The following is a 57,671-nucleotide window of genomic DNA, read 5'->3' as shown; positions in this document are numbered from 1 at the left end:
TCTCTTCAGGTGAATTTCTCCACAGCTGCTTCGTGCAGTAGGCTGGTGAGAGGAATCGCTACCACCCCCACAGCCGAGTAACACTATACTTGAGAAAGATACCGCCAAGATTCCTTTATTCACTCTAATCCCTTAACTACTTGAATATAATAAGTTTTGGGATGATATCATTTGTATGTGTTTGGTTTTATATAAAAGAGAAGCCTGATGCTTCCCTTTTTCTAAATATCAAACCAGTTTCAAATCTCGTTGTAATTAACAACCATCTCATTTCTGTCTTCGGCAACGTCATCAATCAGTTGGTCTAGTAGAGCCGTATTCTCGATCATATGACCTGTGATAATAAGGTGGGCATGTTTGGCAGAATTCGCCAGACCGTATTTTCTCCACACCGCTTCTGTCGGGGTAGGAAAAACCACAATAACGGAATTTGGGTTGAGCCAGGCGGGTACACCTTTCGATTTGAGCTTTTCGACTGCGTACTCTGCCAGACGCAGACAGCGTTTTACTCGGAGTTCTTTTTCTTGTTCGGTACTGCTCTTAATAGCGTGCCACATCATCAGAGGAGTAAGACCATTGCGAGAGCCCGTTATGGTTTTGTCGATGGCAGCAATGTAGTCCACGGCTACACTGATGTTGTCTACGTAAGTCTTTTTCGTTAACACGATACCACACGGAATCGGTGCCCCAATCATTTTGTGCCCGGAGACCGAGATAGAGTCGATGTCGTCAGAAAATGAAAACTGCTGAGGGGCATCAACAAAGGGAAGGATCATTCCGTGGAAAGCCGCATCGGCGTGTAGGTAATATTCCTCACGCCTGAAACCGGCATTACCTAGCACTTCTTTGATCTTTCCAAGGTCATCTATTGCGCCGTAAAGCGTGGTTCCGATATTGGCAAAAACAATGGGGTTGGCTCGTCCATTCGACTCAATGTGCTGTTGTAAGTCGTCATAGTCCATTTCACCATTTGGCAGGCTTTTGACCACGCGGTGCTCAATTCTCAGTAAGCGTACAATTTTGGCGACCGAGTAATGAGTGTCTTCTGAGAAATATAGGATTCCGTTTGGAAAAAGTTCACGGGCCAGATAGCAACTGTACATGTTGCCTTCTGTTCCACCATTGGTTACGTATCCCCAAGATTCTGAAAAAGGAATGTTGAACTTATCAGCAAAATACGCCATGACTTCTTTTTCAAACTGAAAGGTATTGAGCCGGTAGTTTGATGTTTCTGCCCAGTCACCGCAGTTATTGAAAGAAAATTGCCAGAATTTTTCTAATTCCTGGTAATTGAAATCGGCGGCTGTTGGGTAACCGATATTGTCGTACTGATGAGTTTTGCAGAATTCAAAGAAGGCTTGAAGTGTCTTTTGATCTTGAGGTGATAATGCCATTTATATACATCCATATTCATATTTGTGGCAGAAACTATTTGGATGCTATCAACTCAAAATCCGTCGAACAATAAATGTAACTCAAATGACATACTTGGTTTTTTATAAAGTTTGTAAAGAATTTTTTACGAGGCTCACAGGAGAGCCTCGCAAGATATGAGGTGTTCTTAAAACTCACATTGGTGCAGTTTCAGGTATTGTTCGGCGTTATCTACACTCATGTATCTTGCCAGTGTTTTCACCGGTACATCACGTAGATCAACGACAATTAAGCCATCCAAAGCATTGTTGAAGGCGGGATCGACGTTAAAGCTCACCAGTTTGCCGTTAAGACCAAGGTATTGTCTCAGCAAAACGGGGACGGTTTTACCATCGTCAATCCGTGCAATAACGCGAGACAAGAGTTGAAGATCTCCAAGCGATGCCAGCAGGGTTGGATTCCATGGTTTAGCGTCGTTGCGAAGTGGGTTAGTGGCTTTTACATAGTGTGAGCGTTCACCGTCGTAGTGATGAAGAGTCATAGTATCTGCGAGCAATTGCCTCGCCTGCTCACTGTAATCGTTGCTAATGCTGACCGGACCAAACAAGTGGGTGTATTCTGGGTTGCGGTGAATGTATTCAGCAATCCCTTTCCAAAGTAACAAGAGCGCGCTCATACTGCGTTGGTAGTCCTTGGCAATAACTGAGCGTCCCATTTCAATGCACTTGCTCTCTTGGCTCATTTTCTGGATAAAGTTGCACTTATACTTAAACAGCGTCCGGGAATACAACGCGTTGAGACCTTTTTTCTCCAGTAGCTTATCGACCACACCTAGTCGGTATGCGCCGACCAAACACTGATTATCGTTATCCCAAATAAAAAGATGCAGGTATTCCTGATCGAATTTATCGAGATCCAATGCCTGACCTGTCCCTTCCCCTACATCACGGAAATTCTCTTCTCGAACTCGCCCAATTTCATGAAGAAAGGTAGGAATTGCCTCTGCTTTACAGCAGTACACCGAGAATTGGTTACTTTCCAGCATAAGCGCTTCTGCAGGAAGACCATTCAGATCTTCCATCAACTCTTCTAGAGGGAGACGTTTCGCAACGGGAATAAAATGCTCACCAGAAATGGGGGAGTGGGAAGACTTTTTCTCGGAGGGTTTAAGTAAATAGGTATTGAGGCGCAAATAATTAATCAATTGCGAATCACACAGCGAATGTACTTCTTTGTATTTGATTGGCTCACCGATTCGAATGCCAATTTTGCAGGCTCGCTTGTTGAGAAGTTCTCGCCCAAGCATCAGCGTTCGCAGTAGTGGATGGATTTTTCCCGCCATATAGAAACGACGAGAGTTCTGACCGTCAATAAAACATGGAACCGCAGTGGCTTTGTTTTTCTTAATAAGTGAGCTGACGGAGCGACTCCATTCTTTATCCTGAAGCTGCGCTTTTGCGCGTTTTCCTTCAATTCGAGAGACTTCTCCTGCTGGGAATACCAATAATAGCCCACTTTCTGCAAGGTGCCGGTGAGCTTGTCGAAGAGCTTTGAGATTGGCTTTGTGCGCCTGGCTGGTTTCAAAAACATCGACACCGATAAAGAGCTTATCGAGTTCCGGTACGGTTTTGAGGTACTGATTGGCAAGAATCTGAACATCTGGTCGAATCATCAGAAGCAGTTCAGCGAGGATCACACCCTCCACACATCCTAAGGGGTGATTGGCAACTACTACTGTCGGTCCTGCTTTGGGTACACTTTCAAGCTTTCCATGCGCCAGATGGTAATCGATACCCAATGTTTCCAACGTAAAGCGTAAAAAGCTTGCTGTATCGCTACCAACAGGTCTCTGCGCGTAAAACTTGTCCAGTTGGGACAATCCTGTTGCCCATTCCGCAACAGTTTCACCAATTCCGAATGGTGTTTTTCTTGGGATCTTGAAAGGGCTACCCACTGTCATACGAACCTCGAATACAATTTTCGTTCGTGATTATCCTATGACCGATAAATGACAGTTTCGCTTCGATTCAGAGTCGGATGTATGACAATTAACCACAACCTATCGAAGTTCAAATAAAAATCTCGAACAAGGATCTAACCCTTTATATTTATAAAAATGTAATCCTGATAAATTTTGAAACACTAAAAAATATGTGAGTCGCAAAAAAATGAATAATTGATACTGATTATATTTGCATATGCTAATTTATTCATGTGGCTCAGAGATAAGCCCATTTCCACTAGTACAACATAATGATATCTCGCTTACTGCTGACTGGATGGCGAGCATGTTTCGGTTTCTTGCTCGCCTTTTCTGAAAGCTTTAACAAAATTGTACTCAGCCTCATAGAACTTTAGGTTTTATCAACGTTCAAACGCCAATAAATTTCGAAAATAACATCAGTGAAATTAAATCCAACTAGTTTTAAGGGGATGACTGGCTAAATCCTTAATTTTATGTGAATTATTTCGCATATCTTACTATCTATATTTCTGTTATTTGAGTTCGGTGATTTCTAATTCGGTCACGTTTGATTTTAGTCGTTGTAATTATGTCTAAACCTGCTGCCCGAGTTGGTGATGCTCACTCTTGCCCGGATAAAACGGGAAGAATTCCCCATGTTGGTTGCCCTGTTGCTGCTGGTTCATCCAATGTATTGATTAATTCTATGCCTGCTGCAAGGCAAGGTGACATGGCGTTATGCATTGGTCCTCCAGACTCCATATCTGCTGGTTCATCCAGCGTTTTCATTAATGGTTTACCCGCTGCCAGAATGGGTGATGGCACCGCACACGGTGGGGTTGTAGCTTCAGGAAGTGGAAATGTGTTTATTGGAGACTCGGGTATTACGGTGAGCTCTGAAATCGCAGAAGTTGCCCAGATAAAAGAACGAGCCAAGGAAGAAGAAAGAACCGAGTATCAGTCTTCTAAATTTGTTCCTATCAAGAGCTTGGTTGAAGCGGAAACTCTAAACTTACCCATGCTAAAACTGTGCTCGGTGGGGCAGTAATCATGTTGAAGTGGTTTAACGAAAACGAGCATTCTCACTTTTATTGGCTAAGTGGTTTTCACTCCCCAGAAAGTGAGAAATGGCAAAATATGGATGTGCCCAATTTCTCTTTGTTCGATGGGGAGCATTTCCCCGAATTGAGCTCAATGTCGCCAGTTTTGTGGGACGTTTCCAGTGTTTATAAAATAACAGATTCAAGAATTTGGATGCAGGGTATCCTATTCGCGACGCCGTCCAGCTCGGAAGACTTACTCAAGCATTTACGAACCTTATTAGTCTCTGGTTATGAAGGGGAAGAAGTTTTTTTCCGTTTTTACGATCCAGAAGTACTAGGTGTCATGCTGTCGACCTTCAGTACTGAAGAAGTGGGAGAGTTTCTTGGTTGCATTCATGCCATTGCATTAACAAGTAAAGGGCGAGAGATAAACAAGGCGCATTCTCCCGCAGAAGAATGGGAACACAAAGATGCCCCATGGTGGACCATTCGCAAACCTCACCTTGAGCATTGCTATTCACTTGCTTCACATGCCACCAACATAGAAAAAGCTTGCTGGCAATGGATGCCAGAACTGGTTCAAGAGTTAGAAGAGCCAAAGGAAAAAATCACCGCTCTGCTCAAATTTGCCAACTCGAAAGGTTTGCGCCCTAGCGACAGTGAATTGTATGTGATCGCTAACCTCACACCCAAAGAAATTAAATCTGAAATGGTCATTGAACACATGATGCTTGATGATATTCATTTACCAAAACTGAAATCTTGGAGAGGTAGCCATGTTTGAGTTTTGTGCGCCTTGTATGCAAAAAAAGTATTGGATTGAACTGTCCTTTCGCGATGAATTTAACGAGCCGCTGAGTTGGGTTTCCGGAAATTTAGTCGCTGGCAATGGCGAGAAATACCCGTTTATGCTTTTCGACGAGCCTGTTGTCGTAAAGGATTTAACGGCAGGTCGATACACCATTGAACTCGACTTTGATAGCTGGGTTCCTTTGGTGCAATCCAGAAAGTCCCGCCAAGCAGGTGCTCCCTCCAATGTAGAGCAAGCTTGGGAAGGTGCAGTCGGGGTGAAAAATAACCCTGTGAATTACATTTTTGCCACCGCTGGTGACTTTCTAAATATAGAAGAAGAAGAGCAAAAGCTCAGTGAACAAGATAAGCAACAAAACCCCAATAAGATAGAACAGTTTTACGCATTCGATGATCACCAAAAAGGCGCGTTAGGCTCCTTTACTATTCAGACCAATCAGAGCTACGTATTCGAGATTAAAGGGTTCGATGCCCAAAGTGAAAAAGAGAAGTTTCTAGTTGAAACCATTGGCTTATCGCATGGCGCTGAGCAGGATTTCGAATTCTATGACCTGACCGACATGACGCAAAAGTCAGCGATTGAAAGCCGGAAAGTCACCGATAAAACCACTCAAAGTTCAACAATATACAGTTGGGATTGGAAACCAGAAGTCGATAACGCCAACGTATGGCTGAAAATAGACAGCGACGAAGCTCCCATCAAAGTCCCCCTGTTTTATGACGTTTCCAGCACACCAGAGCGCTCAGATAAGCAGGATTTTCAGGTATGCGCTTTCTTGCCCTTCACTCACTTGCCCAGCTTCGACAGAGAAAAAACACCGCAAGATTGCATAGCCTTGTCGCGTCCGGGGTTTGTGTACCTGACGTATGGCGGCAAATTTTGGCGCGAGATAGAAATTTCTACCGATGAAAAGGGGGAAATGATCTACCGAGATGTGCATCTATACCAATACCGAGAAGGGCGGGATAAACCTTTTCGATTGAAAGAACGCCGGGAAGCAACAGGAAAACCCATCAAAGAAATATGGTATCCATCGCGGGAGGCAGGTCAGCCAACCGATGTTCGAATCGCCTTCTCAGAAGTGCAGTGGAGCGCCGCTCGCCTCAACTACCTTGAAAATGACACATCAGAGCTAGAACAAAGATTAAAGCCACCAAGGTTCATAGAAGAAGCACTTGATACGATGCCTGAAATGCGGGCAAGACAAACAGATTTGGAATACCTGCTGCCTGACCCAAGTTTACTGGTGTATGACTTATCCGGTAAATGGTTCCAAGACAGATACAACACCATAGAACAAAACCTCGAAAAATCCCTTGATGATGGATGGTTTGCCAATAAACAGTTTCGAGAAGAAACCAACCCATTCTACGTTGAGCGTTTAGAGCTCTACTTCAAGTATCAAGCGATAATGTACCTCAACCGAAAAGCCGGTTATGTAGAGAGTGAAGAAGGTACAGAGCGACCAGATTTTTCAATACCGTCAAGCCAAGATGTATTACAGGATGCCAAGAGTCGAAAGCTAAAAGGCATACTTTTATCCGATCCGCTATTTGGGCTGCGTCAGCACACTTACTTGATCAATTACGCTTCCCTGTTTTTAATGGCAGTGAGTGAAAATGCTACCCATCAACCGCATTTTAGAAGTGCTGAGTTAGTGCAAAGCTTCATCATGCAAGAAAAATTCGGTAATGAGCCGAATCAATACTATAAGTACCGAAATGCTCTAAATACCAGTTTTAGCAAAAAATACAGCCGTACTCTGCGGGAAGCTGAGCGACTTTCAGCTCGCATGGCGATTGAAGATATTAAAACAAAACTAGAACCTCTGTTGGAGCAAGATGACTTTTATCATGCTGCGCGAGATGTCAATTCTGGGGATAACCAAGATCCAACACTAGTACATGTACTAGCAGGCAGGGTACTGAGCGCGCTTTCACTGCATTCTCGTGGTATTGATAAGATTGGTATGCCCAATGAAGATTTTGGAAACCCCTATATCGAACGTGTGGAGCGCATATTAAGAAATGACGGTAGCCACAAGCTCCACCGTGTACTGTTCCCCGAGCTCGATGAAATTGTTGAAATCAAGGGGGAAGGTGATGAAAGAATAGTACACCTTAAACCTTGTGTAAAAGGGATCGCCCCTTATAACGATGGTTCTGGGTTCACCACTTTAGCGCTGATTGCTCAGTGGGCAGATGAAAACCTGCTTTTGAATATCGAAAACATTAAATCGGAAGAACTCAAAGATGCCCTCACTGGGGAAATGATGGGCATGGATAATGAGCAAGGGTGGTATAGCTCAATAAGGCGAGTGGTCGGCGCAATCAACGGGGTGTTTCAAGGGTATTTCGAGTCACTCAATGCTGTAACAGCGTCAATGATAGGCACTCAAAACACTTCATTTTTGATTAATGCCTATATGTCGCCATTGGCGATGTTAAAGCATGGAGCTCCGCCGGTATTCGGGCACATAAATGTTTATGAAGCAGGGCAACATCAGCTATCTGGTGTGGTGGTGGGCACCGCGGAGATTGACGCAAAAGGAGCTCATACCCAGCAATGGGGAACGCTCCAAGGCAAGCGTATGGAAAGCCAGTCGCCAACTCATGTAAGTAAAGAAGTGTATCAAGAATTTGAAGATAAACAGAAATTGATACTAGCCAGTAAAAAGCGAACACTTAAAAAAATTGCCCACCAAAACACAAAGAGTTTCCACCCAATAAAGAAAACCTGGCTAATCAATGTTGCCCCTGAAGATTCAAAACTAGCCAAAATGGCGCAAGACCCATCTTACAACCGAGCGTTTAAAGAACTTGAGAGTGAAGGCATTGCTGGCACCAAATTGAGCAATACCTACTACAAACTCAGGCTCCCCTATGCCATAACGGCGATTGAAGTGTTTAATTTGCAGGCGAATGCAGAGCATTTTAAGAAATTACGTAGCTCAGACCTAAGTTTATACAATGTACTAAGTGCAGCAAGCGCAGCACTTGATTTTGCTATTACACTTGGTCATTCCGCGAATTTATTTATGGGACAAAATGCTCAAACACTGCAATGGATGAATACAACACATAAAACTCCGAAATTGCTAGTTGATAAGCTAGGTATTGCTAAAGAATTATCTCGATTGAGTATAGTGGGGTGGGCTGCTGGACTTTTAACCTCCGGTCTGGCGATGCGAGATAGCTTAGTGTCATTTTCTGAAAACGACCACGATGCAGGCGTTGCGATGGGGATGGTGGCCATAGGTTCAGCAATCTCAAGCTTTGCAGCTTTAGGAGCGAAAGGTACATTATTGGCAGCACTAGGGTTGTGGGGGGTAGGCTTAGCCTTTTTCGGTGGGATATTTTACGTTTGGCTAAAAGACAGTGAAATGGAACGCTGGCTAAAAAATGGTCCTTTCTCAGATTTCCCAGCAGGAAGTCTAATGCAACTGCAAGATTCAGATATTGGTTATCGGCATTTGGTGAATTTACTTTTAAATTTTGGTGTTAACCTTTCTACGCTGGAACGTTTTATCGACAACTCAGATATCGAGATTCCGCAAGAAGCACTTTCACAAATACATAGCAGTGGAAGCACACATGTAATTTATTTAAGAAGTAATCTTCACCATATTTTAAATACAGATCTGATTAACGAATCGCTTTATATTCGTGAGTCAGCATTGCAAGAAATTAGAGAAGTGGATTCCGGTAATCTTTATGCTTCTCCTAAGTTTTTCCCATTGAGCAGTGAAAATATGGCAGTGCAATACGAGCACAAGGTGTTAGACGGTAAGCTCTATTTCGTCACATTCACCAAACCTGTACCACAAACCAAACAGCAGGTTATTCCGCAAACATACAAGATGCATGAATTCAGTTACCAACGCGCCATTACGGTGCGCGCGCAACTAACGGTAGATGAGCACAGCTTCCCACTACCGCCGATGGACAAACCCATTGACTCGCCAGTTCGAGGCATTCCACATTTTGATGACGATGATATTGGTTGGTTACAATCATCATCTGTAGGTATATAACAATGGCTAAAGAATTCTCAACATTTGACAGTAGGCAACCTCAAAAACAATGCTGCCCTAAAAAAACAAAAAGTAAATTTAGGCGATTAAATGCATCAGGGGTAAATTTTGAATATACGTTAACTCAGGATGATTCTCCAATCAATTTAATTAAAAAATTAAAACCTTCTGAAATAAAAAATAGTAATGTGGAATTTTGGGATGAAAAAAATCTTCTAACCTCAGACTTTATTAATATTTATCAGGTTGTATATTATTTATATTTATTCAGTAAAACTGCAGTGTTGGTTTTTTTTCCTATAGTGTTTATGTTGTCATTGTGGGGCTCTCTCTTTAAACCATTTAGAGAGGGTTTAGATATATTTATAGATATTAACTTGATGGGAGTTAATTATATTCTTATTCCGTTTAGTGTTATTTGGGGGGGGCACTATTAATGTTTAATCAACTCGCTCACAAGATGGTCAGGAAGAAATACACGCTAAGCCGGCAAACAGGCATGGTGACCCTTTATGACAGTGATGAGGGTGTGATATACAGCCACCCCTTTGTTGAGTTTGATTGCCGTTTATTCAGCTCAACCAACCAGTATGGTCACCTATCTTTTGGTATCGCCCTAGTACACCGATATAACAACTACAACCAGCATATCACCATAGGGGAAATGATTGCTTCCACCCACCCAGACGATCATAAACGCCTGTGGAACGTGATTCAGCAGTATATGGACGTTAGCCAGCCACTCCCCGATCTGCCAATTTTAGAAGCATTCCGTAGTAAAGACCCAACAACCGCAGCATACGATAAAGAAATCGGGCGTGACCCCAGATACTGGCGCAGCATGTCGGACAAAGAGTTTGAAAAAGTGGTCGCACAAATGGCAGAAAACCAGAAACACATTTCGCCACTCGGTAAGCCAATCAATATTTACGCGCAAACCCCAGAAGAAATCCATATTGTTTAGAGAAATAAAATGAACCAAAAAGAAACGTCAATATATGACAGTAGGGAGCCTCAAAACCAAGAGGATCCCGAGAAAATTAAGAGAAGATTTAAGCCGCTTAACACGTTTGGAGATAAGATTCACCATACGTCTCCTCAAGATGATGCGCCTGTTGATTTAGTTAGAAAACGAAATCTCGCAAAATCTAAAAGTGATAATATGTATTCTGTAGATCAGAATGAATTATCTAAAATTGAGCCAAAGTGGTTTTTCCTTTTTGTGTTTCGTTTTCTAGAAAATTCGCCAGTATTTTTGGGTCCGATAGTTATTTTATATCATTTTATTATTCCCATATTTTCCAATCCCAATTATATCGATGCTGCTATGATGTCGATTGCCATTACTAATGTTTTTGGCTTTTTTGCTACTGTATTCATTGCTAGATGGCTTTTTACTTGGCTTTTTTCTTGGCTTATATTTGAAACGCTTCCCAAGCATCTGGTTGGTAATTTGGTGACAAAAAAATACAGCCTAAATCGTAAAACAGGGATGGTAACTCTTTTCGGTAGCAAGGACTATGTGGTCTACAGTCACCCATTTGTAGAGTTTGATTGTCGAATGATCGAGGTGAATGACTCGAGTGGTAACACCAAGTTTAGCGTGCTTCTATGTCATCGTTATAGTGATTACAGCCAACCTATTAACATTGGGGATTTAATAGATTCTGCCCGTTCAGATGATCAAAAGCGGTTGTGGAATATGATTCAGCAATACATGGATGTCAGCCAACCTTTGCCTGATCTACCTTTTCTAGAGCCTTTTCGAAGTGAAGACCAGACGACCGCTGCATACGATAAAGAGATCGGTCGCGATCCTAATTATTGGCGCAGTATGTCGTTTAGAGGGATTGATAAAACTATCATTAAAATGGCAAAAAACCAGAAACACATTCCGCCACTCGGCAAGCCGATCAATATTTACGCGCAAACCCCAGAAGATCTCTATACAGTTCAGTAACTTTCTCGTTGAAATGGCTGATGGCTATACCTCTAGCTATCAGCTTATTGCTGGGCAAAAATATTTTCAGGTCGCCTTTGACTTCCGTTGTTAAAAATGGGGAACCCATAAATTCATTGGTTCGTAAGATTCCACTTTTTAGTGATGGTGTTGGCTGGATTCAAGCGTCATTGGTAGAAGAATAAAATACAATGAAACAAACAAAATCAGTGTTTAATAGTAAACAGCCACAAAAGCAGAGACACCCCCAAGATTCTCAATCTTCTTTTACATTTTTAAATATAGTTGGCGAAAAGGTTCCTTATACTGAACCCCAAGAAGGTGTCGCTTTTGATTTATTAAAGGAGTTTAAACCTAGTGAAATAAAGAAAAATGAAAAAAAATTTTGGAGTGAGAAAATATTATCAACCTCTAGAATGATAACAGTTTTTCAAGTTATATTTTTTATTCATATAGTGAGTAAAACCGCTGCAGTGGCATTTTCTGCTTTAATTTTCATTATATCACAGGGTTCTTTTTTTTTAATGGTATTATTGAAGGTTTTAATGTTTTTCTAGATATAAATATTAATACTTTTATATATTTAATTTCTCCATTGTGTGGGGTTTGGGGTATATCACTATTATTATTAAAAAGGTTGACTCCTGAAATGGTAAAAAAGAAATACTCATTAAGCCGTGAAACAGGGATGGTTACCCTTTACGATAAAGACGAAGATATAATTTATAGTCATCCCTTTATTGAATTTGACTGTCGTTTAGTTTCTACACCTAACCAGTATGGACACCTTTCTTTTGGTATTGTTCTTATTCATCGCTATTGCGATTACAGCCAACATGTTTGTATTTCAGATATGATCGCGTCTGATGCCCCAGATGATCAAAAGCGATTGTGGAACGTGATTCAGCAGTATATGGACGTTAGCCAGCCACTGCCCGACTTGCCAATTTTAGAGCCATTCCGCAGCAAAGACCCAACAACCACGGCATACGATAAAGAAATCGGTCGCGATCCTAATTACTGGCGCAGTATGTCAGACGAAGAGTTTGAGCAAATGGTTGACCAAATGGCAGAAAGCCAGAAACACATTCCGCCACTCGGCAAGCCGATCAATATTTACGCGCAAACCTCAGAAGAAATCCATGTTGTTTAGCGGTTGTATTGCAATCTGCTTCCGTGGGAGTGCTGTTCACGAGATTCCACTTTTTGATAACGATGATATTGGCTGGTTACAAACATCATCGGTAGGGATATAACAATGGCTAAAGAACCCTCAACATTTGACAGCAGTCAACCTCAAAATCAAGAACGCCCAGAAACAGGGAGAAATCGATTTGGTCGGTTAAATTCATCAGGACAAAATTTTGATTTCACATTAACTCAGGATGATGCACCTATCAATTTAATTGAAAAATTAAAACCGTCTGAAATAAAAAATAGTAATGTGGAATTTTGGGATGAGAAAAATATTTTAACCTCAGATTTTATAAAAAAAACATCAGATTGTATACTATCTATATTTATTCAGTAAAACCGCAGTGTTGGTTTTTTTTCCAATACTGGCGTTATTATCGTTTGGATCATTTTTTGTTAATCCTTTTGATGAGGCTCTTTCTATCTTTATCGGAATTAATTTAGATGGTATCAAGTACATTGTAATACCCTTCGGTGGTGCTTGGGGAATGACATTATTATTGTTCCACCAATTCGCTCACAAGATGGTCAGGAAGAAATACACGCTAAGCCGCCAAACTGGCATGGTGACCCTTTATGACAGTGATGAGGATGTGATTTACAGCCACCCCTTTGTTGAATTTGATTGCCATTTATTCAGCTCAACCAACCAATACGGTCACCTTTCTTTTGGCATCGCCCTTGTACACCGTTACAACGACTACAGCCAGCATGTCACTATTGGGGAGATGATCGGCTCAACGCACCCAGACGATCATAAACGCCTGTGGAATGTAATTCAGCAATACATGGACGTTAGCCAGCCACTGCCCGATTTGCCAATTTTAGAGCCATTCCGCAGCAAAGACCCAACAACTGCTGCATACGATAAAGAAATTGGTCGCGATCCGAATTACTGGCGCAACATGTCAGACGAAGAGTTTGAGCAAGTGGTTGCGCAAATGGCAGAAAACCAGAAACACATTCCGCCACTTGGCAAGCCGATCAACATTTATGCGCAAACCCCAGAAGAGATCCATGTTGTTTAGCGGTTGTATTGCAATCTGCTTGCGTGGGAGTGCTGTTCACGAGATTCCACTTTTTGATAACGATGATATTGGTTGGTTACAATCATCATCGGTAGGTATATAACAATGGCTAGAGAATCCTCAATATTTGACAGTACGCAACCTCAAAAACAGTGCTGTCCTAAAAAAACAAAAAGTAGATTTGGCCGATTAAATGCATCTGGTCAAAAGTTTGATTACACGCTAACTCAGGATGATGCGCCTAAAAACTTAATTGAAAAGTTAAAACCTTCTGAAATAAAAGGTGACAACTCTAATTATTGGAATGAGAAAAGCATGTCAAACTCGGATTTTATAAATATATATCAAGCAGTTTACTATATATATTTGTTCAGTAAGACTGCAGTGTTGGTTTTTTTTCCTGTATTTCTATTAATATCGCTTCTACCAGTATTTGGTGGACACTCGCTTATGGATACTGTTTACGGTATTGCTGAGCTTGTAGCTTGGTCTGTATGTTATGTTCTTTTACCCGGAGGGGGGGGTGGTTGACTACATACCTTTCATTTAAATACTTTGCCCACAAGATGGTCAGGAAGAAATATACGCTAAGCCGTCAGACAGGCATGGTGACCCTTTATGACAATGATGAGGATGTGATCTACAGCCACCCCTTTGTTGAATTTGATTGCCGCTTATTCAGCTCAACTAACCAATATGGACACCTTTCTTTTGGCATCGCCCTTGTACACCGATATAACGACTACAGACAGCATGTCACCATTGGAGAAATGATTGGTTCCACCCACCCAGACGATCATAAACGCCTATGGAACGTGATTCAGCGGTATATGGATGTTAGCCAGCCACTGCCAGACCTGCCAATTCTAGAGCCATTCCGCAGCAAAGACCCAACAACCGCGGCGTATGATAAAGAAATCGGGCGCGATCCGAATTACTGGTGTAGCATGTCAGACAAAGAGTTTGAGCAAATGGTTGACCAAATGGTCGAAAACCAAAAATACATTCCGCCACTCGGCAAGCCGATCAATATTTACGCACAAACCCCAGAAGAAATCCATACCATATAATTAGTTATCTTAGAGGCTTACCCGTTTATGACTTTCTTTATTTATAAAATCCAAGATCATTTTGGAACAATGTATTACGTTGGTTAACAATTGAACTGATGATTTAATTATTAGCTCATATACGCTTTCTCTTTTACAACAGAGAGGTGAATATATGAAAGCTGGAAATGTTTTATTCAGTCTGATGCTATTAGTGCCGACGTACGCTTATTCCTATCAGTGCGCCATTGAAATTCCTCCCATTTCTTGTGATGGGCGAAGTGGGATTTTCATGAAAAATCCTGGAAGTACACTGGTTAAGTGGGATGAAAAATCACCCTATACGGTTAAGGGCGGTGAGCAACTCTCTGTTGCGGTGTGTAACTACAAAAATTCAAAAGTCACTAATCAGGTCATTTCCGATTACTCCTTGATTCCGACTATTATCGGCAGCGTTGGCAAGAATGCTTCTTTGCGAATTGATATTACAAACAGTGCCAATATCGAAGTCACTCATAAACTCGTCATGGGAGAAGAATTACCGGAAGGTTTACCTAACAACAACCCTCCTTCGGTTCCTCCCGTACCGGAACCAGACATCGCGACCCCTGCACTCATTTCAGACATTATCCATGGTGATGTAAAAGAAGGAGCACAAATCCAAGTTAATGTTGAATCTTCAGCAAATGTTCGCTTAACAGGAGCCAATTCAGAGCTTCACATAGGTAAAGCCAGTTTATTTGAAGAAGTCATTAACAAGCCTAGAGATGGTCAGCATTCTCACATTCACTTTGGGTGTCTACAGCTAGATTTAGAAGACACAGCCAACGTCTATGGCACTAAAACCAGTCATGTCTACATTCGGGATGGGCAGCTTGAAGACGAGAATATTGATTATACCCTCGGTATCTCGAGCATCTTGATTGAGAAAGAAAACGTCGCCAATGTTCGAGCGAAAGAACTCCACATTTTTGATGGCGAACTGTCTGACGAGAGCGTAGATACGCAAAATTTTTCCAGTTCTAATATTAACTTGATTTTCGATAACGTCGGCAATGCTCGCGTGAATAGCTTACGCATTGTGGATGGAGAGTTGGTGGATGAAGTTCTGGATACATCAGATGTCCGCCATAGCTTAGTGTCTATATCACTTGATGATGTGGCGAACGCCACAGGCGCAAAACTTCATATCCATGAAGGAGAATTACTGGATGAGGTTATGGATGCCCAAAATATAGCGCATTCTAATATTGCCATTTCCCTAGAAGATACTGGAAACAGCGCAACAGTGAACAATGTTTACATTCTGGAAGGGGAATTGATTGATGAAGTCATGGACATTGGAAAACTGGATCACTCTCTGGTGTCTATCGATATAGAAGAAAGTGCCAATTCCAGCGGATTCAATACGACTATTCATCATGGTGAGCTTCTTGATGAAACCCTTGATGCTATAGAAGTGAACCATTCAGGGGTTTCTATTGAACTTGAAGAAACAGGCAATGTTTTTGGCGGTGGGAAAACCTACATAGAATGGGGAGAATTAGTTGACGAAGTCCTTGATGTTGAGAGTAGTTTTAAGTTTTCCAGAGCCAACATCGAGATTTCAGATACGGCTAACAGCAACGCAAAAGATGTGGAAATTATACGCGGGGAACTGCTGGACGAAACCTTTGATGTTCAAGACGTAACGAATGCAACTATTGCTATAGATGTACAACATACTGGTAATGTAAGAGCAGTTAACCAACTGAAAATTACTCATGGCGAGCTTGTTGATGAGGTATTTGATCATCGTTCCATTGCAGGCTCAACCGTGCATGTAGATCTAAACTCTGTGGCAATTGCAGGTTCATCAAAAAATAAAGCTCAAAGTGTAACCCTAAAGCACGCCGAACTGCTGGATGAAGTAGTGGACACTGAACTTGCAATGACCAGCACATCTGGAACCGTCAAAGTGAAAAAATCCGCGAATGCATTCTCAAACACGCTGAATCTCGAAATGGGTTCACTCGCTGACCGTTTTATTGATGTACCAGTAGAAGCGCCCATCAGCTTGCAGAAAGTAAATTCTGGCGAGTGGAATTAGCTAGCGCTAGTACTCAAATACAGCTCAAGTTTGGAGTTTGGCGCTCCATGCTTGAACTGTATCTAGAGGAAATTCATCTAAATAAGCTTTACCCCCAGCCTGATCTTTTTACTCTCAATTTATCGCGTACAGTGATAATTATTCCAAACAGAATTACCAATGCAATCCAAATGGCGAACATTATTAACGGTAGAATTAATTGAGCCCAAGAACTGATTCCGATAACTGAGTACCAGAACAAACCAACAGATAAGACCGGGGTGAGTAGTATGCAAATGAATACAGCTATTGAAAAGTTATGCAAAACATCAAACAAGACTCGATATTTTGGCTTACAGGGGTCATAACCGATAAAGCCCATCACACCAGTAAGTGACAATGAGAGAACCCCTACCTGAAAAGCAGTCCATAAAATCGCTAGTAAAATCGCAATCAATTGCATTTTAATCTCCTGAGTTACACATAAAATGCAATGTAAAGTAGTAGGTTACAAGTATATGAATGCTGTTTGCGATGGAGATAGCAGTAGGGGCTAATAGACTTGTTTCAAAAGAGAAGTGATTTGTGAAGGTTTCATCTTGATAAAAACAAAAAAGCCTGATGAGTTTCCTCATCAGGCTTTCTTAAATATGGTGGCCCCTCGCAGACTTGAACTGCGGACCAATCGATTATGAGTCGACTGCTCTAACCACTGAGCTAAGGGGCCAGTAGGTGGATGATTATAGGGGAAGCCTTGGGGTGTGTCTAGATAGGTGGGGGGCAATTTATGTCTAGTTTTTGCGCACTTAGAACGCAGAAAACAAAAAAGGTGAGCGAGTGCTCACCTTTTGTACATCTTAGGTGTCGTAATTACTCGTCTAGGAAGCTGCGCAGTGTTTCTGAGCGGCTTGGGTGACGAAGTTTACGAAGTGCTTTTGCTTCGATCTGACGAATACGTTCACGAGTAACGTCGAACTGCTTACCTACTTCTTCAAGCGTGTGGTCAGTGTTCATATCAATACCAAAACGCATGCGCAGAACTTTCGCTTCACGAGGTGTCAAACCGGCAAGCACGTCTTTGGTTGCAACACGCAAGCTAGTTGAGGTTGCTGAATCCAGAGGCAGTTCCAGCGTGGTATCCTCGATAAAGTCACCCAGATGCGAATCTTCATCATCACCGATAGGGGTTTCCATCGAGATAGGCTCTTTCGCAATCTTAAGGACTTTACGAATCTTGTCTTCAGGCATCTGCATACGCTCTGCCAGTTCTTCTGGAAGCGGTTCACGACCCATTTCTTGAAGCATTTGACGTGAGATACGGTTCAGCTTGTTGATCGTTTCAATCATGTGAACAGGGATACGGATAGTACGTGCCTGGTCTGCAATTGAACGAGTGATCGCCTGACGGATCCACCATGTTGCGTAAGTCGAGAACTTGTAACCACGACGGTATTCGAACTTGTCTACCGCTTTCATCAGACCGATGTTACCTTCCTGAATCAGATCCAGGAATTGTAGACCACGGTTGGTGTATTTCTTCGCGATAGAAATAACAAGACGCAAGTTTGCTTCAACCATCTCTTTCTTAGCACGGCGAGCTTTCGCTTCGCCAATAGACATGCGACGGCTGATGTCTTTGATGCTTTGAACTGGAAGAGAAGTCTCTTCTTCAATGGTTTTTAGCTTAAGAATGCTACGACGAATTTCTTCTTCGTTACGCTTGATCTTATCAGCGTATGGCTTGCCTGAAGCCAGTACTTCATCCAACCACGCTTCAGAAGACTCATTACCTGTGAACAGCGCAACGAATGACTTCTTAGGCATGTCGCCGTATTCAACACATGAACGCATAATGAGACGTTCTTGCGTACGAACACGATCCATTGAAGTACGAAGCTCGTTTACCAGGTAATCAAACTGTTTTGGAATCAGGCGGAACTGACGGAAAACATCAAGCAATTCAGTTGCAGATTCGCTTGCCAGAGCTGTCTCGCGACCTTTCTCATTAATGGCTAGCTGCAGGTTTTGATACGCTGTGCGTAGCTCGTTGAATTTCTCAGCGGCTAGCTCAGGGTCAATACCTGTATCTTCTTCTTCATCATCGTCATCATCTGAATCCGCATCATCGTCGTCTTCATCGTCAAGATCTTGTTCTGCTAGCTCTGAGCCGATGTGTGTTGCAGTTGGTGCTGCGGTCTCTTCATCGTTCGGATCAACAAAACCAGAAATGATGTCTGTTAAGCGAAGTTCTTCAGCCTGAACTTTATCAAACTGCTCAAGAATGTAAGAAATGGTGCCAGGGTATTCGGCAACAGAACACTGAACTTGGTTAATACCATCTTCAATGCGTTTTGCGATATCGATCTCGCCTTCACGAGTCAACAGTTCAACAGTACCCATTTCACGCATATACATACGTACAGGGTCTGTGGTGCGGCCAATTTCACTTTCTACTGTAGAAAGTGCAGCTGCGGCTGCTTCAGCAGCATCTTCGTCGGCTACTGCCTCATTCATCATGAGGTCATCGGCGTCAGGAGCCGTTTCAACAACTTGGATACCCATGTCGTTGATCATCTGAATGATGTCTTCTACCTGTTCAGAATCGACGATTTCTTGTGGTAGGTGGTCGTTTACTTCGGCATAGGTCAGATAGCCTTGTTCCTTACCTTTTGCGACAAGTAACTTTAGCTGTGACTGCGGATTTTGATCCATAGACGATATCCAACTTCAGGTCTGGTGATGAGTTTAGTTTTGCGAAATGCAAACCGCCAATTTTATCAAAAAAAATTGCTGATGACTATGACAACTTAGCACATAATTTCACCGCTACTTGGTGGGTATTTATGCCTTTAAGTCCAGCATTAGAGCGACGAGCTCTCTCTTTTCGTCGGGTGTTAGGCCGACACTTCTGTCTTTCGCTTGTAGCGATTCAATTTGTTTTTCAACGCACTGGGCAAGAATGTTGTCCAGTGAATCGAGGAAAATGTCTTCCTGATTATCTTCTTCGAGAGGTACTTCCCAACCTGCGAGGCGTGATAATAGTGTTCCGTTTTTCTCGTTGCGCCAATGCTCTAGTAGCTGGCCAGTGTTTATATTGGGATGGGCTCGGCATTTATCAAGTACTTCCCCAAATAAACTTAACCCGGGAAGATTAATATGGCGGATACTGGATAAATCCGGCACCATTTCCACGTAATGCGGGTTTTGCAACAGTAAAGCGATCACTTCGCGCATCGGAGTGCGCTTAATGTCACTGTGCGGTTTTGGTATCGATTCTGACTGTCGCTTTTTCGGTTTTCTCAGCTGGTTGTCAAACCCGGTTTTTTCATCCAACAGCTTTTCGAGCAGCTCCTGAAAGTAGGGATCTGGAATCTTATTGATAAGCTCTGAAGCGTACGCTCTAAGTGCAGATTTCCCCTCATTGGTACCTAGATTGAGTTGGTGCAATTCAATCAGGTTTTCAAACAGGTAAGACGATAATGGCGTGGCGTTTTTTATCTGCTCTTCAAATGCTTCTTTACCGTGTTGACGAATGTAGCTGTCTGGGTCTTCACCGTCGGGTAAAAACAAAAACTTCAGTGTATTGCCCGTCTTTAGGTAAGACAGGGAGTTTTCCAAAGCTCGCCATGCAGCTTCTTTACCTGCACGGTCACCGTCGTAACAGCAAACTACCGTATTGGTTTGTCTGAACAAGACCTGCAGGTGATCGCCAGTGGTAGAGGTGCCCAGTGATGCAACGGAATAATCCACACCGTATTGCGCCAAAGCTACCACATCCATGTAGCCTTCAACCACGAGAACCTGTGGAGGTTCGCGATAGGCTTGAAGTACTTCGTAAAGACCGTAAAGTTCTTTACCTTTATGGAAAATCGGAGTTTCTGGGGAGTTTAGGTATTTGGGAGTCCCATCTCCAATAACTCGACCACCAAAGCCTATAACCCGACCACGACGGTCGCGAATTGGAAACATGACCCGACCACGGAAGCGGTCGTAACGGTTGCCCTTGTCGTTTTCAATCAGCATACCGCCAGAGACTAGCATCTCCTGAGCATTGGGAGACTGACCAAAGTTCTTACGAACTAAATCCCATTCATCAGCAACAAAACCGATACCGAATTTTTGAACCACTTCTTTCGATAAACCACGATCTTTTAAATAGTCGATGGCATGTTTGCTGCTCGAAAGTTTCAACTGAGAACGGTAGAACTGGGCGATGCTGCCCATCATGTCATACAGGTTACGTTTTTGTTCGGTATTGGCTTTTGGTGCTGAGCTGAAGCCACCTCCGCTTCGTTGTTCTCTTGGCACTTCTAAGCCAAGATAGGAAGCGAGTTCTTCAATGGTTTCAACAAACTCTAAGCGTTCGTACTCCATAAGGAAGTCGATGGCATTGCCGTGTGCACCACAACCAAAACAGTGATAGAACTGCTTTTCCTGGCTGACACTGAACGAAGGGGTTTTTTCATTATGGAAAGGGCAGCAAGCACTGTAGTTCTTGCCTTTCTTTTTGAGCTTCACACGAGCATCAATGATATCGACGATATCAAGGCGCGCTAAGAGGTCATCAATAAAGGAACGAGGAATCTGTCCTGCCATAAAAACCAGAATGTTGAATTAGAAGAAATATAGAGGCTTGCAGATACAAACAAGCCGCGCATTCCAGAGGATAGCACGGCTTGTTGCAATTTGATTTAGGTTTAAGCCAATTTAGCGCGAACGAGTCCGCTGACTTTACCCATATCTGCGCGCCCTTGAATTTGCGGTTTAAGTACGCCCATCACTTTGCCCATGTCTTGCATGCCCGCAGGGTTTGCTTCAGAGATTGCGGCATCAATTAATGCAGCAACTTCGTCATCAGTAAGCGGTTGAGGCATAAAGTCCTCTAGCACAATGATTTCAGCTTTTTCCGCATCTGCTAAGTCTTGACGACTTGCAGCTTCGTATTGAGCGACTGAATCGCGACGTTGTTTAACCATTTTGGTCAGCACGCCTAAGATGTCTTCATCGGTCAGAGTGATCCGCTCGTCGACTTCTCTTTGCTTAATGGCTGACAGGGCTAAACGAATAGTGCCAAGGCGCGCTTTGTCCTTGGCTTTCATCGCTAATTTTTGCTCATCTTTGAGTTTATCAATGAGAGCCATAACTTAGTCCTTTTGGATAAGTTATTAGTACAGACGAACGCGACGTGCGTTTTCGCGAGCTAGCTTCTTAGCGTGACGCTTTTGAGCTGCTGCTTTAGCGCGTTTGCGAACTGTAGTTGGTTTCTCGTAGTGCTCGCGACGACGCACTTCAGAAAGAATACCTGCTTTTTCGCAAGAGCGCTTGAAACGACGTAGAGCAACGTCGAACGGTTCGTTTTCACGTACTTTAACTACTGGCATATGCCTTTCACCTCAGGGGTTATTCGTTAATGCTGGTACCTTACCAACCAATCAGGGCTCCTGAATGGTCTTTAACCAGCTTGATCAAAAATGGTGCGGAATTTTAATCTGAACAGTCACCCTTTGTAAAGTATTATCGCAGTCAGAACTGGTTAATTTTTTTCCGTAGCGGTAAACTTGCGCCAATTCTAGATACAACTGAGAACGTAATGCGCATTTTAGGTATAGAGACGTCCTGTGACGAAACAGGCATCGCCATCTACGACGATCAAGAAGGGCTGCTGAGCCATAAGCTTTATAGCCAGGTTAAGCTTCACGCAGATTACGGTGGCGTCGTGCCAGAACTGGCTTCTCGCGACCACGTGAAGAAAACCATCCCCCTCATTAAAGAAGCATTAAAAGACGCAGGTCTGACTTCCAAAGATATTGACGGTGTGGCTTATACCGCCGGTCCTGGTTTGGTTGGGGCTTTGCTTGTGGGAGCGACGATAGGTCGAAGTGTCGCCTACGCCTGGAATGTGCCAGCAGTACCGGTTCACCACATGGAAGGGCATTTACTTGCTCCAATGTTGGAAGATAACCCGCCTCCTTTTCCATTTGTCGCGCTTTTAGTGTCTGGTGGTCACACCATGATGGTGGAAGTAAAAGGAATTGGTGAATACCGAATTCTTGGTGAGTCTATTGATGACGCAGCGGGCGAAGCGTTTGATAAAACGGCCAAACTGATGGGGTTGGATTACCCGGGGGGGCCTCTGCTTTCTCGTTTAGCGGAGAAAGGCACGCCTGGTCGTTTTAAGTTTCCTCGCCCAATGACGGATCGTCCAGGGCTGGACATGAGTTTCTCGGGTTTAAAAACCTTTGCAGCCAATACCATTGCAGCCAATGGCGATGATGAACAAACGCGAGCCGATATTGCGTATGCTTTTCAGGAAGCGGTTTGTGCAACTTTGACGATTAAGTGTAAGCGAGCCCTAGACCAGACTGGGATGAAACGCATTGTTATTGCTGGTGGTGTAGGTGCAAACAAACAGTTGCGTGCCGATTTAGAAGCATTAGCGAAAAAGATTGGCGGAGAAGTGTATTATCCACGAATCGAATTCTGTACTGATAACGGAGCAATGATTGCGTACGCAGGAATACAGCGTCTGAAAAATAATGAAGTTGCAGACCTATCAGTGTCGGCAAAACCTCGCTGGCCTATCGATCAGCTAGAACCTATCAAATAAACATGAAAAGCCACCTTGTAAGGTGGCTTTTAACTCTCAATTGAATTTTCCTCGAAAGGAATTATATGGCTACTTTTACACGTCATGGTCAAACCATGCATTATCAAGATGTCGGTCAGGGTCCTGTACTTTTATTGGGTCACAGCTATTTGTGGAGTAGCGAAATGTGGCAACCACAGATTGAGGTATTGAGTCAGAATTACCGTTGTATCGTCCCGGATTTATGGGCTCATGGGCAATCAGACGCCTTACCGCAAGAAACGTCTACTCTACAAGATTATGCTGGCGACTTACTGGCATTGATGGATCATCTTGAAATTCAGGAGTTCAGCATTATTGGGCTATCCGTTGGTGGTATGTGGGGAACTGAAGTCGTGACCCTTGCTCCATCGCGAGTGAAATCCATTGTGATAATGGATTCTTTTGTTGGGTTGGAACCTGAAATCACTCATGCGAAATACTTCGGTATGTTGGATGCGATTTCACAAGCCCAGTCCGTACCAGCTCCTATCCTTGATGCAGTCGTACCACTATTTTTTGCCGATAATGCGGAAACCAGTAGCCCTGAGCTAGTCGCTAATTTCCGTGAATCCCTTAATCAGTTGCAAGGTGATGCCTCTGTCAATATCGCTCAGGTTGGACGCGTGGTATTTGGTCGTCGAGATCAGTTTGAAGACATTGAGAAGTTTGCACTGCCAGTGCTGATTATGGTCGGCGATCAAGATAAACCAAGACCTGTATTTGAATCTCATTTAATGCAAGATGCGATAACAGGAAGTGAGTTAGTGGTTATCCCGAATGCGGGTCATATCAGCAATCTGGAGCAGCCGGAATTTGTGAATGAAAAGCTGACTGGTTTCCTGGAAAAGGTCTACGCCTAGGCTTTTGATGAAGAGGTACGGTCGCCCACTTTGGGCTCCGTGCCTTCAAATAAGCGCTTAATGTTTTGATGGTGGCGCAAAATAATCAGGCAGCACAACATGGAAACAGGAAGTGTGTACTCTGGGCGGAACCACCAAGTATAAAGAGGCGCAACCAGTGTAGTTAATATAGAAGCAACCGAAGAATAGCGGGTAATAAAGACAATCGTCACCCAGGTTGCCATCATCATTCCTACCAGGCTCAGCCCCATTGGTGCCATAGAACCCAACGCTGTCGCGACACCTTTTCCACCTCTGAAATGAAAAAACAGCGGGTACATATGACCCAAACATGCCGCTATGGCGACCACTCCTAAAATCACATCTTCCACACCTAAGTACCAACTCAGCCATACCGGAATAGTGCCTTTGAGCATGTCGAACAGCAGCACGGAAACTGCGGCAATTTTAGATCCACTACGCAACACATTGGTTGCACCAGGGTTATGAGAGCCAGTAGTACGAGGGTCAGGGATGCGGAACAGTCGGCAAATCAGAACTGCACTCGAGATCGAACCTAGCAGGTAGGCTGAGATGATCATGATCAGTGCAGTAGGCGTCATATTAGTCCTTAATTCACCAAAAGTTATGCTGATTAGGTGGTTAAAATCGAGTATATTCTACGGGTTTTTGCCTCAAATGGGTATCCGACCTGTATACTCAAGCTACCTCAAATATACTCGGTTCAGCGAGAATTGATTGGCTTTCAGGCAAGACATCGATTTGAAAATTTAGTGGGTCTAAATTAAAAATCGATAACGCAGTATGAAAGACAAGCAAACTCGCCCTTGGGAGCTTATCTTCTGTCCCATTTCATTGTCAAAGAACTTGGAAAGGACTCGTCATTCCACGGCGTTCTTTTCCTTGAACTGAAACAGAAGATAGAGCTCTGAAGCAAGTATTTTGAGGTAGCTTGAGTATAAGAAATAAAGGAAGAATAATGGCTTTAGATAAAGTATTTATCGAACAATTGGAAGTGATTACCACGATTGGGGTTTATGACTGGGAACAAGAAATAAAGCAAAAGCTGGTTCTGGATATCGAAATGGCTCACGACAATCAGCCTGCTGGTAAAAGTGATGATGTTGCTGATGCTCTGGACTATGCGCAGGTCAGCGAAGCCGTATTATCCCATATCGAAAATGGTCGTTTTCTACTGGTAGAAAGAGTTGCCGAAGAAATCGCAGAACTCATCATGTCACGTTTTTCTGTGCCATGGGTTAAGATTCGGCTGGCTAAGCCGGGTGCTGTTCCTCAAGCCAGAAGCGTAGGCGTGATCATCGAGCGAGGTCAGGCATGATCACCACCTACATTGGTGTAGGGTCAAATATTGAACGCAAAAAGCACGTTCAAGCTGCGTTGTCAGAGTTACGTAAATTGGGTGAACAAATTCGGATCTCGACTGTCTACGAATGTGCTTCGGTTGGTTTTGAGAGTCGTCCTTTTTATAACCTGGTAGTAGAGATGAAAACCTCGCTGAGCTTATCCAGTTTATCGAGTACTTTAAGAGAGATCGAAATTCGATGGGGGCGCGACCCAGATGCACAGAAAATGCAGGATCGGACTCTAGATCTCGATATTGTACTTTATGGTGATGTTGTTTCCAGTAAGCCTTCTCTCCCACGCGAAGACATCTATAAATACGCGTTTGTCATTCAGCCTATGTACGAGCTTTGCCCAGAATTGGTCATTCCCAATGATGGCAGAACGGTCACGCAGATACGGCAAACTATGAATAATTTTGATTCGCTGATTGCGGTGAATCCTTTTGATAGTGACCTAAGTAAATGAGTTATTTTGAAGCCTTTATGCTTGCTCTGATTCAGGGGCTGACAGAGTTTCTTCCTATTTCCAGTTCCGCTCACCTAATTCTGCCTTCAGCCATTCTTGGCTGGGAAGATCAAGGCTTGGCGTTTGATGTCGCTGTACATGTTGGTACATTGCTCGCCGTCGTGATTTACTTCCGAAAAGAAGTGATCACCTTATTTGCTGCTCTGTTCGGTTCCATTTTCAAAGGTGATCGCAGTAAAGAAGCCAAGCTAGCGTGGATGATTGTGATTGCGACTATTCCTGCCTGTCTGTTTGGCTTGTTCATGAAAGACATTATTGAACTTTATCTGCGCAGTGCCTGGGTGATAGCGACCACAACAATCGTGTTTGCACTGCTGCTCTGGTGGGTAGACAAGAACTCTCCATTAAAAGACGACGAATATCAGGCAGACTGGAAAAAAGCGGTATTTATCGGCATTTCTCAAGCATTAGCCATGATTCCGGGTACTTCACGTTCAGGCGCAACCATTACAGCGGCGCTCTACCTAGGCTTTACTCGCGAAGCAGCAGCACGATTTTCTTTCCTGATGTCCATCCCGATCATTACTTTGGCTGGTAGCTACTTAGGTTTAAAGCTGGTGACAAGTGGTGAACCAGTGCACGTTGGCTTCTTATTGACGGGCATTGTCACGTCATTCATCAGTGCTTATCTGTGTATCCACTTCTTCTTGAAGCTAATTTCTAAGATGGGAATGACACCTTTCGTCATCTATCGATTGGTGTTAGGTTTCGGCTTGATAGCGTTTTTGATGATGAATTAAGTCGAATTATGAACCACAGAAGAAAGCAGTCGACAATGTCGGCCGCTTTTGTTTTGTATTGATGATTATTTCTGCAAGTGACTGTTCTGTATACACAATCGGTTACATAAATGGTGTTATACAATATTGTTCCCGTATTTATAAATCAATACTATCTTCCCGCTAATTACCTCTACTTTTAAAATTGTTATTAGCAATTAACTGTATGAAATGCAGTTAATTTTTCATCATGTACAAAAGGGAATGATAGTGAATTTCAAAAGTCACAAGACGAGAATCGCAGCATCAGTTGCAGTAGCAGTAAGTACTCTGGCTCTTTCCGGTTGTTTCGGTGGTGGCTCGAGCTCTGCAGCAAAGCCACCCGTTGATCCAACAGTAACGCCAGTTCAACCTGTTCCGGGAACTCAAAAAGAAGTCAAAGAGCTTTCTTCACCAGTGCAGATTGTTTTTAAAAGCACGACAGGAGAGCGTATCAATGGAACCACTTTCAGTATCTCGGCTGGAAATCTAACTGTTTCAGACGTTCTAGAAGTGAGCGGTGCAAAATTAGTTAAAGGCAATGAGTTCGTTCAAACATCAGATATCGTACTTGTGAGCCGAAAATCTGGAACCGAAGATCTTGATTTTCGCTTAACAGCTTCGCGCGATGGGTTCTTTGCCAATAACATCAATGGTACTTTGCCGAACCTGGCGAGCCTAGGCAATGTATCAAGTACAGTATCTAATTTGTATACAGTTACATTGACACCGAGCCATATAACTAGCACTGAACTAGCAGCAAGCTCTGTTGAAGTGAAGGCGTCAGTTTCTGATACTGGTGTTATCCAAGAGAAGCTCGAGCTGGCAACTCCGGATAAGGATTCGGTTGCGGGCGGTACAGTTAAGCTAAGTGTACCTGAAGGAACGGTTCTTAAAGATAGAGATGGTAATGCAATTGTAGGCAATATTACTGCCAACGCAGTGTACTTCTCTCACGATCCAGAAAACGGTCAAGGTGAAAACTCTGTCCTGACATCATTCCCAGGCTCACTTACACCGGACAGTGTGTTGGGTGAAAATGGTCAGCCAGATGCTCAATACGACGATATCTTCTTTGTTTCTGCTGGGTTTGCTGCGATTGAGTTGAGTGGTACTAATACAGAAGGTGAAGAGACAGTAGTTTCGACTCTATCAGGTGGTGGTGTTGAACTCGCTATGACCATTCCAGAAACAACTCGCAACCCAGAAACAGGTGCCCCGATTAAGCCTGGTGATGTTATTCCTGTCTGGAGTTACGATGAGGTTGAAGGTCAGTGGAAGGCTGAAGGTACTTCTAGAGTAGGAGAAAAAACGTCTCCAGAGAGCACTGTATATCCACTAACAAAAGAAATTACCCACCTGAGTTACTACAACTTGGATTGGTTCGGTGAAAATTGTCAGGTAAATGCGACGTTGTTAGACCACAATGGCAACGAAAACAAATACCAGCTTGAAACCCAATTCTCGTCTGCTTACGGCTATCAATACGAAAGAACCCTTTATGGCAATTTGTCTTCTCTGACTTTAGCCAATGTTCCAAAAATTATTGGTGGCGAAGTGTTTACGGGGGATCTTTCTTTCAGTGAAACCATAGGTGGAACATCTTTAATATCTAGTATCAAGTTTAGCGATGGAACGACTCAGACATACGCTAACGGTACTTACAGCGGTCCATTCTGTGATCTAAATGGTGCTGAAATCACACTAAATACTGAATCGCTAGACAGCCGCCCAACATACAAAGTCGATGTTTCTTATGTTGAAACTTGTCAGGATGACCCTTCTCAGACTCGTTCGGTAAGTGGTTACACGTCTGTCTACAATGTAACGGCTAATCGATACGTTTCAACTGAGCGCGATGGTGGAGTAAGCACTTTCCCAGCGGTACAGGGTAAAGAGTACGAAGTTTCAGGTAACGTATACTACAGAAACGGTCAATCAGTTTCAGTGGAACCTAAAACTATTACAGCTACAGAAGATATGGCGGTTACATTCACTATCAAAGATGCTTTCCGTTGTACTAAACCAGCCACTGGCGCTACTGGTAGTACTGGTGCAGTAGGCGGTGCAGGCGCATAAGCCTTCATTTTCCAAGTTTAATAGCAGGGCTTGCCCTGCTATTTTTTATCTCTCTTGCTTGTGTAAATAATGAAAAAAATAACTATCAGCGGATCAGTACTGAGCTGCTTTTCTTTTGTGGCAATGTCACAGCCCATGAATTACGTGTCACAAACGGGTTTTACTGGTTTACTGCGTACTCCCCATGCCCATACATTGGAGTATGGAAGCTTATCAATTGGTGGAAATTGGGAAGACAATGTCGATTTTAACCAAAACTACTCCAAAGGTGCCCACCATACCTTGTTTATGGGGATAGGATTGGCACCTTCTTTTGAGCTTGGGTTACAAAATACTCATAAAAGTTTCAATGGAAACGGCACATACGGATCTGGCGGTAGCGATCTGGCGTTTTCTTTTAAGTTGAGCTCGGAACATTGGCTGCCTGACTCTCCACTACAATTCGCACTTGGCGTTCAGGATGTCGGGTTTCGAGGGCATGCTTCTTTTCACAAGAATGAGTATCTTGTTGCCAGTTACACGTGGAACGATCTTCGTTTAACGGCAGGTTACGGAGCAGGGCACTACGCCAATCAAATGGGCGAAAACTACCTTGATGGAATGTTTGGTGGGGTAGAATACCAAGTTTTCCCTTGGTCTCAGGTAACTGCTGACTACGATGGCACTGGATACAATGCAGGGATCCGTTTCAATACGCCACAATCGCTTCTACCAGACGGCTGGCGTCTGGATGCTTTGATGCAGCTCTATTCAAACTCATCGACCAAAGAAAGAGACAATCAATATTTTGGATTTCACCTAAAGGTGCCGTTGAGTGGAACGGGCGGCAGACCAACCACTGTCAGAAGTACCTCGGAGAGCTATCATTTTGAAGACAAGACTTCATTGGTGGCTGAATCAAATCAAGAATCAGAAGAAGGGGCGGAGCAAGCTAGCAAAGAGCTGAATGCATCGGAACAGACATCTGATTTCAAAAAGTCACTTATTCAATCGCTCATTGAACACGGCTTTGAAAATGTGCAGGTCTCTCAAAAGAATCAGATGCTATCTGTTGCTATTGAAAACAATGTGTACAACAAAAATGAAAAGACCGCGTTAGTCGAAACCATCAATATTGTTAAAGGAGTTTATCAGGGCGATTTTTCTCTGTATTTACTCAACAATCAATTGCCTGTTTTAAAAGTTATCGGCAATAAACAAGCGTTGGAAGATTTTGATAAAAATAGCGGTTCTTTGGATGCATTCGATATAGATAGTTTTGATGCGGTAGTGTCTTACTATCGTGATCACTGGTCATCTTCAGCGTCTAATCGTTCAATGTTAAAACCAAGGATTAATTTGTCTCCATACTTTATGTCTTCTTTGGGAACTGAGTATGGTGTCTTTGATTATTCATTAGGGCTTTCATCGAATTTGACGATGGACTTATGGCCGGGAGCTGTCTTAGACGTAAGGTACGTTAAAGGGCTGAGCGCTTCAGATGATCCTAAGAAATACAATACTCCAGTACCAGAGGTTGAGGACGGTGTAGACAGGGCGTTGATACATCAGGCATTCATGCTTCCTTGGGGATTCAGTACTCAATTTAGCTATGGGCGTATTTATAAAGACTACCTGGGTCTTATGAATGAGAGCCAATGGCAGTCTCCAAATGGACGACACAAGATTCGTACGTTGCATGGTGTATTTGAAAAGCAAGCGTTTGAGTATCAAGCGGCTCCAAGCCTTCTGTATTATCGTTTCGCTATGCCTGAATGGGACTGGGCTCTAGAGCTGCATACGGGTCAATATATGTATGCTGATAAGGGTATTGGTCTTAAATCAATGCATTGGTTTGGCGATACTAAAGTCAGCTTAGAATTCAATCGCACTGTAGAAAACTATGCGGGTTTGTATTTTGAGATTCCTCTTGGATTTAGCAAAGATATGAATCCGGATTATTTCCAAATCACGGGTATTGATTCATGGAAATGGGGTTACTACACAAGACTGTCGACATCTTCTAACCACATTGTGTCTCATGTCATTGTCGAGCCAGAATTACAGCACAGCTTGAATCGTGCGTATTTCAATAGAGACAGATTGTCTCCTATCCATTTGAAATAGAAACGTTAAAAAGGCTGTAAGTGTATGCTTACAGCCTTTTCATATTAGCTACCCACATTCATGATCTTCGCCATTGAAGCTTGATAGGACACCTCCAGTGATTCTCGGCTGTGGCAGCGAACACCAAGATCATTGAGCACACCATCTCCAATACCGTAGATCCAGCCGTGGATCTGTACCTGCTGACCTCGCTCCCACGCAGATTGCATGATGGTGGAGTTACCTAAGTTGTAAACCTGTTCTGCAACGTTGATTTCGCAGAGTTTGTTTGACCACTCTTCACGGGGCAGGCTACCAAGCCAGTTTCTGTGTTTGAGATAAAGATCTCGGATATGCAAAAGCCAGTTGTTGATCAGCCCGAGCTGAGGGTTTTCAATCGCCGCGTTAACACCACCACAACCATAATGCCCACAGACAATGATGTGTTTTACTTTAAGGACGTCGACGGCGTACTGAACGACGGAAAGACAGTTGAGATCGGTATGAATGACCTGGTTGGCGACATTCCGGTGTACAAACAGTTCACCCGATGCAAGCCCAGTCAGTTGCTCGGCAGGGACACGGCTATCTGAACAGCCAATCCATAGGTATTCTGGGTGCTGGGCTTCGGCGAGCTGAGCAAAAAACTCAGGCTTTTCAGACTTAATGGTCTGCGCCCAGGTCGAGTTATTATTAAATAACTGTTTGATATCCGGCATGCTTACATTTCCTTTTTATTTCCGGACACTATACACAAGCTTGACTTGCTGTACCGCTTTCAAATCAATGTTCTTGACGATTTTATGACTGGTCAGAGTAGCATTTTGTTAAATTTAGAAACGTTTTATTACTCTTTTTTCATATCTCGCAAGTATTGCTGTTAAACGTTTGCATTTGCTTTATAAATTATTCACGACCTCTTTCGTAACAATCGTGTGAATTGATAGTGTGATTCCAATCACTCAATGGTAAAATTCGCCCGCATTTCTATTCATGCAGGAGCAATATTTTGACTGGAAATCGATTCTCGGACTGGAATCTGAAGGGTGATCTATTTGGTGGTGTAACAACCGCGATCATCTCATTGCCTTTGGCACTGGCATTTGGTGTGGCATCCGGAGCGGGTGCGGAAGCGGGCTTGTGGGGCGCCATCATGGTTGGTTTATTTGCCGCTTTGTTTGGTGGATCGTCTACATTGATCTCGGAACCAACCGGACCGATGACGGTGATTATGACGGCGGTACTGACCACCATGACCGCTAAATATCCCGAAGGCGGTATGGCAATGACCTTTACCGTTGTGATGATGGCGGGGGCATTCCAGATCATATTAGGGACGCTCAAGCTTGGTAAGTACGTGACCTTGATGCCCTACAGTGTGATTTCAGGCTTTATGTCGGGTATTGGTGTCATTCTTATTATTTTGCAGCTCTCGCCTTTACTCGGGCATCCAGCTCCTGCAGGGGGCGTGACCGGAACGCTCAGTGCCTTGCCTGATTTGATTTCGGAGATGAAGTTCAGCGAGCTGTTTCTAGGGTTACTCACGTTAGGTATTTTGTTCTTCTTCCCTAAAAAATATCGTCGTTACGTTCCTGCCCAATTAGTCGCACTGGTTGCTGTGACTCTTCTCTCTCTTGTTATTTTTGATTTTGATAGCATTCGCCGGATTGGTGAAATACCAGCGGGTCTTCCTTCTTTCGTCATTCCAACCATAAATTCTGAAGTCTTCACGACCATGATCATCGATGCTTTGGTGTTAGGTACGCTGGGATGTATCGATACCCTGCTAACCGCCGTTATCGGTGACTCACTGACACGTAAAGAGCACGACTCAGACAAAGAGCTGCGTGGTCAGGGTTTGGCGAACATGATTTCCGGCTTGTTTGGTGCACTGCCAGGTGCGGGTGCAACCATGGGGACGGTTACCAATATTCAGGTGGGGGCTCGTTCCCCGCTGTCTGGCGTAATTCGTGCGCTAGTACTGGCGCTGGTTGTTCTGGTAGCCAGTGGGCTGACAGAACCTATTCCAATGGCAGTGCTGGCTGGTATTGCGGTATACGTTGGTATCAACATTCTTGACTGGAGCTTTATTCAGCGCGCTCACAAAGTTAGCGTGCAGGGTATGGCGATCATGTACGGTGTTATGCTCCTCACCGTATTTGTTGACCTGATTATGGCAGTCGGTCTTGGGGTGTTCATCTCCAACATTATTATTATCGAGAGATTGAGCCGCGAGCAGGCGCGTCAGGTGAAAGCCATCAGTGATGCCGATGAAGATGATGTCCCTCTGACCGACAGCGAAAGAAAACTCTTGGACAGCGCCAATAGTAAAGTTCTGTTCTTTTACCTTTCCGGTCCGATGATTTTCAGTGTATCGAAAGCGATTTCTCGTCAGCACAGCAGTATTTCAGATTATGAAGTGATGATTCTGGATTTGACGGACGTACCAATGATTGATGTTACGGTTGGTCTGGCTTTAGAAAATGCGATTAAAGATGCCAAAGACGCGAACTGTGAAGTCTACTTATTGTGCCCTAATGAGCGTACTCGTCAGCAACTGGAGAAATTCCACGTACTTGAACTGGTGGACGATCAGAACACCTTCTCGTTCCGCTATGAAGCGCTGAAATCGGCCGTTAAATACGTTCGAAAAGACGAGTTTGAAGCGTAAAACACGCTCCATATAAGGAATAGAGTTAAAGCGCAGCCACTAGGCTGCGCTTTTTATTTGTGCAGTGGGCTTGAAAAGTTGACACTTCGTCAGCATTTCCATGAAGTTAACTTCGAAAAGAGCGCTGTAGCATGTACGCATTAGAAATAGAGCAACTTCGAAAGACCTACACAGGTGGGTTTGAAGCATTGAAGGGCATCACTGTAAATGTAGAAAAAGGTGACTTTTATGCTTTGCTGGGACCTAACGGTGCAGGTAAATCCACCACCATTGGTGTTATTTCGTCTCTGGTCAATAAAAGCTCAGGCAAAGTGAAAGTGTTCGGGCATGACATTGATTCAGAGCTTGAGCTGGCAAAGCAACATCTGGGTTTAGTGCCACAAGAATTCAACTTCAATCAGTTTGAAAATGTCGAACAGATCGTGATGCAGCAAGCGGGTTACTACGGTGTGCCTCGCTCACTTGCCAAAGAGAGAGCCAAAAAGTACCTATCCAAACTGGATCTTTGGGACAAACGAGAAGAGCGTGCAATGAATTTGTCTGGCGGTATGAAGCGCCGCCTGATGATTGCCCGCGCATTAATGCATGAACCTCAGCTATTGATTCTTGATGAGCCGACAGCTGGTGTTGATATAGAGCTTCGTCGCTCTATGTGGGATTTCCTGAAAGAGATCAACCAACAAGGAATCACCATCATTCTGACGACGCATTATCTGGAAGAAGCAGAAATGCTGTGTCGAAACATCGGCATCATCAATCGGGGTGAGCTGATTGAAAACACTAGCATGAAAGATTTGCTGAACAAGCTCCATGTTGAGACTTTTATTCTCGATCTGGACAGTAGCGACAATGTGCCCACACTAGAGGGAGTCAATTCTCAGCATATCGTTAACGGTTCACTGGAAGTGGAGCTGGAAAAGTCACAAGGGCTCAACCACATTTTCACTCAGTTAACGGACAGTGGAGTCAAAGTGATGTCGATGCGCAACAAAGCCAATCGTTTAGAAGAGTTGTTTGTCACAATCGTAAGAGAGCAGGGGTAAGAGATGTATCAGTTGTACTGGACGGCATTCAAGAGTCTTCTGGCAAAAGAAATAAATCGCTTTATGCGAATTTGGGTACAAACACTTGTTCCCCCCGCGATCACCATGACGTTGTATTTCATTATCTTTGGTAGCCTGATTGGTTCAAGAATCGGGGAAATGGGTGGATTCACCTACATGGAATACATTGTGCCCGGCTTGATCATGATGTCGGTGATCACTAACTCTTACTCCAACGTCGCGTCTTCATTTTTCAGTTCTAAATTTCAGAAGAACATAGAAGAGCTGCTGGTGGCACCAGTGCCCAACTACATCATCATTGCCGGGTTTGTGATGGGTGGTGTGGTTCGTGGCTTGTTGGTTGGAGCTATTGTTACACTGGTGTCTCTGTTCTTTGTTGATCTGCAGGTTGAACACTGGGGCATTATCATAGCTACGGTATTCCTCACATCGGTCGTATTCTCTTTGGGAGGGCTGATTAATGCTGTATTTGCGGGAACATTCGATGACATCTCGATCATTCCTACGTTTGTGCTTACCCCGTTAACTTATCTGGGCGGTGTATTCTACTCGATCAGTTTGTTGCCAGAATTCTGGCAGTGGGTTTCTAAGATCAATCCAATAGTCTATATGGTGAACGCGTTTCGCTATGGATTCCTGGGAGTATCGGATGTCGGTATCGCTACATCCTTTGGTGTACTCGGAGTGTTTATTGTTGGTCTGTATGCCGTTGCTCATTATTTAGTCGCGAAAGGCATTGGTCTTCGAAGCTAGATGAGAAAATAAAAATGGGTCGCTGAGCGACCCATTTTTTGTATCTGAAAAACAGTACTTACGACGTTTTTTCTTCCGGTTCTTCTTTCGATTCAGTCGTCAGTTCCAGTACCTGATTGTCTATCAGGCGAGCTTTTCCTAAGAAAGCCGCAATCAGAATCACCGCTTGCGTCGATTCAGAAGAGATTGGCTGAAGTGTATTGGCATCGCGAATGAAAATTTCGTCTGGCTGTAAATCGGCTGCGCGAAGTTGATCATTGGCATCTTCAATAATGGAAGAGTAATCATCACGTCCGCCGCGGATTTGGCTGCTGATCCAGCGCATGGTGCGCGCGACTACAGGTGCGCGCTGGCGCTCATCAATCGTAAGCAATGTATTGCGAGAGCTCATTGCTAAGCCATCCATTTCCCTCACCGTTGGTACGCCAATGATTTCGATGTCCATGGCAAGATCAACTACCATCTGGCGTATAATAGCGAGCTGCTGAAAATCTTTCTCACCAAAACAAGCGACATCAGGCTGAACGATATTAAACAACTTAGTCACTATGGTGGATACGCCCTTGAAATGACCTGGTCGGGAAGCGCCTTCAAGCATCAGAGACAGACCAGGGACCTCCACATAGGTCTGCTTGTCTAAACCTTCTGGATACATCATCTCTGGTGTTGGAGTGAATACAAACTCAACCGCTTCACCATTCAATTTAGCGAGATCGTCTTCCAGCGTGCGAGGGTAGTTGTTGAGATCGTCTGTTCGCTCAAACTGCATCGGATTAACAAAGATGCTGACGACCACTACATCGGCGTGTTCACGAGCTTTTCTCGCCAGTGTTAAATGACCTTCATGCAGATTGCCCATAGTAGGGACAAAAGCAATACGGCGACCTTCTCGCTTACACTGTTTGATCTGATCTCTAAGGGAGGCAATATCAGTGAACGTTTGCATTATATTTCCTTACTCAAAGCTGTGCTCTGCACCTGGGAAAACCTGATTTTGTACGTCTTCCTTGTACTTGGCAATCGCTTTGCGGATATCCCCAGTCTCTGCCAGAAAGTCTTTAGAGAATCTTGGCATGTAGTTCGCAGAAATACCGAACATGTCATGCATGACCAGAATCTGGCCGTCAGTATCGGGACCTGCGCCAATACCAATCACAGGAATGCTCAAACGCTCGGTGATACGTTTAGCCAGAGAAGCAGGAACACATTCCAATACCAGCAACTGAGCACCTGCGTTTTGCAGTGCGATGGCGTCTTGCACCATTTGCTCGGCGCGTTCAGCGTCACGCCCCTGAACTTTGAAGCCACCAAAAATATTCACTGACTGAGGTGTCAGACCCAGATGCGCACAAACGGGTACAGAACGCTCAGTCAGCACACGAATGGTTTCAGAGAGCCATTGCCCACCCTCAACTTTGACCATATTCGCCCCGGCTTTCATTAGCGTCGCGGCGTTTTCACAAGCCTGTTCAGGTGTTGCGTAAGTCATGAAAGGCATATCTGCCAGAAGAAGGCAATTTGGGCTGCCCGCACGAACACTGCGCGTGTGGTAGGCAATGTCATCGATAGAAACCGGCAGAGTTGATGTTTCGCCCTGAAGCACCATTCCCAGTGAATCACCCACAAGAAGCAAAGGCATTTCCTGTTCCTGGAACAGTTGTGCAAAGCTCGCATCGTAAGCCGTTGAAGTTGCGAACTTACGACCTTCCTGCTTCCAGGTCATGAGTGTATTGATAGTGACGTTTTTCATAATATTTCCTTATTAGGGGCAACTTACGACGACCAGACGTTTAAACCATTTCGGTCTACTTGTTTGAGTAACGTCTGAAGTTGCGTCCCGTCAGGGAGAGTTAAACTTGGTGCGATTTCAGCAAGGGGGTAGAGAACGAACTCCCTGACCTTCATTCCATAATGTGGAACAGTTAAACGTTCTGAATCGATCACCTCATTGCCGTATAAAACGATATCCAAATCGAGGGTTCTTGGACCCCATCGTTCGTCTTTACGGACACGCCCTTGCTCTAGCTCGATTTTTTGAGTGCTGTCGAGCAGTTCAAGAGGCGTCAAACTGGTTTGTACCTCAACTACGGCGTTGATGTAGTCGGGTTGGTTCTGTGGTCCCATTGGCGTACTGCTGTACAGGGAAGAAGCGCGAACCAACTCAGTGTTCGGAATGCTTTTTAGCGCTTCAATGCCTTGTAGTGCCTGAGTGACGGGATCAGACAAGTTGCTGCCAACAGCAATGTAAACGGTAATCATGCTTTTGGCTTTCTTTTCTTGTTTCGGTAGCTGCGACGGCGGCGCTGACCTGAAGCCGTACCGCCTAATTCTGTCACCATTGCCTGGCGCATATTTCGCCCTGCATTCTGGTATGTCTGCCACCATTTGGCTAATTCCTGGGTGTCACCTTGCTCTATTTCCCCGCGCATTTCAAGGAAATCGAAGCCAGCACGGAATTTGTTCAGTTCCAGAAGCCTTGTGGCACGCTTACCGCTTCGGCGAGGCAGTCTGAGCTGGAGTTGCCAAATCTCTCGAATGGTCGCAGTGTGGCGACGTGGAATGGCAATAGAGCGAACCTGCTCATCCAGAATCATATTGCTGGCTTCCATGATGGCGTCGTAATAAGCAAAATTACGTTTCTCCATCAGGCGTTCTGCCATGTGATTCAACGGGTACCAGAGTAGAGCCGCAAACATAAACGCAGGGTTTATGCGTTTGCCTTCCTGAATGCGCTTGTCGGTCGATTCCAGAACCAGCTCGATCATTTTCTCTGTCTGGCTGCTCTGCTCTTCAGTAAATTCCTGAGCAATATCCGGGAATAACTGTTGGAAAAGATCGTACTCACGAAGCAGGTGATAGGTTTCCAGACCATTACCTGACTGAAGCAGTTTAAGGGATTCTTCAAACAGTCGGGCTGCTGGAATGTCTCGCAACAAATGTGCAAGTTCTTTGATTGGCGCTGCAGTGTCTTCATCGATATCCATATCGAGTTTTGCTGCAAAACGAATTGCTCGCAACATTCGAACAGGATCTTCGCGGTAACGCGTTTCTGGATCGCCGATTAAACGAATCAGGTTATCGTCTAAATCGTCAATGCCGCCAGCGTAATCGTGAATACTGTAATCTGCGATGCTGTAGTACATGGCATTGATGGTGAAATCACGGCGTTCGGCGTCTTCGTCTACGGTGCCATAGACATTATCACGCAGAAGCATGCCTTCTTTCGATTGAGCTGCAACATTCTTGGTCGGTTCCTGATGATGACCACGGAACGTTGCCACTTCAATGATATCGCGTCCGAACATAATGTGAGCCAGTCGGAATCGTCTGCCGATCAAGCGGCAGTTTCTGAAGAGCTGCTTGATTTGTTCCGGAGTGGCGTTGGTCGCAATATCGAAATCTTTAGGTTGTTCGCCGAGCAGGAGATCGCGCACTCCACCACCTACCAGAAATGCATCGAATCCGGCATTGTGCAGGCGGTACAGCACTTTCAGTGCGTTGTCGCTAATCTGTTTGCGAGAAATGTTGTGCTCTTCTCTTGTAATAATATTCAGAGTCAGTTCTCCGTTTGAGCGACTATTTTGTTGGCCTTTGCTGGTCAGAATCTTACGGCAAAAGCGAGTAACTTGACTAAAAATAGCCCACCTCTATTACGTTTGTGCTCAAAAATTGCGGCTAATAATAGCTTAGCTGTCCTTGTTTGAGAATGGGGACGTGATTTTGATCTCGTCTGGTAGTTGGTTTAGGTGCCAGTTTTCGACACCCCACCTCAGTATTTCCTGTTGGCTAGCTTGCTCTAATTCTTTATCTAAATCAAAGCCTAAGAAGCGCATTGCAAGCAATGTTTCAGGCTTGGGATTGTCCAGACTGATGCCTTCTGCGCGGTTCTGCTTCGACAGTTTGTTGCCGCGTTCATCGATGGCTAACGGCAGGTGTAAGTACTTAATTGGCGTTTTTTTAAGCATTTGATATAAGCTGATTTGTCGACCTGTCGGCTCGATCAAGTCTGCGCCGCGAACCACTTCAGTGACTCCCTGATGAATATCATCCAGCACAACGGCGAGATTATAGGCAAACAATCCGTCCCGGCGTTTAATGATGAAATCTTCCCGTGCCAGAGCAGATGGAATGTCGATGCTGCCATGTCGTAAGTCGGTAAATTCAGTCACCGGATGAGTCATAGTTAGCCGGACGGCACAGGGTTCAGAAGTCATCAGCGTTTTATGACGGCATGTACCCGGATAAAACCCGCCCGCTTCTTTGATCTGCTTACGGCTGCAGTTGCAGTTGTAAGCCAACCCTTCTTTCAGCCATTGATCAATTTGTTGTTGATAAACGCCGTGACGTTGGCTCTGAAACAGCACTTCACCATCCCAGTGAAGCTGGTAAAAGTCCAATGTCTTTAAAATGAGGTCGGCTGCCCCTGCCATTTCTCTCGGTGGATCCAGATCTTCCATTCTCACTAACCACTTTCCAGATTTTGAGCGAGCCTGAAAGTAGCTGCCCAAAGCAGCGATTAAGGAACCAAAGTGAAGCGGACCAGAAGGCGAGGGGGCAAAACGCCCGATGTAGTTAGAATTGCTCATGGTAATCATCAAAAAAGGGAGCTGACAGGCTCCCTTTTATCATTGCTCTTGCTTAGCTTGTGTTAGCCTTGCATTTGTTTTTCTTTCATTTCAGCAAGTGTCTTACAGTCGATACACAAATCGGCTGTTGGACGAGCTTCTAATCGGCGAATACCGATTTCAACGCCACAAGATTCGCAGTAACCGAAATCGCCATCTTCGATCTTGTCGAGAGTTTTCTCAATTTTCTTGATCAAGCGACGCTCACGGTCACGGTTTCGTAGCTCTAGGCTGAACTCTTCTTCCTGAGAAGCACGGTCAACAGGATCTGGAAAGTTTGCTGCTTCGTCTTGCATGTGATGCACAGTACGATCGACTTCTTCCCTGAGCTGATTACGCCAAGCTTCTAAAATCTTAGTGAAGTGAGCCAGTTGCCTTGGTGACATATACTCTTCACCCGGCTCTTCCTGGTAAGGCTCAACACCTGCAATTGCTAGGATGCCTAGCGTTTTTCTTTTGGTAGTTTCTGGCATACAGCATCTCCTACTTACACCTTTTGACTGCCCAGCAGTCAATCAAGGCGGGTATCTATAGCAGAAAGAATAGCAGTAGGCAATGACTCGCAAGCGTGGGTCTCTGCCATTGTGAAGGTTGCATCATTTTTCATAGATTGTTGATAAAATCAACACTTTGAACCAATTGCATTTCACGTTCGGAGATTTCTGCCTTATAGCAGAGTATCTCAACACCGCTTTCTTTTGCTTGATTTAACAGTTGTGAATATTTCGCATCTATATGGTGGGCTGCCGACACTTTTTCAATACCAGTATGTAAAACAGTAAAAAAAAGTATGGCTCTGCTTCCACTTTTTGCGACTTCTATCAACTCACGAAGGTGCTTTTGCCCCCGCGTTGTGACCGCATCAGGAAAATAGCCGTGTCCATTCTCTTGCAATAACGTCACACTTTTTACTTCAATATAGCACTTCGGGCGATCTTCGCTTTCGAGTAGCACGTCAATACGACTGTTTTCATTGCCATATTTGACTTCCGTTCGCAAAGATTCGTACCCAGTTAATTCCGGAATTCGCCCAGACTCAATGGCTTCAACGACAAGCGCATTGGGTCTTGCTGTGTTGATACATATTAGGTCACCCTGAGCGTTTTGCGAAAGTTCCCAACTGCAAGGGTATTTTCTTTTCGGATTATCCGAGGTGGAATACCAAATGGTGTTACCTGCATCAGCACATCCGGTCATCGCTCCGGTGTTCGCGCAGTGAATGGTCGTTGTGGAACCGTCATCAAACTCGATATCAGCCAAAAAGCGCTTGTATCTTTTGATGAGTGTCGCACGTTGTAGAGGTGGGTTAAATTCCATGGGCGTGTTTGGGATTCAATACTGTTTTTATGTACAATGCTTGCCTGTGTTTTGCGACCAGGCAAATCATCAAGAACTGTTCATTACATCACAAGGATCATTCATTGTCACAGCTCCCGATAGAATCTGTGTTGCCTGAACTACTCAGCGCGGTTCGTTTAAAACAGCAGGTTGTTTTGAAAGCCGAGCCCGGCGCAGGTAAGTCCACTCATTTGCCTTTACAACTGGTAAAACAGAATGTTGTGAGTGGAAAAATCATCATGCTTGAACCCAGAAGGCTGGCAGTGCGAAATATCGCCCACTATCTTGCGTCTCAGCTCGGTGAAAAAGTCGGAGAAACCGTCGGGTTCCGCGTGCGAGGCGAAACCAAAGCAAGTAAACACACTCGACTGGAAGTGGTAACGGAAGGCATTTTGACCCGAATGATCCAGTCTGACCCAGAGCTGGATGGGGTCTCACTGGTGATATTTGATGAGTTTCATGAACGCAGCATTCACGCCGATACCAGCCTTTCGTTTTGTCTGGAGATTCAGGAAGCTCTGCGTGAAGACCTAACTTTGCTGGTGATGTCAGCCACTCTTGATGAGTCTGCACTGACCAAATTGCTTCCGGAAGCCGCATATATTGAATCAGAAGGGCGCGGTTATCCCATTGAGTATCGCTATGCCCCCATGTCGGTGAATGACCGACTATCGACTTCTGTAACCAAGCAAATCCAATCCTTACTGGCTAATGAGTCGGGCTCGATACTGGTTTTTTTACCGGGTGCAGGGGCGATTAATCAGGTGAAAGAGAATCTTGGCGAACTGGATAGCAAGACCGATGTTTACCCATTGTACGGGCAACTGAATTTTTCCGAGCAGCAAAAAGCCATCTCTCCACCTGAACAGGGCAAGCGAAAGGTCGTACTGGCGACCAATATTGCCGAAACCAGTCTGACTATCGAAGGCATCCGAATTGTGGTCGACAGTGGGTTAGAGCGATTTGCTTCTTTCCAGCTCAAAACGGGTATTACCAAACTAGAGCAACAGCGTATTGCGCAGTCTTCGGCTCATCAAAGGGCAGGGCGTGCGGGTCGATTGGAAGCTGGGATCTGCGTGCGCCTGTACAGTGAGCAGCAACTACTTCAACAACCAAAAATTCCTACGCCAGAAATTCTCCGAACGGATTTGTCTTCTGTGATGCTGGAAATGCTTCAGTGGGGGAACAGTGAATTTTCACCGCAGCACTGGCTGGACGTACCAACTCAGTCTTCGATTACTGCCGCAACGGATCTTCTCAATCAACTGGGTCTTACGGATGGGCAAGGCAAGTTGACGGAGCTAGGTACTCAAGCACAGACACTTGGAACCGATCCTAGAATGGCGGCTATGTTGCTCAAAGCACGTCAAAAAAGCGCTGAACATTTGAGTACCGCTATTGCGATGGTGGCGTTGATAGAAGAGCCTGAAAGAAGCGGCGACAGTTTGATTCACTCAGCTCAGCGCTTAAAAGATGGACGTCACCAACATCAACACAAAGTTAAAACGAGAATCTTAGCTCTGAACACCAGACTAGGTGTTCAACCTGCCGCTTTCAAATTTGATGAACTTTTATCGGGCACATGCCTTTGTTGGGCGTTTCCTGACCGAATCGCGAAACAAAGATCGGCAGGAGGGGAAAATTACCTTCTGGCGAACGGGCATGGCGCGGAGGTGGATTCGCTTTCCTCGTTGAGTCAAAACGAATTTTTAGTGGTTGTCGACCTGATGAAAGGGCGAAACAGTGACAGTAAAATCCACTTTGCTTGCCCCCTTGATTCAATTCCAGATGAATTGATAAAACAAGGTGTGTTTGTTTATTGGGACGACCAAAAAGGAGAACTTATAGCGGAAGCACGCACATCCATCGGTGCGATTGTTTTGGAAGCGAAACCAACAAAAGAGATAACAGAAGATCAAAAATCACAGGCTCTGCTGAATCATATCAAACAAAAAGGATTGGATGTGTTGTTCTGGTCAGACAAAGCCTCGGGGTTACTGAACCGAATTCGCTGTGCTCGCGAGTGGCTCTCAGAAGAATCTTGGCCAGATGTCTCAGATTCCGGCTTAGTTGAAAATCTCGATAAGTGGTTGTTGCCATTTATGAATGGGGTTTCTAACATGAAGGCGTTAAAAAAAGTGGATATGTATCAGGCACTCAATGCGTATTTGGGTTGGCCTTTGAATCAGAGTATTGATGAATGGCTCCCCGAGCGTTATCCACTTCCGACTGGGCAGACACGTGAGATTCGCTATCAGGAAGGAAAGCCACCGCACCTTTCTGCCAGAGTTCAGGAAGTGTTTGGGGAACAGGCATCTCCGAGAATAGCCAAAGGAAAAATTGCCGTAACGTTAGAATTGTTGTCTCCCGCAAGGCGACCTATTCAAATAACCCAAGACTTAGCGGCGTTTTGGCAAGGGTCTTACCATGAAGTCAAAAAAGAAATGAAAGGGCGATACCCAAAACATCCATGGCCAGATGATCCGGCTAATCACGAAGCCACCACAAAAACCAAGCGACAACTGAATTCATGACAGAGAAAAAGAAAACGTCAGGGCGAACCACAAAAAAGGCGGCGACTAAGAAGCGAAGCCCCAGAAAACCGGCGACTAAACGAAGAACAAAGAAGAAAGTACAGAGAGGTTGGCTGCGAACTCTGTGGAGCCTGACATGGAAAAGCGCCGTGACAGTATTCGCGGTTTTGATTTTTGTTGGGATCTATCTGGATAGCGTCGTCAGGCAGAAATTTGATGGACAGCTATTTGATTTACCAACGGTGGTTTATGGCCGCGTTCTAACATTGAGCCCGGGAAGCCCTGTTACCTTACCCCAGCTTCGAAAAGAGCTGGACGTACTCAACTACCGTAAAGTGCGTTCACCCAGACACCCAGGTGAGTATTCCTCCTCTTCCACCAAGATAGAACTCATTCGCCGTGAATTCGAATTTGAAGATGGTCCCGAAGCGTCACGACACGTCATGCTCTACTTCAATGAGCAGGGGCTGGAGCGAATTAAGTCGCTGGAATCAGAGCGAGACATGGGGTATTTACGCATCGATCCCAAAATGCTTGGAATGCTGGAAAAGAACACCGAAGAAAATCGACTGTTTTTGAAGCGAGAGCAGTTCCCAGAAGTGCTGGTGGATGCACTTCTGGTGACCGAAGATCGGGATTTCTATCAGCATGAAGGGGTGTCTCCTTTTGCCATACTGCGAGCACTGGTTGCGAATGTAAAAGCAGGTCGAACTGTGCAAGGTGGCAGTACGCTGACCCAGCAGTTGGCTAAGAACTTATTCTTGTCGCGCGAACGAACGTTGTGGCGAAAAGTGCGTGAAGCGTATATCGCGCTGATTTTAGATTATCGTTACAGCAAAGATCGCATACTCGAAGCCTATTTAAATGAAGTGTATTTGGGTCAGAGCCGTGGAGAAGCCATTCATGGGTTTGGCTTGGCTTCAAGGTTGTATTTTGGTCAGCCTTTACAAGAGTTGCGTATTGACCAGATTGCCTTGCTGGTTGGTATGGTTAAGGGACCATCTTATTACAACCCGGTTCGCAAACCAGAAAGGGCGAAAGAGCGTCGTGATTTAGTGCTTCGTCTGATGATGCAGCACGACATTCTAACTGCTGCTCAGTTTGAAATGGCGGCAAGCCGAGATTTGGATACACAGGAAAAACCGCAGATTGCCAGCAGACAGCCTGCATATTTTCAGCAAGTTAGCCGCGAGTTGAAGCAAAAAGTCGGCGACGCGTTTCAGCGTCAGGCTGGGCTAAAGGTATTTACGTCTCTGGATCCGGTATCTCAGTTTGAGCTGGAGAAAGCCATCAAATCGAAAATTCCGCAACTTGAGCTTCGAGCTGGAAAAGGGCTGGAAGCCGCAGGCATTGCGGTTGACCGTCGAAGCGGAGAAATTCGAGCCATGGTAGGAGGCAAACGAACCGGTTACGACGGATTTAACCGGGCACTGAATGCATCCAGACCGATTGGCTCTCTGGCTAAACCCGCGGTTTATCTGACTGCATTGCAAAGCCCAGCAGAATTTACATTAGCGACGACCCTCAAAGACACGCCGTTCTCGCTCAAAGGAAGCCAGGGCAGTGTGTGGTCGCCAAAAAACTACGACAGAAAGTATCGTGGTGATGTGTCGCTTTACCAGTCCTTTGCTAAGTCACTCAATGTGCCTACGGTTAGGTTAGGGCTGAAATTGGGTATTCCCGCGGTGATGGATACGTTTGAGAAGCTCGGTGTCGATCGACAGGAAATTCGCCCGGTGCCGTCTATGTTTCTCGGATCATTTTCTCTGACGCCATATCAGGTGTCTCAGATGTATCAGACACTCACCAATTCCGGAAAAAAAGCGCCATTGAGTGCGTTACGCAGCGTCAAGGATCTGGAAGGGAATGTGCTTTATCGTTCAATTCCTAAAGTGTCCCAGCGCGTACCTCAACAGGCTGCCTGGCTAACGACCTATGCAATGAAAAAAGCGGTATCTGAGGGAACTGGCCGCTATTTGCAAGGTCAATTTAGTCGCATGACACTGGCGGGCAAAACGGGAACCAGTAATGATACCCGGGACAGCTGGTTTGTTGGTGTCGATGGGCGAGAAGTGGTGACCTTGTGGCTTGGAAGGGATGACAACAAACCCACCAAGCTGACAGGAGCAAGTGGTGCACTTCGGGTTTATCACCAGTACCTGCAGAACCGGATACCGGAACAACTGATTCTTCCATGGCCAGCACAAATTACGACCATGGGGTTTGCTCTTAAACCGGATGGTGGTTTAAAAATAGATTGCAAAAAAGCATTTACGTTGCCCGTATGGGATAAATCTGGTGACGTAAAGGAAGCATGTAAAAGCGGACCTGCCAATTGGTTAAGCCGCTTATTCGAATAGCTGGGTTAATGTTCTCAGAGTCACTGACCCATAAATAGGAGGTCTCTTGTTTCATTTTTGGTGTAAAGGAATCGCCGCCATTATTTTGAGTGCGGTACTACTGACTAGCCAGATGGCATTGGCAAATTCTGAAAATGAAACAGAGAAAGAGCGTCCTGTTATTGCGGTTGTATTGGCTGGGGGTGGTGCCAAAGGTGCTGCCCACATTGGTGTCCTAAAAGCGCTGGAAGAGATGCATATTCCGGTTGATATCATTACAGGTACCAGCATGGGCGCATTTGTTGGTGGCATGTACGCCACCGGGATGTCTGCCGATGAAATTGAGTCCTTCATCCACACCATAGACTGGAGTTCTGGTTACAGAGACAGGGTTAATCGCGACCAGCTTCCCGTTCGTGAAAAACAATATTACGACCGCTATCAGATTCAAACTGACCTTGGCTTACGTTTTGGTGATGTAACCGCACCAAAAGGTGTGGTTCAGGGGCAGAACATGCATCGAATTCTGCGCGAAGCCGCAGGAAACATCCCCCCAATGTACTCTTTTGATGAACTCGCCGTACGCTATCGAGCTGTCGCGACCGACATTGTGAAACTTGAACCCGTCGTTCTGGATAGCGGATATTTGACCGATGCCATGATGGCAAGCATGTCTGTTCCCGGTGCCTTACCTCCATTCCCTATGGGAGAAAAGCTGCTTGTTGACGGTGGTGTGACTAACAATATGCCCGTTGAGCTGGCGCGGGAAATGGGGGCGGATCTGATTATCGCTGTTGATATCAGTACCGACTATCAATCCCGTCACGAATTAAAAACGTTTATCAATGTAGGCGACCAGCTATCGAACTACATGGTTCAGCGAAGCACCCATCGCCAGTCGAAGAAACTAACGAACAAAGATATTCTGTTAAGTCCAAAAGTCGGCGATATGTCGACAACCGACTTCTCTCGAATGCCTGATGCTTACGAACTTGGTTATATTGCTGCCACCGAATCAAAAGAGGCGCTTCAGCGCTTCGCGACCAGCCCGATACAGTATCAGGTATACATTAACCGTAAGCAGGATGCGAGGCGTTCTATTGTTTACGGTGATCAGCTGATTGTGGACGAAATCGAAATCATCAACAATAGCCACTACAACGATAACGTCCTCAAACAGTTTTTGTCGCTTGAGCCCGGTAAACGATACACCTTGGATGAATTGGAAACTCGGGTTCACAGCCTCTACTCCTTAAACCGATTCGAACAGATTTTGTACCGCTACGATCAGGACGACAAGGGAAAAACTACGCTTTATGTCGAAGTGAATGAAAAGGAGTGGGGACCAAACTATGTCGATTTCCGCTTCTATCTGGAAGACGATTTTCAGAACACAAGCCAATACTCGATCGGGCTAAGTGTTAACTTCACCGACTTAAACGACAAAGGCGCTGAAATTCGCACTAATTTAGAAATGGGGTCTGATAAGCTTATTGAAGCTGAATGGTATAGCCCTATATTCAATGAGCAGAAGCTGTTTACCAGTGCTTCGATGACTTATGTGAATGAAAATCGGCAGTTGCCTTTTGATGAAGATTTTCTGAAAGAAGTAACGTTAGCGGGGAGCAAAGATTTCCTGCCGATCAACTATGTTCAATTTACAGCAGAAGCAGCACTGGGGATCGCACCTTCTTTTAATCATGAATTTAAATTCGGTGCTCGGTATACGGTCGGCGATTTCTCTCTGTCTTCATTGCCCAAATTTGGCACGCAGAATTTCAACCGAAAAGGACTTTTTGCGCGTTATCGATACGATACGTTTGATGATATGAGTTTTCCAGCGGAGGGGAACTTAGCTCACTTTGAACTATTGGCGTCAGAAGACAACATACAAGAGGATCAAAAAGAAACTTATACCGAAGACCGGGTCAATGAAGTGACCATTCAACTGGGTACCGCACACAGCTATCAACGTCATACTTTGGTCGGAATGGCTGAATATGAGGTGACCCGCAGCCGGAATGCAACCATCCCGATAATGCCTAAGTCTCTGGGAGGGTTTCTGAATTTGTCTGGTTTATCAGGAAATAGTTTGATCGGACAGAACAAAATTTTCGGCAGTTTGGTGTACCGTTACCGTTGGTTTGATAACGACTTCGGCTTGTTCCGCTCTCCGGTTTACCTCGGAGCTTCAGCGGAATATGGCGGAGTGTGGTCTGATCCCAATTTGAAAATCAGTGAAGCGCCAATGTACGTGGCTGGGTCGGTTTTTGCAGGTGTGAAATCTCCGATTGGGCCTATAATTTTAGCGTACGGGCAAACAGAAGAACGTTTCAGTTCGGTATACCTAATCGTGGGAACGGCTTTTTAACGCGAATAAAAATGCTTAAATTCATAGAACTTTAGTCTCAAGTTGCTATGTTGGTCAAAATGATAAGATTTTAATTTTAAGTTAAATTTGCTATTCTCCACCCCACAGTTTGGCCCTATGCCGCTGTTGATTATTAAGAATCAGAATAAGACTATTCATAATAAAAGCGGCAAGGCAGCCAAGTTTTTCCAAGGATGTTTGCACCTCTTGATCACAAGGGAGGTCAAACCGCAATGAGAGGAATGAGTCGTGCTTGAAGCCTACCGTAAACACGTCGAAGAGCGTGCCGCAGAAGGAGTCGTTCCAAGACCCCTTGATGCTGAACAAGTCGCAGGACTTGTAGAATTATTAAAAAATCCGCCCGCAGGCGAAGAAGCTTTCCTAATTGATCTTCTAGAAAATCGTATTCCACCTGGTGTAGATGAAGCCGCTTATGTTAAAGCTGGATTCCTAACCGCCGTTACCAAGAATGAAGTTACATCCCCATTGGTTAGCCGCGAGAAAGCCGCGGAACTATTGGGTACGATGCAAGGTGGTTACAACATCGAATCGCTGGTTTCTCTTCTTGATGATGCAGATCTGGCGCCAATTGCTGTTAAAGCACTTTCTCATACACTTCTTATGTTCGACGCGTTTTATGACGTTGAAGAGAAAGCCAAATCTGGCAATGCTTCCGCTCAGCAAGTACTTCAGTCATGGGCTGATGCTGAATGGTTCCTAAGCAAGCCAGAGCTAAAAGAAAAAATCACACTTACTGTATTTAAAGTAACGGGTGAAACCAATACTGATGACCTGTCTCCGGCGCCGGATGCATGGTCTCGTCCTGATATCCCTGTTCACGCTCTGGCTATGCTGAAAAACGAACGTGAAGGTATCAACCCAGATTCTCCGGGAACTATTGGTCCAATTAAGCAGATTGAAGCACTGCAAGAGAAAGGTCACCAGCTTGTTTACGTCGGTGATGTTGTAGGTACTGGTTCTTCTCGTAAATCCGCAACTAACTCCGTACTTTGGTTTATGGGTGACGACATCCCTAATGTGCCAAACAAGAAAGCGGGTGGTTACGTACTTGGCGGTAAAATTGCCCCTATCTTCTTCAACACAATGGAAGATGCAGGTGCACTGCCAATCGAAGTGGATGTAACTAAGCTGAATATGGGCGACGTTATCGACGTGTACCCATTTGAAGGTAAAGTTTGTAACCACGAGTCTGGCGAAACACTGGCTGAATTTAGCCTGAAAACAGACGTATTGATTGATGAAGTACGTGCTGGTGGTCGTATCCCTCTTATCATCGGTCGTGGTCTGACAGACCGCGCTCGTGAATCTCTGGGGCTGGAGTCTTCAGACGTATTCCGTCGTCCGGTTTCAGCAGCGGATACTGGTAAGGGCTACACCCTTGCTCAGAAAATGGTGGGTAAAGCGTGTGGCGTAGAGGGTATTCGCCCAGGCACTTACTGTGAGCCTAAGATGACAACAGTAGGTTCTCAGGATACAACTGGTCCTATGACTCGAGATGAGTTGAAAGACTTGGCGTGTCTAGGCTTCTCTGCAGACCTGGTTATGCAGTCATTCTGTCACACATCAGCGTATCCGAAACCTGTTGATGTGAATACTCACCACACATTGCCTGATTTCATCATGAACCGTGCGGGCGTTTCTCTTCGCCCTGGTGATGGTGTAATCCACTCATGGCTAAACCGTATGCTACTTCCTGATACTGTTGGTACAGGTGGTGACTCGCATACTCGTTTCCCTCTGGGTATTTCTTTCCCTGCTGGTTCTGGTCTGGTTGCTTTTGCTGCTGCAACAGGCGTTATGCCTCTTGATATGCCGGAATCGATTCTGGTTCGCTTTAAAGGCGATATGCAGCCAGGTATCACACTGCGTGATTTGGTACATGCCATCCCTTACTACGCGATTCAGCAAGGTCTTCTGACTGTTGAGAAAGCAGGTAAGATTAATGAGTTCTCTGGTCGTGTTCTTGAGATCGAAGGTGTAGAGCACCTGACGGTTGAACAGGCATTTGAACTTTCAGATGCATCTGCAGAGCGTTCAGCGGCGGGCTGTACTGTTAAGCTATCTCAATCGTCGATTGAGGAGTACCTGAACTCGAACATTATCATGCTTAAGTGGATGATCTCTGAAGGCTATGGCGATGTACGTACCATCGAGCGTCGTATCACAGCAATGGAAGAGTGGCTGGCTAATCCTGAGTTGATGGAAGCTGACTCTGACGCAGAATATGCTCACGTGATTGAAATTGATCTTGCAGAGATTAATGAACCTATCCTGTGTGCGCCAAATGATCCGGATGATGCTCGTCTATTGTCTTCTGTACAAGGAACAAAAATCGATGAAGTATTCATTGGTTCTTGTATGACCAACATTGGTCACTTCCGTGCAGCTGGTAAGCTTCTTGATAAGCACAACGGTCAGCTGGATACGCGTTTGTGGATAGCACCACCAACGAAAATGGACCGTGACCAGCTTACAGAAGAAGGCTACTACGGTATTTATGGTCGTGCGGGTGTTCGTATCGAAACTCCGGGCTGCTCCCTGTGTATGGGTAACCAGGCACGAGTTGCAGACAAAGCGACAGTAATGTCCACATCAACGCGTAACTTCCCTAACCGTTTGGGTACAGGTGCAGACGTGTTCTTAGCCTCAGCTGAGCTAGCCGCAGTTGGTGCGATTCTTGGGCATATCCCTTCTAATGAAGAGTACCTGGAATACGCGAAGCAGATTGATGCGACAGCAGCGGATACGTATCGCTACCTGAACTTCCATAAAATGGATCAGTACACCAAGAAAGCTGATACGGTGATTTTCCAAGAGCCAGCATAAGCTTAAGGAATTTCTGATATCCAAAGCGCCCCAACCGGGGCGCTTTTTACTTTTCAATCTCACTATCGCACCACTCACTTCCTCTTTATTTTCTAAAATTAGAATTAGGTGAGCTTCGCCTCTCCTTCTACTAAGTGATACACTCCGCTTCCTCTGAAATTTGCGGGTAACAGACAATGGAATACCAATTCACTAAAAACAGCTTAACGGGTGACTACATGGTCAAGTGCAGCATGGGGCATGAGATTGTGGGGCGCTGGTTGCAGGAAGAAGTGAACGCTCAGCTCAGTGTTATTGATGGTATTCTGCAGCGACTCGAATGGATGACGGAAGGTCAGCATCATGAAGATAAAATCGAAGGTCGTGAAATCAGCGTGTTGATCAATCGCGATGAAGTGGTGATTCAAGAGAATGGAATCGAGTTCGAACAGGAATGCGCTGAGCCAGATATGTATCTTTATGAAAGTGAAAGCAGCGCAGCTTGTGGATTTGAAGACTTTGTCGAATTAGTAAAAGCCTGGAAGGCGTTTGTAACGTCATACTAAATAAAGCGTTTAGGTCTTCATTCTCAAAATACTCACCATTTTGGGGAAAGATATGAGCTCTGCTTCAAATTTGGGAAGAGGATGCACAATTTTTGTGCATCCTCTTTTTTCATTTTACGACCGCTACTTCTTAAATCCCTTTAAATCATTAAGTTAGGTTTTTGGCACGCTCCTTGATTGTTGCTTGTGTGTTAACGGATTACACCATTTTAGAGAGGACGTGATGAAACTTATAAATGCCATTGTTAAGCCATTCAAACTCGACGATGTAAGGGAAGCATTATCTGATGTAGGTATTGAAGGTATGACGGTTAGCGAAGTGAAAGGCTTCGGTCGTCAGAAAGGTCATACCGAGCTATACCGCGGAGCCGAATACCAAGTCGATTTTCTACCAAAAGTAAAATTAGAAATTGCCACACAGGCAGAAAACGTAGACCGAGTAGTAGAAGCCATCACCAAAGCCGCCCACACCGGCAAGATTGGCGACGGAAAGATTTTTGTTTATGACCTTCACCAAGCGATTCGTATTCGTACTGGTGAAATGGATTCTGAAGCACTTTAAGGGATTGGGGATATTATTATGGAACTATCAGTAACAGTAGCTGAACTCAGATATGCACTAGACACCTTTTTCTTCCTCATTTCAGGTGCATTGGTTATGTGGATGGCAGCCGGCTTTGCCATGCTAGAGGCGGGGCTTGTACGCTCTAAAAACACCACAGAAATCTTAACGAAAAACGTGTGCCTGTACGCGATTGCCTGTACCACTTTCTTGCTTGTGGGCTACAACATTATGTATGTCGATAATGCAGAAGGGGGCTGGTTACCATCCTTTGGTGCCTTGATTGGTACTCAGGGTGAAGGTGCCGATCACTCACTTGAGTCCGACTTCTTCTTCCAGGTAGTGTTTGTTGCAACTGCGATGTCCGTTGTATCCGGTGCAGTCGCTGAGCGAATGAAGCTTTGGTCTTTCCTAATCTTCTCAGCCGTCCTGACTGCCTTTATTTACCCAATGGAAGGCTACTGGACATGGGGCGGTGGTTTCCTTGCAGAAGCAGGTTTCAGTGATTTCGCTGGCTCAGGTATTGTTCACATGGCTGGTGCCGCAGCAGCGTTAGCAGGTGTGGTGCTTCTGGGGGCTCGTAAAGGTAAGTACGGAAAAAATGGTGAGATTTATCCAATTCCGGGCTCAAACATGCCTTTGGCAACGCTTGGTACATTCATCCTATGGTTTGGCTGGTTCGGCTTTAACGGTGGCTCGCAGTTAATGGTTTCAGACTTTGAAAACGCAACAGCGGTAGGTCAAATCTTCCTGAACACCAACGCAGCAGCGGCGGCAGGTGCAATTGCAGCACTGCTAGTGTGTAAAACAACTTGGGGCAAAGCTGACCTGACTATGGTACTTAATGGTGCATTGGCTGGTCTGGTTGCTATCACTGCTGACCCACTATCTCCTTCTCCGTTAGTGGCTGTTGGTATCGGTGTAGCGGCAGGTGCGCTTGTTGTATTCAGTATTGTTGCGATGGACAAAGTGAAAATCGATGACCCAGTTGGTGCGATTTCAGTTCACGGTGTATGTGGCTTGTTTGGTTTGATGATGGTGCCTGTCAGCAATGCAGATGCGGCTTTCTCAACTCAGCTATTGGGCGCAGCGGTTATCTTTGGCTGGGTCTTCGGAGCAAGCCTGGTCGTGTGGTATGTACTGAAAGTAACTATGGGTATTCGAGTTTCTGAAGAGGAAGAACTGGAAGGTATGGACATGCACGATTGTGGTGTGGGTGCATACCCTGAGTTTGTCTCAGTGAAGTAATATAAGATCTGAGACGAAACAAATCGTTACTAAATTTAATGATAGACCTGTCAGAAATGGCAGGTTTTTTTGATCTTGATACAGAATGGATGATTGTCAACCGAAGGAGTTTGAATATAATAAGGCGACTGATAAACATTATCATTATTGCTTTCACAAAGGACTAAAACGATGAAAAAACTGCTGACTCTTTCAGCCATCGCGTGTGGTGTTATTGCTCCTTCTGCTATGGCCGCTGAAGAAGTGAACGTATACTCTTACCGTCAGCCTTTCTTGGTTGAACCAATGTTTAAAGAGTTCACTAAAGAAACGGGTATCAAAGTAAACGTTAAATTCGCTAAAAAAGGTCTGGCTGAAAAGCTGGCTCAGGAAGGTGAATACAGCCCAGCAGACGTTATCCTAACTGTAGACATCAGCCGTCTTGCAGAACTGTCTAAAAAAGGTCTAGTTCAGCCAGTAAACAGCGATGTAATCGAAGCAAACATTCCTGCTCAATACCAAGACGACAACAACGAGTGGTTCGGTATCACAACTCGTGCTCGTAACGTTTACTCTTCTCGTGACCGTGTTGGTAAGCTAGGCAAAGACTTCACTTACGAAGATCTAGCTAAGCCTGAATTCAAAGGCAAAATCTGTACTCGTAGCGGTAAGCACCCTTACAACGTATCTCTAATTTCTTCTATGATTGCTCACAAAGGTGAAGCGGCAACGAAAACTTGGCTAGAAGGCGTGAAGGCAAACCTTGCACGTACTCCACAAGGTAACGACCGTGCACAGGTTAAAGCGATCAAAGAAGGTCTATGTGACGTTTCTCTGGGTAACAGCTACTACCTAGGCAAGATGGTAAACAACGAAGAGCAAAAAGCTTGGGCTGAAGCGGTTTACATCAACTTCCCTAACCAAAAAGCAGCGGGTACTCACGTAAACATCAGTGGTATGGCTATGGCGAAACACTCGCCAAACAAAGCAAACGCTAAGAAACTGATGGAATTCCTAACGAAAGACAAAGCTCAGTCTATGTACGCTGAAGTTAACTTCGAATACCCAGTTAAAGCGGGTGTTAAGCGTTCTGAGCTAGTGGCTTCTTGGGGTGACTTCAAAGCGGACACTATCTCGCTTGAAGAAATCGCAGCTAACCACTCTAAAGCGATCAAACTTCTAGACGAAGTTAAATTCGATCTGTAATGCGAAACATTTGCTCAATCTATTAGGTTGAGCATATGGTTCTAAAGCCATCATAAGCAGTGTAGATAGTAGTAACTATAAGATGTTACTTACTTCTTTCATTGTTAATGATGGCTTTGTTAGTTTTTAGGGATTGAAAAGCAAAATGAGAGTCGTTTTGATATACTTTCCTAAATACCATGTTTTCTATTAGGGATATAAAGTGTCTTGGCGACAGGAGCCTCGCATTTTGTATTGCTGTAAAGTCGCTGGGCAATGAAAGAAAATCATACCACTTGGAAAGTCGGCAGCTGGAGTGTGGCTGGGCTGTTGGCGCTACCGATAATCGCCATTTTTTATATGTCCATCGGTGAATCGGAAATCTTTCCACATCTGATGAGCACAGTACTGCCAATTTATATTGCCAACACCATTAAACTGGTCACCGGAGTCATGCTGTTGTCACTGTTACTGGGGGTTCCCAGTGCCTGGCTAATGGCTATGTGCAAGCTTCCGACCGAGAGGATTTTGCAGTGGGCACTGGTGCTTCCATTGGCAATGCCCAGCTATATCGTGGCATACGTTTACACCGACTGGTTTGACTTTCCCGGTCCCATTCAAATGCTCCTCCGTGATCTTACGGGGTGGGGACCAGGCGAATACTGGTTTCCAGACATTCGAACACTCACTGGTGCGGTCATAGTTCTGGCACTGGTGCTTTACCCTTATGTTTACCTGCTCGGGCGAGCAGCGTTTATGGAGCAGAACGTTTCTCTGCTTCAGTCTGCAAGATTACTTAAGTGCTCACCTCTGACGAGCTTTTTCAGAATCTCTCTACCGTTAGCCAGACCTTCTATTGCTGTTGGGCTTTCTCTGGTGGCGATGGAAACCATTGGTGATTTCGGAACCGTGAATTATTTTGCTGTTCATACATTAACGACCGCCGTTTACGATACGTGGCTAGACCATTCGGAGCTTTCAGCCGCAGCAAAAATCTCATCCATCATGCTGGTAGTAGTGGTGCTACTGATCAGTGCCGAGCGATACAGCCGTCGCCGTCAGAAACTTTTTCAGTCCCAGTTTAATAGCCATGAAGACGTACGCTACGAGCTGCAAGGTTGGAAAAAGTGGGCGGCGCTCACTTGGTGTTGGGGGTTGGTTGCCGTTGCGTTTGCACTTCCTCTGCTTCAACTCGGTTCTTACGCCTATACTTATTTTGCACAAAGCTGGACGGAAGAATTTCGCCAGTACTCCATTAATAGCTTGCAGGTTTCTTTGTCTGCCGCGGTGATTGGTGTAGCTGTCGCTTTGGTAGTGAATTTCTGCCAACGCGTTAATCCCGGTCGCAACAGCGTCATGTCTATGCGATTTTCCTCCATGGGATACGCCGTTCCTGGGACGGTTCTCGCCATAGGTGTGATGACGTTTGTGACCCGAGTGGAGCACGGTATCAATGATTTTGCTAAATGGATGGAGTGGGCACCTCCGGGGCTGTTCTTTTCCGGCTCAATGCTTGCACTGATTTTTGCTATGGTTGTGCGTTTTTCCGCTGTGGCGATTGGCAGCATCGAAAGCAGCATGAATAAGATATCGCCTTCTCTCGATATGGCGACTCGGACCATGGGGTGTAATGCCAACGAGATGCTAAGAAGAATACATTTACCGCTGGTACGTCGTGGTGCGTTGATCGCTGGTCTGCTCGTGTTTATTGAATGTATGAAAGAGCTTAATGCCTCTTTACTGCTTCGCCCATTTAACTTCGAGACGCTGGCAACCTACGTGTATAACTACGCGTCGGACGAACAGCTAGAGCTGGCGGCAATGCCAGCCGTTTTATTGGTACTTGTGGGACTTATCCCCTTGATTATGGTTAACCGTTCACTGGAGCAAAATCACTGATGAGTTGCGCATTAACTATTGAAAACCTGACGTGTAAGTACCAAACGCAGACGGTGCTGGAATCATTATCCCTCACCGTTCAGCATGGCGAGATCGTTTGCTTACTTGGTGCCAGTGGCTGCGGAAAGACCACCTTATTGAAAGCCATTGCCGGATTACTTCCTCTTGCTAGCGGAACCATGACACTCAATTGCCAGACTATAGATAACGGCAAGGACTGGATCCCACCAGAGAAGCGGAATATTGGCATGATCTTCCAGGATTATGCGTTGTTCCCTCATCTAACCGTTGAGCAGAACGTTGGGTTTGGGTTGCGTACTGCGAGCGAAAGTGAAAAGCACGCAAAAGTGCAGGAGATGCTGAAGCTAGTCAAACTGGATGAATTTGGTGATCGGTTCCCGCATCAGTTATCAGGTGGTCAGCAACAGCGTGTGGCGATAGCCCGTTCACTGGCGTACAAGCCGGATCTTCTGCTTTTGGATGAACCATTTTCTAATATCGATACGCAAGTTCGCCATGAATTGATCCGCGAAATTCGTAAGATCTTTAAGGCGCAAGGAGTGACCGCGATCTTTGTGACCCATAGCCGTGAAGAAGCATTCGCGTTTTCCGACAAAATGGCGGTGATGAACAATGGTGTTATCGAGCAGTTTGGTAGTGCCTCGGAACTGTATTACCAGCCATCCAGTAAGTTTGTGGCAGATTTCCTTGGTGGCGGCAGTTACCTCCCAGCCAAGCGAGTGTCTACCGATAAATTTGATACCGCGTTCGGAGTGTTAGGTGCGCTAGCGCAAGCAGATATTCACGTTGATCAAGAATGTGAGCTGTTATTAAGACCTCAGCACATTAAGGTCAGCGCGGCAGATGAAAGCAGCATACAGATCCTGG

Annotated in this window: 50 protein-coding genes and 1 tRNA gene (2 of these 51 only partly in view); 33 read left to right on the top strand and 18 right to left on the bottom strand. The window is 44.9% G+C overall.

Annotated elements, in window-relative coordinates; genetic code table 11:
* The 3 genes from INR79_RS14970 to INR79_RS14960 all read right to left on the bottom strand — a co-directional run.
* Positions 1–123: the beginning of a hypothetical protein gene (locus tag INR79_RS14970; protein WP_223094904.1), read on the bottom strand. 750 nt of this gene lie to the left of the window's left edge; only the first 123 of its 873 coding nucleotides appear in the window; its start codon is at positions 121–123; its stop codon lies off the left edge, out of view.
* Between the two features lie 116 nt (positions 124–239).
* On the bottom strand, positions 240–1,394 hold the full coding sequence (locus tag INR79_RS14965) for a histidine decarboxylase (RefSeq protein ID WP_223094902.1): 1,155 nt from the start codon (positions 1,392–1,394) through the stop codon (positions 240–242).
* A gap of 167 nt (positions 1,395–1,561) precedes the next feature.
* Positions 1,562–3,334 carry a lysophospholipid acyltransferase family protein gene (locus tag INR79_RS14960; protein ID WP_223094900.1) on the bottom strand — a complete coding sequence of 591 codons (1,773 nt, stop codon included), beginning with the start codon at positions 3,332–3,334 and terminating at the stop codon, positions 1,562–1,564.
* A gap of 592 nt (positions 3,335–3,926) precedes the next feature.
* Between INR79_RS14960 and INR79_RS14955 the strand changes: the two genes are divergently transcribed.
* The 13 genes from INR79_RS14955 to INR79_RS14895 all read left to right on the top strand — a co-directional run bounded on the left by INR79_RS14955 (position 3,927) and on the right by INR79_RS14895 (position 16,544).
* Positions 3,927–4,385: a PAAR domain-containing protein gene (locus INR79_RS14955; RefSeq protein WP_223094898.1), complete on the top strand. Its 459-nt coding sequence runs from the start codon at positions 3,927–3,929 to the stop codon at positions 4,383–4,385.
* 2 nt (positions 4,386–4,387) lie between these two features.
* Positions 4,388–5,164 carry a DUF4123 domain-containing protein gene (locus tag INR79_RS14950; protein ID WP_223094896.1) on the top strand — a complete coding sequence of 259 codons (777 nt, stop codon included), beginning with the start codon at positions 4,388–4,390 and terminating at the stop codon, positions 5,162–5,164.
* A 16-nt stretch (positions 5,165–5,180) separates the two neighbouring features.
* The gene (locus INR79_RS14945; protein ID WP_223094894.1) at positions 5,181–9,224 is read left to right on the top strand and encodes a hypothetical protein; all 4,044 of its coding nucleotides are present in this window, start codon (positions 5,181–5,183) and stop codon (positions 9,222–9,224) included.
* A 2-nt stretch (positions 9,225–9,226) separates the two neighbouring features.
* Positions 9,227–9,661 carry a hypothetical protein gene (locus INR79_RS14940; RefSeq protein WP_223094892.1) on the top strand — a complete coding sequence of 145 codons (435 nt, stop codon included), beginning with the start codon at positions 9,227–9,229 and terminating at the stop codon, positions 9,659–9,661.
* On the top strand, positions 9,661–10,188 hold the full coding sequence (locus tag INR79_RS14935; protein WP_223094890.1) for a hypothetical protein: 528 nt from the start codon (positions 9,661–9,663) through the stop codon (positions 10,186–10,188). The genes INR79_RS14940 and INR79_RS14935 overlap by 1 nt, the downstream gene beginning before the upstream one ends.
* A 9-nt stretch (positions 10,189–10,197) precedes the next feature.
* A complete protein-coding gene (locus INR79_RS14930; RefSeq protein ID WP_223094888.1) occupies positions 10,198–11,184 on the top strand; it encodes a hypothetical protein in 987 nt (328 codons plus the stop codon).
* A 191-nt stretch (positions 11,185–11,375) separates the two neighbouring features.
* Entirely contained in the window at positions 11,376–11,741 is a 366-nt protein-coding gene (locus INR79_RS14925; protein ID WP_223094886.1) for a hypothetical protein, read from the top strand.
* 92 nt (positions 11,742–11,833) lie between these two features.
* Positions 11,834–12,337, top strand: coding sequence for a hypothetical protein (locus INR79_RS14920; protein ID WP_223094884.1), 504 nt, complete (start codon positions 11,834–11,836; stop codon positions 12,335–12,337).
* Between the two features lie 105 nt (positions 12,338–12,442).
* Entirely contained in the window at positions 12,443–12,715 is a 273-nt protein-coding gene (locus INR79_RS14915; protein WP_223094883.1) for a hypothetical protein, read from the top strand.
* Between the two features lie 151 nt (positions 12,716–12,866).
* The gene (locus INR79_RS14910) at positions 12,867–13,406 is read left to right on the top strand and encodes a hypothetical protein (RefSeq protein ID WP_223094882.1); all 540 of its coding nucleotides are present in this window, start codon (positions 12,867–12,869) and stop codon (positions 13,404–13,406) included.
* A 105-nt stretch (positions 13,407–13,511) separates the two neighbouring features.
* Positions 13,512–13,937 (top strand): hypothetical protein, encoded by a 426-nt coding sequence (locus INR79_RS14905; RefSeq protein WP_223094881.1) that lies wholly within the window; start codon positions 13,512–13,514, stop codon positions 13,935–13,937.
* Positions 13,934–14,476, top strand: coding sequence for a hypothetical protein (locus INR79_RS14900; protein WP_223094880.1), 543 nt, complete (start codon positions 13,934–13,936; stop codon positions 14,474–14,476). Before INR79_RS14905 ends, INR79_RS14900 begins: the two co-directional genes overlap by 4 nt.
* A 154-nt stretch (positions 14,477–14,630) precedes the next feature.
* Entirely contained in the window at positions 14,631–16,544 is a 1,914-nt protein-coding gene (locus tag INR79_RS14895) for a hypothetical protein (RefSeq protein WP_223094879.1), read from the top strand.
* 88 nt (positions 16,545–16,632) lie between these two features.
* Here the strand turns inward: INR79_RS14895 and INR79_RS14890 are convergent, their stop codons facing one another.
* The 6 genes from INR79_RS14890 to rpsU all read right to left on the bottom strand — a co-directional run bounded on the left by INR79_RS14890 (position 16,633) and on the right by rpsU (position 21,904).
* Entirely contained in the window at positions 16,633–16,986 is a 354-nt protein-coding gene (locus INR79_RS14890; protein WP_223094878.1) for a hypothetical protein, read from the bottom strand.
* A gap of 188 nt (positions 16,987–17,174) precedes the next feature.
* Positions 17,175–17,250: transfer RNA gene (locus INR79_RS14885), tRNA-Ile, on the bottom strand.
* A 143-nt stretch (positions 17,251–17,393) separates the two neighbouring features.
* The gene (gene rpoD, locus INR79_RS14880; protein ID WP_022595403.1) at positions 17,394–19,235 is read right to left on the bottom strand and encodes an RNA polymerase sigma factor RpoD; all 1,842 of its coding nucleotides are present in this window, start codon (positions 19,233–19,235) and stop codon (positions 17,394–17,396) included.
* A gap of 129 nt (positions 19,236–19,364) precedes the next feature.
* A complete protein-coding gene (dnaG, locus tag INR79_RS14875; protein WP_223094877.1) occupies positions 19,365–21,119 on the bottom strand; it encodes a DNA primase in 1,755 nt (584 codons plus the stop codon).
* Positions 21,120–21,220: 101 nt separating this feature from the next.
* Positions 21,221–21,664 (bottom strand): GatB/YqeY domain-containing protein, encoded by a 444-nt coding sequence (locus INR79_RS14870; RefSeq protein WP_022595401.1) that lies wholly within the window; start codon positions 21,662–21,664, stop codon positions 21,221–21,223.
* 24 nt (positions 21,665–21,688) lie between these two features.
* Entirely contained in the window at positions 21,689–21,904 is a 216-nt protein-coding gene (gene rpsU, locus INR79_RS14865) for a 30S ribosomal protein S21 (RefSeq protein WP_001145625.1), read from the bottom strand.
* A 209-nt stretch (positions 21,905–22,113) separates the two neighbouring features.
* Here rpsU and tsaD point away from each other — a divergent pair, with 209 nt between their 5' ends.
* Together tsaD and INR79_RS14855 are read left to right on the top strand one after the other, a co-directional pair.
* Entirely contained in the window at positions 22,114–23,130 is a 1,017-nt protein-coding gene (gene tsaD, locus INR79_RS14860) for a tRNA (adenosine(37)-N6)-threonylcarbamoyltransferase complex transferase subunit TsaD (RefSeq protein ID WP_223094876.1), read from the top strand.
* 65 nt (positions 23,131–23,195) lie between these two features.
* Entirely contained in the window at positions 23,196–24,011 is an 816-nt protein-coding gene (locus INR79_RS14855) for an alpha/beta fold hydrolase (RefSeq protein ID WP_223094875.1), read from the top strand.
* Here INR79_RS14855 and plsY read toward each other — a convergent pair.
* On the bottom strand, positions 24,008–24,613 hold the full coding sequence (gene plsY, locus INR79_RS14850; protein ID WP_022595399.1) for a glycerol-3-phosphate 1-O-acyltransferase PlsY: 606 nt from the start codon (positions 24,611–24,613) through the stop codon (positions 24,008–24,010). The two genes, INR79_RS14855 and plsY, sit on opposite strands and share 4 nt — an antisense overlap.
* A gap of 377 nt (positions 24,614–24,990) precedes the next feature.
* On the opposite strand from plsY, the gene folB reads away from it, so the two are divergent.
* The 5 genes from folB to INR79_RS14825 all read left to right on the top strand — a co-directional run bounded on the left by folB (position 24,991) and on the right by INR79_RS14825 (position 30,844).
* The gene (gene folB / locus INR79_RS14845; RefSeq protein WP_200766685.1) at positions 24,991–25,350 is read left to right on the top strand and encodes a bifunctional dihydroneopterin aldolase/7,8-dihydroneopterin epimerase; all 360 of its coding nucleotides are present in this window, start codon (positions 24,991–24,993) and stop codon (positions 25,348–25,350) included.
* A complete protein-coding gene (gene folK, locus INR79_RS14840) occupies positions 25,347–25,841 on the top strand; it encodes a 2-amino-4-hydroxy-6-hydroxymethyldihydropteridine diphosphokinase (protein ID WP_223094874.1) in 495 nt (164 codons plus the stop codon). Before folB ends, folK (INR79_RS14840) begins: the two co-directional genes overlap by 4 nt.
* Positions 25,838–26,641: an undecaprenyl-diphosphate phosphatase gene (locus INR79_RS14835; RefSeq protein ID WP_022551500.1), complete on the top strand. Its 804-nt coding sequence runs from the start codon at positions 25,838–25,840 to the stop codon at positions 26,639–26,641. Before folK (INR79_RS14840) ends, INR79_RS14835 begins: the two co-directional genes overlap by 4 nt.
* A 249-nt stretch (positions 26,642–26,890) precedes the next feature.
* Positions 26,891–28,738, top strand: a complete 1,848-nt coding sequence (locus INR79_RS14830; protein WP_223094873.1) for a hypothetical protein — start codon at positions 26,891–26,893, stop codon at positions 28,736–28,738.
* A gap of 135 nt (positions 28,739–28,873) precedes the next feature.
* Positions 28,874–30,844 (top strand): YjbH domain-containing protein, encoded by a 1,971-nt coding sequence (locus INR79_RS14825; protein WP_223094872.1) that lies wholly within the window; start codon positions 28,874–28,876, stop codon positions 30,842–30,844.
* A gap of 44 nt (positions 30,845–30,888) precedes the next feature.
* Here INR79_RS14825 and can read toward each other — a convergent pair whose 3' ends face one another.
* Positions 30,889–31,542, bottom strand: a complete 654-nt coding sequence (gene can / locus INR79_RS14820; RefSeq protein ID WP_223094871.1) for a carbonate dehydratase — start codon at positions 31,540–31,542, stop codon at positions 30,889–30,891.
* Between the two features lie 290 nt (positions 31,543–31,832).
* Here can and INR79_RS14815 point away from each other — a divergent pair, with 290 nt between their 5' ends.
* The 3 genes from INR79_RS14815 (at position 31,833) to INR79_RS14805 (ending at position 35,311) form a co-directional block, all read left to right on the top strand.
* Positions 31,833–33,494: a SulP family inorganic anion transporter gene (locus INR79_RS14815; protein ID WP_004401879.1), complete on the top strand. Its 1,662-nt coding sequence runs from the start codon at positions 31,833–31,835 to the stop codon at positions 33,492–33,494.
* 131 nt (positions 33,495–33,625) lie between these two features.
* The gene (locus INR79_RS14810) at positions 33,626–34,537 is read left to right on the top strand and encodes an ABC transporter ATP-binding protein (protein WP_223094870.1); all 912 of its coding nucleotides are present in this window, start codon (positions 33,626–33,628) and stop codon (positions 34,535–34,537) included.
* Between the two features lie 3 nt (positions 34,538–34,540).
* Entirely contained in the window at positions 34,541–35,311 is a 771-nt protein-coding gene (locus INR79_RS14805) for an ABC transporter permease (protein ID WP_022589629.1), read from the top strand.
* A gap of 58 nt (positions 35,312–35,369) precedes the next feature.
* Here the strand turns inward: INR79_RS14805 and panC are convergent, their stop codons facing one another.
* The 7 genes from panC to sfsA form a co-directional block, all read right to left on the bottom strand.
* The gene (panC, locus tag INR79_RS14800) at positions 35,370–36,257 is read right to left on the bottom strand and encodes a pantoate--beta-alanine ligase (protein WP_223094869.1); all 888 of its coding nucleotides are present in this window, start codon (positions 36,255–36,257) and stop codon (positions 35,370–35,372) included.
* 9 nt (positions 36,258–36,266) lie between these two features.
* Positions 36,267–37,061: a 3-methyl-2-oxobutanoate hydroxymethyltransferase gene (gene panB, locus INR79_RS14795; RefSeq protein ID WP_004401893.1), complete on the bottom strand. Its 795-nt coding sequence runs from the start codon at positions 37,059–37,061 to the stop codon at positions 36,267–36,269.
* A gap of 23 nt (positions 37,062–37,084) precedes the next feature.
* Entirely contained in the window at positions 37,085–37,570 is a 486-nt protein-coding gene (gene folK, locus INR79_RS14790; RefSeq protein ID WP_223094867.1) for a 2-amino-4-hydroxy-6-hydroxymethyldihydropteridine diphosphokinase, read from the bottom strand.
* Positions 37,567–38,916 (bottom strand): polynucleotide adenylyltransferase PcnB, encoded by a 1,350-nt coding sequence (gene pcnB, locus INR79_RS14785; protein WP_223097028.1) that lies wholly within the window; start codon positions 38,914–38,916, stop codon positions 37,567–37,569. Before pcnB ends, folK (INR79_RS14790) begins: the two co-directional genes overlap by 4 nt.
* 81 nt (positions 38,917–38,997) lie before the next feature.
* The gene (gluQRS, locus tag INR79_RS14780; RefSeq protein ID WP_223097027.1) at positions 38,998–39,906 is read right to left on the bottom strand and encodes a tRNA glutamyl-Q(34) synthetase GluQRS; all 909 of its coding nucleotides are present in this window, start codon (positions 39,904–39,906) and stop codon (positions 38,998–39,000) included.
* Between the two features lie 53 nt (positions 39,907–39,959).
* On the bottom strand, positions 39,960–40,409 hold the full coding sequence (dksA, locus tag INR79_RS14775) for an RNA polymerase-binding protein DksA (protein ID WP_004401898.1): 450 nt from the start codon (positions 40,407–40,409) through the stop codon (positions 39,960–39,962).
* Positions 40,410–40,539: 130 nt separating this feature from the next.
* Positions 40,540–41,253: a DNA/RNA nuclease SfsA gene (gene sfsA, locus INR79_RS14770; protein ID WP_022551491.1), complete on the bottom strand. Its 714-nt coding sequence runs from the start codon at positions 41,251–41,253 to the stop codon at positions 40,540–40,542.
* Between the two features lie 104 nt (positions 41,254–41,357).
* On the opposite strand from sfsA, the gene hrpB reads away from it, so the two are divergent.
* The 10 genes from hrpB to INR79_RS14720 all read left to right on the top strand — a co-directional run.
* On the top strand, positions 41,358–43,808 hold the full coding sequence (hrpB, locus tag INR79_RS14765; protein ID WP_223094865.1) for an ATP-dependent helicase HrpB: 2,451 nt from the start codon (positions 41,358–41,360) through the stop codon (positions 43,806–43,808).
* Positions 43,805–46,168: a penicillin-binding protein 1B gene (mrcB, locus tag INR79_RS14760; RefSeq protein ID WP_223094863.1), complete on the top strand. Its 2,364-nt coding sequence runs from the start codon at positions 43,805–43,807 to the stop codon at positions 46,166–46,168. The genes hrpB and mrcB overlap by 4 nt, the downstream gene beginning before the upstream one ends.
* A gap of 112 nt (positions 46,169–46,280) precedes the next feature.
* Positions 46,281–48,518 carry a patatin-like phospholipase family protein gene (locus tag INR79_RS14755; protein WP_410482901.1) on the top strand — a complete coding sequence of 746 codons (2,238 nt, stop codon included), beginning with the start codon at positions 46,281–46,283 and terminating at the stop codon, positions 48,516–48,518.
* 249 nt (positions 48,519–48,767) lie between these two features.
* Positions 48,768–51,365, top strand: coding sequence for a bifunctional aconitate hydratase 2/2-methylisocitrate dehydratase (acnB, locus tag INR79_RS14750; protein WP_022551487.1), 2,598 nt, complete (start codon positions 48,768–48,770; stop codon positions 51,363–51,365).
* Between the two features lie 176 nt (positions 51,366–51,541).
* Positions 51,542–51,910, top strand: coding sequence for a YacL family protein (locus INR79_RS14745; RefSeq protein ID WP_022611996.1), 369 nt, complete (start codon positions 51,542–51,544; stop codon positions 51,908–51,910).
* 223 nt (positions 51,911–52,133) lie between these two features.
* Positions 52,134–52,472, top strand: a complete 339-nt coding sequence (glnK, locus tag INR79_RS14740) for a P-II family nitrogen regulator (RefSeq protein WP_004401910.1) — start codon at positions 52,134–52,136, stop codon at positions 52,470–52,472.
* Positions 52,473–52,490: 18 nt separating this feature from the next.
* Positions 52,491–53,720: an ammonium transporter gene (locus INR79_RS14735; protein WP_004401911.1), complete on the top strand. Its 1,230-nt coding sequence runs from the start codon at positions 52,491–52,493 to the stop codon at positions 53,718–53,720.
* A 171-nt stretch (positions 53,721–53,891) separates the two neighbouring features.
* Complete coding sequence (locus INR79_RS14730; RefSeq protein ID WP_223094859.1) at positions 53,892–54,905, top strand: Fe(3+) ABC transporter substrate-binding protein; 1,014 nt, start codon at positions 53,892–53,894, stop codon at positions 54,903–54,905.
* Positions 54,906–55,160: 255 nt separating this feature from the next.
* A complete protein-coding gene (locus INR79_RS14725; RefSeq protein ID WP_004401913.1) occupies positions 55,161–56,783 on the top strand; it encodes an ABC transporter permease in 1,623 nt (540 codons plus the stop codon).
* A protein-coding gene (locus tag INR79_RS14720; RefSeq protein WP_223094857.1) for an ABC transporter ATP-binding protein crosses the window boundary here: on the top strand, positions 56,783–57,671 show its 5' portion. Its footprint extends 140 nt past the window's final position; 889 of the gene's 1,029 nt are visible here — the first part of the coding sequence; its start codon is at positions 56,783–56,785; its stop codon lies off the right edge, out of view. Before INR79_RS14725 ends, INR79_RS14720 begins: the two co-directional genes overlap by 1 nt.

The organism is Vibrio sp. SCSIO 43132 (assembly GCF_019904195.1).
Taxonomy (GTDB): Bacteria; Pseudomonadota; Gammaproteobacteria; order Enterobacterales; family Vibrionaceae; genus Vibrio; species Vibrio nigripulchritudo.
Note: the sequence above shows the minus strand (reverse complement) of the source record. Positions and strands in the feature narration are given on the sequence as shown.

Coding starts and splice junctions, on each gene's coding strand:
- INR79_RS14805 (WP_022589629.1), top strand. CDS start 34,541: ATGTATCAGTTGTACTGGACGGCATTCAAGAGTCTTCTGGCAAAAGAA.
- INR79_RS14915 (WP_223094883.1), top strand. CDS start 12,443: ATGGCTAAAGAACCCTCAACATTTGACAGCAGTCAACCTCAAAATCAA.
- folB (WP_200766685.1), top strand. CDS start 24,991: ATGGCTTTAGATAAAGTATTTATCGAACAATTGGAAGTGATTACCACG.
- INR79_RS14755 (WP_410482901.1), top strand. CDS start 46,281: ATGGCATTGGCAAATTCTGAAAATGAAACAGAGAAAGAGCGTCCTGTT.
- INR79_RS14930 (WP_223094888.1), top strand. CDS start 10,198: ATGAACCAAAAAGAAACGTCAATATATGACAGTAGGGAGCCTCAAAAC.
- plsY (WP_022595399.1), bottom strand. CDS start 24,613: ATGACGCCTACTGCACTGATCATGATCATCTCAGCCTACCTGCTAGGT.
- INR79_RS14825 (WP_223094872.1), top strand. CDS start 28,874: ATGAATTACGTGTCACAAACGGGTTTTACTGGTTTACTGCGTACTCCC.
- folK (WP_223094874.1), top strand. CDS start 25,347: ATGATCACCACCTACATTGGTGTAGGGTCAAATATTGAACGCAAAAAG.
- INR79_RS14905 (WP_223094881.1), top strand. CDS start 13,512: ATGGCTAGAGAATCCTCAATATTTGACAGTACGCAACCTCAAAAACAG.
- INR79_RS14925 (WP_223094886.1), top strand. CDS start 11,376: ATGAAACAAACAAAATCAGTGTTTAATAGTAAACAGCCACAAAAGCAG.
- INR79_RS14955 (WP_223094898.1), top strand. CDS start 3,927: ATGTCTAAACCTGCTGCCCGAGTTGGTGATGCTCACTCTTGCCCGGAT.
- panB (WP_004401893.1), bottom strand. CDS start 37,061: ATGAAAAACGTCACTATCAATACACTCATGACCTGGAAGCAGGAAGGT.
- INR79_RS14960 (WP_223094900.1), bottom strand. CDS start 3,334: ATGACAGTGGGTAGCCCTTTCAAGATCCCAAGAAAAACACCATTCGGA.
- INR79_RS14810 (WP_223094870.1), top strand. CDS start 33,626: ATGTACGCATTAGAAATAGAGCAACTTCGAAAGACCTACACAGGTGGG.
- INR79_RS14890 (WP_223094878.1), bottom strand. CDS start 16,986: ATGCAATTGATTGCGATTTTACTAGCGATTTTATGGACTGCTTTTCAG.
- INR79_RS14735 (WP_004401911.1), top strand. CDS start 52,491: ATGGAACTATCAGTAACAGTAGCTGAACTCAGATATGCACTAGACACC.
- INR79_RS14910 (WP_223094882.1), top strand. CDS start 12,867: ATGACATTATTATTGTTCCACCAATTCGCTCACAAGATGGTCAGGAAG.
- panC (WP_223094869.1), bottom strand. CDS start 36,257: ATGCAAACGTTCACTGATATTGCCTCCCTTAGAGATCAGATCAAACAG.
- INR79_RS14945 (WP_223094894.1), top strand. CDS start 5,181: ATGCAAAAAAAGTATTGGATTGAACTGTCCTTTCGCGATGAATTTAAC.
- rpoD (WP_022595403.1), bottom strand. CDS start 19,235: ATGGATCAAAATCCGCAGTCACAGCTAAAGTTACTTGTCGCAAAAGGT.
- INR79_RS14935 (WP_223094890.1), top strand. CDS start 9,661: ATGTTTAATCAACTCGCTCACAAGATGGTCAGGAAGAAATACACGCTA.
- INR79_RS14745 (WP_022611996.1), top strand. CDS start 51,542: ATGGAATACCAATTCACTAAAAACAGCTTAACGGGTGACTACATGGTC.
- INR79_RS14730 (WP_223094859.1), top strand. CDS start 53,892: ATGAAAAAACTGCTGACTCTTTCAGCCATCGCGTGTGGTGTTATTGCT.
- INR79_RS14895 (WP_223094879.1), top strand. CDS start 14,631: ATGAAAGCTGGAAATGTTTTATTCAGTCTGATGCTATTAGTGCCGACG.
- INR79_RS14835 (WP_022551500.1), top strand. CDS start 25,838: ATGAGTTATTTTGAAGCCTTTATGCTTGCTCTGATTCAGGGGCTGACA.
- dksA (WP_004401898.1), bottom strand. CDS start 40,409: ATGCCAGAAACTACCAAAAGAAAAACGCTAGGCATCCTAGCAATTGCA.
- INR79_RS14950 (WP_223094896.1), top strand. CDS start 4,388: ATGTTGAAGTGGTTTAACGAAAACGAGCATTCTCACTTTTATTGGCTA.
- mrcB (WP_223094863.1), top strand. CDS start 43,805: ATGACAGAGAAAAAGAAAACGTCAGGGCGAACCACAAAAAAGGCGGCG.
- can (WP_223094871.1), bottom strand. CDS start 31,542: ATGCCGGATATCAAACAGTTATTTAATAATAACTCGACCTGGGCGCAG.
- INR79_RS14870 (WP_022595401.1), bottom strand. CDS start 21,664: ATGGCTCTCATTGATAAACTCAAAGATGAGCAAAAATTAGCGATGAAA.
- gluQRS (WP_223097027.1), bottom strand. CDS start 39,906: ATGATTACCATGAGCAATTCTAACTACATCGGGCGTTTTGCCCCCTCG.
- tsaD (WP_223094876.1), top strand. CDS start 22,114: ATGCGCATTTTAGGTATAGAGACGTCCTGTGACGAAACAGGCATCGCC.
- INR79_RS14725 (WP_004401913.1), top strand. CDS start 55,161: ATGAAAGAAAATCATACCACTTGGAAAGTCGGCAGCTGGAGTGTGGCT.
- INR79_RS14940 (WP_223094892.1), top strand. CDS start 9,227: ATGGCTAAAGAATTCTCAACATTTGACAGTAGGCAACCTCAAAAACAA.
- folK (WP_223094867.1), bottom strand. CDS start 37,570: ATGATTACCGTTTACATTGCTGTTGGCAGCAACTTGTCTGATCCCGTC.
- INR79_RS14855 (WP_223094875.1), top strand. CDS start 23,196: ATGGCTACTTTTACACGTCATGGTCAAACCATGCATTATCAAGATGTC.
- INR79_RS14965 (WP_223094902.1), bottom strand. CDS start 1,394: ATGGCATTATCACCTCAAGATCAAAAGACACTTCAAGCCTTCTTTGAA.
- rpsU (WP_001145625.1), bottom strand. CDS start 21,904: ATGCCAGTAGTTAAAGTACGTGAAAACGAACCGTTCGACGTTGCTCTA.
- INR79_RS14920 (WP_223094884.1), top strand. CDS start 11,834: ATGGTAAAAAAGAAATACTCATTAAGCCGTGAAACAGGGATGGTTACC.
- dnaG (WP_223094877.1), bottom strand. CDS start 21,119: ATGGCAGGACAGATTCCTCGTTCCTTTATTGATGACCTCTTAGCGCGC.
- glnK (WP_004401910.1), top strand. CDS start 52,134: ATGAAACTTATAAATGCCATTGTTAAGCCATTCAAACTCGACGATGTA.
- sfsA (WP_022551491.1), bottom strand. CDS start 41,253: ATGGAATTTAACCCACCTCTACAACGTGCGACACTCATCAAAAGATAC.